55 protein-coding genes (2 of these 55 only partly in view) are annotated in these 57,671 nt (G+C 40.5%); 37 read left to right on the top strand and 18 right to left on the bottom strand.

Annotation, left to right across the window (positions count from 1 at the left end):
• From sctE to PSPO_RS18770, 25 genes are all read left to right on the top strand, one after another.
• On the top strand, positions 1-598 hold the end of the coding sequence (gene sctE / locus PSPO_RS18895) for a type III secretion system translocon subunit SseC family protein (RefSeq protein WP_010558972.1). 632 nt of this gene lie to the left of the window's left edge; the window shows 598 of its 1,230 coding nt (coding positions 633-1,230); the start codon falls outside the window, past its left edge; its stop codon occupies positions 596-598.
• A gap of 11 nt (positions 599-609) precedes the next feature.
• The gene (locus PSPO_RS18890) at positions 610-1,374 is read left to right on the top strand and encodes a hypothetical protein (RefSeq protein WP_010558973.1); all 765 of its coding nucleotides are present in this window, start codon (positions 610-612) and stop codon (positions 1,372-1,374) included.
• 96 nt (positions 1,375-1,470) lie between these two features.
• Positions 1,471-2,328, top strand: a complete 858-nt coding sequence (locus PSPO_RS18885) for a helix-turn-helix transcriptional regulator (protein ID WP_010558974.1) — start codon at positions 1,471-1,473, stop codon at positions 2,326-2,328.
• Between the two features lie 5 nt (positions 2,329-2,333).
• The gene (locus PSPO_RS18880) at positions 2,334-3,038 is read left to right on the top strand and encodes a hypothetical protein (protein ID WP_010558975.1); all 705 of its coding nucleotides are present in this window, start codon (positions 2,334-2,336) and stop codon (positions 3,036-3,038) included.
• The gene (locus PSPO_RS18875) at positions 3,016-3,501 is read left to right on the top strand and encodes a hypothetical protein (RefSeq protein WP_010558976.1); all 486 of its coding nucleotides are present in this window, start codon (positions 3,016-3,018) and stop codon (positions 3,499-3,501) included. Before PSPO_RS18880 ends, PSPO_RS18875 begins: the two co-directional genes overlap by 23 nt.
• A gap of 87 nt (positions 3,502-3,588) precedes the next feature.
• The gene (locus tag PSPO_RS18870; protein WP_010558977.1) at positions 3,589-5,022 is read left to right on the top strand and encodes a regulator of G-protein signaling domain-containing protein; all 1,434 of its coding nucleotides are present in this window, start codon (positions 3,589-3,591) and stop codon (positions 5,020-5,022) included.
• A 72-nt stretch (positions 5,023-5,094) separates the two neighbouring features.
• Complete coding sequence (locus tag PSPO_RS18865; protein WP_010558978.1) at positions 5,095-5,553, top strand: type III secretion system chaperone; 459 nt, start codon at positions 5,095-5,097, stop codon at positions 5,551-5,553.
• Positions 5,554-5,571: 18 nt separating this feature from the next.
• Positions 5,572-6,015 (top strand): type III secretion system chaperone, encoded by a 444-nt coding sequence (locus tag PSPO_RS18860; protein WP_010558979.1) that lies wholly within the window; start codon positions 5,572-5,574, stop codon positions 6,013-6,015.
• A gap of 27 nt (positions 6,016-6,042) precedes the next feature.
• Positions 6,043-6,765 carry a winged helix-turn-helix domain-containing protein gene (locus tag PSPO_RS18855; RefSeq protein WP_010558980.1) on the top strand — a complete coding sequence of 241 codons (723 nt, stop codon included), beginning with the start codon at positions 6,043-6,045 and terminating at the stop codon, positions 6,763-6,765.
• Between the two features lie 87 nt (positions 6,766-6,852).
• The gene (gene sctW, locus PSPO_RS18850; RefSeq protein WP_010558981.1) at positions 6,853-7,953 is read left to right on the top strand and encodes a type III secretion system gatekeeper subunit SctW; all 1,101 of its coding nucleotides are present in this window, start codon (positions 6,853-6,855) and stop codon (positions 7,951-7,953) included.
• Positions 7,950-8,324 (top strand): hypothetical protein, encoded by a 375-nt coding sequence (locus PSPO_RS18845; protein ID WP_010558982.1) that lies wholly within the window; start codon positions 7,950-7,952, stop codon positions 8,322-8,324. Before sctW ends, PSPO_RS18845 begins: the two co-directional genes overlap by 4 nt.
• Positions 8,324-8,704 carry a type III secretion apparatus assembly protein SctX gene (sctX, locus tag PSPO_RS18840; RefSeq protein WP_010558983.1) on the top strand — a complete coding sequence of 127 codons (381 nt, stop codon included), beginning with the start codon at positions 8,324-8,326 and terminating at the stop codon, positions 8,702-8,704. Before PSPO_RS18845 ends, sctX begins: the two co-directional genes overlap by 1 nt.
• Positions 8,704-9,108: a hypothetical protein gene (locus tag PSPO_RS18835; protein ID WP_010558984.1), complete on the top strand. Its 405-nt coding sequence runs from the start codon at positions 8,704-8,706 to the stop codon at positions 9,106-9,108. Before sctX ends, PSPO_RS18835 begins: the two co-directional genes overlap by 1 nt.
• The gene (gene sctV / locus PSPO_RS18830; RefSeq protein WP_010558985.1) at positions 9,089-11,203 is read left to right on the top strand and encodes a type III secretion system export apparatus subunit SctV; all 2,115 of its coding nucleotides are present in this window, start codon (positions 9,089-9,091) and stop codon (positions 11,201-11,203) included. The genes PSPO_RS18835 and sctV overlap by 20 nt, the downstream gene beginning before the upstream one ends.
• A gap of 137 nt (positions 11,204-11,340) precedes the next feature.
• Positions 11,341-12,711, top strand: coding sequence for a type III secretion system ATPase SctN (gene sctN, locus PSPO_RS18825; protein ID WP_010558986.1), 1,371 nt, complete (start codon positions 11,341-11,343; stop codon positions 12,709-12,711).
• Positions 12,708-13,187 carry a type III secretion system stalk subunit SctO gene (gene sctO, locus PSPO_RS18820; protein WP_010558987.1) on the top strand — a complete coding sequence of 160 codons (480 nt, stop codon included), beginning with the start codon at positions 12,708-12,710 and terminating at the stop codon, positions 13,185-13,187. The genes sctN and sctO overlap by 4 nt, the downstream gene beginning before the upstream one ends.
• Positions 13,184-14,701 carry a flagellar hook-length control protein FliK gene (locus PSPO_RS18815; RefSeq protein WP_010558988.1) on the top strand — a complete coding sequence of 506 codons (1,518 nt, stop codon included), beginning with the start codon at positions 13,184-13,186 and terminating at the stop codon, positions 14,699-14,701. The genes sctO and PSPO_RS18815 overlap by 4 nt, the downstream gene beginning before the upstream one ends.
• The gene (gene sctQ / locus PSPO_RS18810) at positions 14,698-15,681 is read left to right on the top strand and encodes a type III secretion system cytoplasmic ring protein SctQ (RefSeq protein WP_010558989.1); all 984 of its coding nucleotides are present in this window, start codon (positions 14,698-14,700) and stop codon (positions 15,679-15,681) included. The genes PSPO_RS18815 and sctQ overlap by 4 nt, the downstream gene beginning before the upstream one ends.
• A 1-nt stretch (position 15,682) precedes the next feature.
• Positions 15,683-16,333: a type III secretion system export apparatus subunit SctR gene (sctR, locus tag PSPO_RS18805; RefSeq protein WP_010558990.1), complete on the top strand. Its 651-nt coding sequence runs from the start codon at positions 15,683-15,685 to the stop codon at positions 16,331-16,333.
• A gap of 3 nt (positions 16,334-16,336) precedes the next feature.
• Positions 16,337-16,603: a type III secretion system export apparatus subunit SctS gene (gene sctS, locus PSPO_RS18800; RefSeq protein WP_010558991.1), complete on the top strand. Its 267-nt coding sequence runs from the start codon at positions 16,337-16,339 to the stop codon at positions 16,601-16,603.
• Positions 16,604-16,605: 2 nt separating this feature from the next.
• A complete protein-coding gene (gene sctT, locus PSPO_RS18795; RefSeq protein WP_010558992.1) occupies positions 16,606-17,391 on the top strand; it encodes a type III secretion system export apparatus subunit SctT in 786 nt (261 codons plus the stop codon).
• An 8-nt stretch (positions 17,392-17,399) separates the two neighbouring features.
• A complete protein-coding gene (sctU, locus tag PSPO_RS18790) occupies positions 17,400-18,488 on the top strand; it encodes a type III secretion system export apparatus subunit SctU (RefSeq protein WP_010558993.1) in 1,089 nt (362 codons plus the stop codon).
• Between the two features lie 170 nt (positions 18,489-18,658).
• Entirely contained in the window at positions 18,659-19,705 is a 1,047-nt protein-coding gene (locus tag PSPO_RS18785) for a hypothetical protein (protein ID WP_010558994.1), read from the top strand.
• Between the two features lie 520 nt (positions 19,706-20,225).
• Positions 20,226-22,307 carry a winged helix-turn-helix domain-containing protein gene (locus PSPO_RS18775; protein WP_010558996.1) on the top strand — a complete coding sequence of 694 codons (2,082 nt, stop codon included), beginning with the start codon at positions 20,226-20,228 and terminating at the stop codon, positions 22,305-22,307.
• Between the two features lie 411 nt (positions 22,308-22,718).
• Complete coding sequence (locus PSPO_RS18770; RefSeq protein WP_084616598.1) at positions 22,719-25,529, top strand: bifunctional aconitate hydratase 2/2-methylisocitrate dehydratase; 2,811 nt, start codon at positions 22,719-22,721, stop codon at positions 25,527-25,529.
• A 94-nt stretch (positions 25,530-25,623) separates the two neighbouring features.
• Here the strand turns inward: PSPO_RS18770 and PSPO_RS18765 are convergent, their stop codons facing one another.
• The 3 genes from PSPO_RS18765 to PSPO_RS18755 all read right to left on the bottom strand — a co-directional run bounded on the left by PSPO_RS18765 (position 25,624) and on the right by PSPO_RS18755 (position 27,110).
• Positions 25,624-26,091, bottom strand: coding sequence for a nuclear transport factor 2-like protein (locus tag PSPO_RS18765; protein ID WP_010558998.1), 468 nt, complete (start codon positions 26,089-26,091; stop codon positions 25,624-25,626).
• Between the two features lie 88 nt (positions 26,092-26,179).
• The gene (locus PSPO_RS18760; RefSeq protein ID WP_010558999.1) at positions 26,180-26,626 is read right to left on the bottom strand and encodes an acyltransferase; all 447 of its coding nucleotides are present in this window, start codon (positions 26,624-26,626) and stop codon (positions 26,180-26,182) included.
• Between the two features lie 10 nt (positions 26,627-26,636).
• Positions 26,637-27,110 (bottom strand): NYN domain-containing protein, encoded by a 474-nt coding sequence (locus PSPO_RS18755; protein WP_010559000.1) that lies wholly within the window; start codon positions 27,108-27,110, stop codon positions 26,637-26,639.
• Positions 27,111-27,211: 101 nt separating this feature from the next.
• Here PSPO_RS18755 and dbpA point away from each other — a divergent pair, with 101 nt between their 5' ends.
• Positions 27,212-28,612: an ATP-dependent RNA helicase DbpA gene (gene dbpA / locus PSPO_RS18750; protein ID WP_010559001.1), complete on the top strand. Its 1,401-nt coding sequence runs from the start codon at positions 27,212-27,214 to the stop codon at positions 28,610-28,612.
• A gap of 124 nt (positions 28,613-28,736) precedes the next feature.
• Here dbpA and PSPO_RS18745 read toward each other — a convergent pair whose 3' ends face one another.
• From PSPO_RS18745 to PSPO_RS18725, 6 genes are all read right to left on the bottom strand, one after another.
• The gene (locus PSPO_RS18745) at positions 28,737-29,663 is read right to left on the bottom strand and encodes a hypothetical protein (protein WP_010559002.1); all 927 of its coding nucleotides are present in this window, start codon (positions 29,661-29,663) and stop codon (positions 28,737-28,739) included.
• A gap of 19 nt (positions 29,664-29,682) precedes the next feature.
• Complete coding sequence (locus PSPO_RS18740; RefSeq protein WP_010559003.1) at positions 29,683-29,994, bottom strand: hypothetical protein; 312 nt, start codon at positions 29,992-29,994, stop codon at positions 29,683-29,685.
• 34 nt (positions 29,995-30,028) lie between these two features.
• Complete coding sequence (locus PSPO_RS21725; protein ID WP_021033080.1) at positions 30,029-30,202, bottom strand: hypothetical protein; 174 nt, start codon at positions 30,200-30,202, stop codon at positions 30,029-30,031.
• Positions 30,203-30,360: 158 nt separating this feature from the next.
• Entirely contained in the window at positions 30,361-31,092 is a 732-nt protein-coding gene (locus tag PSPO_RS18735; protein ID WP_010559004.1) for a substrate-binding periplasmic protein, read from the bottom strand.
• 302 nt (positions 31,093-31,394) lie between these two features.
• On the bottom strand, positions 31,395-31,550 hold the full coding sequence (locus tag PSPO_RS18730; protein ID WP_084616604.1) for a DUF2986 domain-containing protein: 156 nt from the start codon (positions 31,548-31,550) through the stop codon (positions 31,395-31,397).
• 62 nt (positions 31,551-31,612) lie between these two features.
• Positions 31,613-32,503, bottom strand: coding sequence for an endonuclease/exonuclease/phosphatase family protein (locus PSPO_RS18725; RefSeq protein ID WP_158523468.1), 891 nt, complete (start codon positions 32,501-32,503; stop codon positions 31,613-31,615).
• 334 nt (positions 32,504-32,837) lie between these two features.
• Between PSPO_RS18725 and yegD the strand changes: the two genes are divergently transcribed.
• Positions 32,838-34,202, top strand: a complete 1,365-nt coding sequence (yegD, locus tag PSPO_RS18720) for a molecular chaperone (protein WP_010559007.1) — start codon at positions 32,838-32,840, stop codon at positions 34,200-34,202.
• A 225-nt stretch (positions 34,203-34,427) separates the two neighbouring features.
• A complete protein-coding gene (locus PSPO_RS18715; RefSeq protein ID WP_010559008.1) occupies positions 34,428-34,763 on the top strand; it encodes a hypothetical protein in 336 nt (111 codons plus the stop codon).
• On the opposite strand, the gene PSPO_RS18710 is transcribed toward PSPO_RS18715, so the two are convergent.
• A complete protein-coding gene (locus PSPO_RS18710; RefSeq protein ID WP_010559009.1) occupies positions 34,764-35,453 on the bottom strand; it encodes a pirin family protein in 690 nt (229 codons plus the stop codon). It abuts the gene before it with no gap.
• A 113-nt stretch (positions 35,454-35,566) separates the two neighbouring features.
• Between PSPO_RS18710 and PSPO_RS18705 the strand changes: the two genes are divergently transcribed.
• Complete coding sequence (locus PSPO_RS18705) at positions 35,567-36,463, top strand: LysR family transcriptional regulator (protein WP_010559010.1); 897 nt, start codon at positions 35,567-35,569, stop codon at positions 36,461-36,463.
• Between the two features lie 35 nt (positions 36,464-36,498).
• Here the strand turns inward: PSPO_RS18705 and nhaD are convergent, their stop codons facing one another.
• The 5 genes from nhaD to PSPO_RS18680 form a co-directional block, all read right to left on the bottom strand.
• Positions 36,499-37,911 carry a sodium:proton antiporter NhaD gene (nhaD, locus tag PSPO_RS18700; RefSeq protein WP_040642663.1) on the bottom strand — a complete coding sequence of 471 codons (1,413 nt, stop codon included), beginning with the start codon at positions 37,909-37,911 and terminating at the stop codon, positions 36,499-36,501.
• Positions 37,912-38,280: 369 nt separating this feature from the next.
• Positions 38,281-40,377 (bottom strand): M13 family metallopeptidase, encoded by a 2,097-nt coding sequence (locus PSPO_RS18695; RefSeq protein WP_010559012.1) that lies wholly within the window; start codon positions 40,375-40,377, stop codon positions 38,281-38,283.
• A gap of 147 nt (positions 40,378-40,524) precedes the next feature.
• The gene (locus tag PSPO_RS18690; RefSeq protein WP_010559013.1) at positions 40,525-42,225 is read right to left on the bottom strand and encodes a sensor domain-containing diguanylate cyclase; all 1,701 of its coding nucleotides are present in this window, start codon (positions 42,223-42,225) and stop codon (positions 40,525-40,527) included.
• 69 nt (positions 42,226-42,294) lie between these two features.
• A complete protein-coding gene (locus PSPO_RS18685; protein WP_010559014.1) occupies positions 42,295-43,371 on the bottom strand; it encodes an MBL fold metallo-hydrolase in 1,077 nt (358 codons plus the stop codon).
• Between the two features lie 14 nt (positions 43,372-43,385).
• Positions 43,386-43,922 carry a hypothetical protein gene (locus PSPO_RS18680; RefSeq protein ID WP_010559015.1) on the bottom strand — a complete coding sequence of 179 codons (537 nt, stop codon included), beginning with the start codon at positions 43,920-43,922 and terminating at the stop codon, positions 43,386-43,388.
• Between the two features lie 202 nt (positions 43,923-44,124).
• Here PSPO_RS18680 and PSPO_RS18675 point away from each other — a divergent pair, with 202 nt between their 5' ends.
• Together PSPO_RS18675 and PSPO_RS18670 are read left to right on the top strand one after the other, a co-directional pair.
• Complete coding sequence (locus tag PSPO_RS18675) at positions 44,125-45,363, top strand: DEAD/DEAH box helicase (RefSeq protein ID WP_040642576.1); 1,239 nt, start codon at positions 44,125-44,127, stop codon at positions 45,361-45,363.
• 528 nt (positions 45,364-45,891) lie between these two features.
• Positions 45,892-49,248 carry a methyl-accepting chemotaxis protein gene (locus PSPO_RS18670; protein WP_010559017.1) on the top strand — a complete coding sequence of 1,119 codons (3,357 nt, stop codon included), beginning with the start codon at positions 45,892-45,894 and terminating at the stop codon, positions 49,246-49,248.
• Between the two features lie 67 nt (positions 49,249-49,315).
• Here PSPO_RS18670 and PSPO_RS18665 read toward each other — a convergent pair whose 3' ends face one another.
• Positions 49,316-49,708 carry a DUF4019 domain-containing protein gene (locus PSPO_RS18665; protein WP_010559018.1) on the bottom strand — a complete coding sequence of 131 codons (393 nt, stop codon included), beginning with the start codon at positions 49,706-49,708 and terminating at the stop codon, positions 49,316-49,318.
• Between the two features lie 497 nt (positions 49,709-50,205).
• On the opposite strand from PSPO_RS18665, the gene PSPO_RS18660 reads away from it, so the two are divergent.
• Positions 50,206-51,750 carry an HD domain-containing response regulator gene (locus PSPO_RS18660; protein ID WP_010559019.1) on the top strand — a complete coding sequence of 515 codons (1,545 nt, stop codon included), beginning with the start codon at positions 50,206-50,208 and terminating at the stop codon, positions 51,748-51,750.
• Here the strand turns inward: PSPO_RS18660 and PSPO_RS18655 are convergent.
• Positions 51,747-52,562, bottom strand: a complete 816-nt coding sequence (locus tag PSPO_RS18655) for an SDR family NAD(P)-dependent oxidoreductase (protein ID WP_040642660.1) — start codon at positions 52,560-52,562, stop codon at positions 51,747-51,749. The genes PSPO_RS18660 and PSPO_RS18655 overlap by 4 nt on opposite strands.
• A 57-nt stretch (positions 52,563-52,619) precedes the next feature.
• Here PSPO_RS18655 and PSPO_RS18650 point away from each other — a divergent pair, with 57 nt between their 5' ends.
• Together PSPO_RS18650 and PSPO_RS18645 are read left to right on the top strand one after the other, a co-directional pair.
• Complete coding sequence (locus tag PSPO_RS18650) at positions 52,620-55,313, top strand: DUF2339 domain-containing protein (RefSeq protein WP_010559021.1); 2,694 nt, start codon at positions 52,620-52,622, stop codon at positions 55,311-55,313.
• The gene (locus tag PSPO_RS18645) at positions 55,310-55,651 is read left to right on the top strand and encodes a hypothetical protein (protein WP_010559022.1); all 342 of its coding nucleotides are present in this window, start codon (positions 55,310-55,312) and stop codon (positions 55,649-55,651) included. The genes PSPO_RS18650 and PSPO_RS18645 overlap by 4 nt, the downstream gene beginning before the upstream one ends.
• A 102-nt stretch (positions 55,652-55,753) precedes the next feature.
• Here the strand turns inward: PSPO_RS18645 and PSPO_RS18640 are convergent, their stop codons facing one another.
• Entirely contained in the window at positions 55,754-56,029 is a 276-nt protein-coding gene (locus tag PSPO_RS18640; RefSeq protein WP_010559023.1) for an HU family DNA-binding protein, read from the bottom strand.
• Between the two features lie 163 nt (positions 56,030-56,192).
• Between PSPO_RS18640 and PSPO_RS21720 the strand changes: the two genes are divergently transcribed.
• The 3 genes from PSPO_RS21720 to PSPO_RS18625 form a co-directional block, all read left to right on the top strand.
• A complete protein-coding gene (locus tag PSPO_RS21720) occupies positions 56,193-56,366 on the top strand; it encodes a hypothetical protein (protein WP_158523467.1) in 174 nt (57 codons plus the stop codon).
• 191 nt (positions 56,367-56,557) lie between these two features.
• Positions 56,558-57,274, top strand: coding sequence for a YIP1 family protein (locus PSPO_RS18630; protein WP_010559024.1), 717 nt, complete (start codon positions 56,558-56,560; stop codon positions 57,272-57,274).
• A gap of 26 nt (positions 57,275-57,300) precedes the next feature.
• Positions 57,301-57,671, top strand: the 5' portion of a protein-coding gene (locus tag PSPO_RS18625; protein ID WP_010559025.1) for an efflux RND transporter periplasmic adaptor subunit. Its footprint extends 811 nt past the window's final position; 371 of the gene's 1,182 nt are visible here — the first part of the coding sequence; the start codon lies at positions 57,301-57,303; the stop codon falls past the right edge of the window.

Raw genomic sequence — 57,671 nt, 5'->3', positions numbered from 1 at the left:
CACCTATGGTGCTGCATCTGGCGCAGCAGCAGGTGCGGCAGCAGGTAAAGAAGTTGCAAAAGAAGCAACTGAAGTGGCAGTAAAAGAAGGGGTGAAAGCTGCAGCAAAAGAGGCTGCAAGTGAAGCTGCAGAAGAAGTTGTCGAACAAGCAGCTAAAGCTGTAGTGAAAGAAATTTCAAAAAATGTGTCTGAAGAAATCGCTGAAAATGCCATAGAACGTGCTGCAAAAAATCTTTGTGAAACCATGATTAGGAAACAAAGTGACGACATGATTAAAACTGCAATGGGGCGTACAACTTGGGCATCAAGTGCTGCATCTATGGGTGCGCAAACAGGCAGTGGCATTATTAGTGCAGAGCAAGCAGACATTCAAGAAGCGCTTAACAAGGTGAACTTACAAGTACAACTTTTAGAAAGTGAACTAGTTGAAAATGAGGCTTTGGTATCTAAGCTTGAATCGATTTTGCAGCGCTTTATCGCTTTTATTCAATCGCAGTCAGGTACGGTGGTAGACATTGCAAGTATTTTATCTGATGCAGCAAAAAATGAAATGCAAGCATCGCTTACAGTGCTAAACAACGCACGTGCACCAATTTAAGGAAAATTATCATGAATGGTTTAGTACTCGATGGTCCACGCATTAATACAATGCAACCACAAGTTGTTTCGGGCGAAAATAATGTGGATAAAGCGCAGCACAACTGTGGTGTGAATGCCAATGATGCGGCGCAATGTTATGAGCCTTTAAGTTTGGATAGCGACGTGGTTAAAAGTGCAGAAACGCTTGCATTTGATTTAACTGCGTCTGCAAACAGTGCAACAAAAATGGCTCAATTGTTTTTGCAATTAGTGCAATCTTTGCGTGAAGCCGCTGAAAATCGCGCGGAAGTGATTATTCAACAAATGGAAACACAAGTTGAAGTTAAACGCGACAACGCAGAGACCATTGCTTCAGAAGCGAAAGATGCAAAAGACAAAGGCGATGAAGCCGTTCACCAACAGCGTATTGCAGCAGCAATTAACATTGGTGGTGCTGTTTGTGGTGGTTTAGCTGGTGCCGGTGCAACAAAATTTGCTGGTGCTCAAGCAGGTGCAGCAGTGTCGTCACTGGTGACAACAGGCTCTGGTGGTAGTGCGGGTTTTGCTAGTGCTGAAGCGGCAAATCAGAACAATAAAGTTACTGAGATCCAAGAGAAATCAAAAGCAGAGCAAGCTGAGAATGATGCCACTGCACAAGAAGCGGCTGCGTTGCAACAACGTGCGCAAAACTGGGAAGGCACTTTGAATGATATTCAAGCTGCATTATTGAGCCTGGCAAAGGAGCTCTTTTCACAAGAGCCAAGCACAGCGCGCAATATGGGTAACAACATCTAACTTACAGGCAGGTTGATACCTGCCTAATTCCACGTTTTTTTAATAACGGTGTTTCGACATCGCGGGTTTTTTCGGCCTAAATTTGAGGGAAGCATTATGCAAACACAATTAGCTACGCTTGAAAATACGATTTTAGAACAAGCGTTTACGAATAATTTGGCGTTTGAATATGGGACTGCATTTCGATTAACTTTGCCAGCAGGTACAGAATATTCTGTCGCGTTTAAGGCCCCCTTGACACTGTTAATGGTGGTCACAGGTACGGCTGGTGTAAACAATTTAAGTGCTTATGCACCGAGCAGTTTATTGCTTGTAAAAGATGGCTTTTGTCACTTTGAAAACCTTAATAGTACCCGTGATACCGTTATTTTATGTTTGTCACTTGAACAAACATGGCTTGTAAATTTTAAACAACGCTATCAAGCGTTAGTAACTGGCGCAAAGTTAGGCAAGCGTCACGATAGTTCAGCACCGCTAGCATTCTGCGGCTGTGATTTAACGCGTATGGCGATGACTGGGCTAGATCAGCTTTTAAGTGATTCACAAGTCCCTAGCCTGACATCGCTTAAAGTCGAAGAATTGTTGCTACTGCAAATAAATAAGCCACAAGGTAGCTGTTTAGTCAATTTACTGGTGGAAAGTTGTGACCCTGCAACAGAACGCTTTAGAGAATTTGTTGAACAGCACTATTTAAAAGACTGGTCGTTAGAGCAGTTTGCTAAAGAAATTGGCATGTCGCTTACTGCATTTAAATCGGCATTTAACCAAATTTATCACACATCACCGCGTGCCTGGTTCAATGAACGCCGTCTTAAATATGCAGCACATTTATTGCACACCAGTCAGATGCGCGTAATTGATATTGCTATCGAAGCGGGTTTTTCAAGCCAGTCTTATTTTACCCAAGCATATAAATCGCGTTTTGGAATTACACCAAAGCAAGCGCGTAAGTAAATATAATGAAGAATTTTATTATTAGCTTAACAGTAATGTGCGGATTAAGCGCATGCAGTTTAACTAAAGAGCAAGTGCAACCATTGCTTAACACTGTAAACATTGGTGTGTTAGAGGATACACGCCTTGCGGATTGGCGTTTACTGAGTAAGTCGAACCAAACACTTGCCGGAAACGTCATCGAACTACCGTACGACGCGCTTCTAGATGAGATGCGTGTTGGCAATGTCGACCTTATCGTTGGCATTCCTGAAACAGATGATCTGAAAGTGATGATGCACAGTCGCAGCATTGTGTTAGAAGAACGCGTTTTCGATTATTTGGTTTACAAAGAGGATCAACGATTACTGAGTGAATATGTGTTCGAAAGTAGTTTTCTAAGGCAAGTTCAACGCGTGGGTTACGTTGCTAAAGGTGAATCTGGCGTGGTTAACGAACTGGTGATGCCAAAACCACTTAGGCACCAATCTTATATTCAATGCGACTCATTAGAGCAGTGTGTTCAATTACTTGTTAGTCAGGAGATTGATGCAATTTACAGTGATACAGCAGCACTTGACACGTTTAATAGTGATAACACGCTAGTAACAGTTGGGTTTGAAAAGTCCGTAGGTTTTACGCTTTTATTGAACGACAAAACACTTACACAAACAGAACGAAACGAACTAGGTAAACTCTTTTCAAATCATGATAAAGAACAGACATTTTAAACCGTGTGATGCGGCAATCGAGATAAAAGAATCACAGCGCCGGGCAGAAATTAACGTCATTTCGGGGTTTTCTAAAAAAGGGCTAATTGGGCAAAATCTGCGCGGTTTTGACATTGTTAAGTTTTATCAACGCCACCCAGAATTGTTACATGAATTTACTCGGACAGAAGCAGGGCTTGCCTACCGAGCACTGATTTTCGCGATTGTTGAAAGTGATGTAATAACGCTGGCAAAACAGCCAAATGATAATAGTGACGCACTAAGTGAGGTGTTTATTCAGCTCCACAAACAGTTAGCAAATGTGATTAACCACAGTACTTTTATTGGCTGTACACATTTGTTTGATGAATATACAAATTGCCTAACTGCGCTTTATGAAAATGCAGGTAATACGCTAATTAATAAGGCAATTCTTGATGTTTTGTCGTCCATACTGACAAAACTGTACGAAGCAAAAAAATAACCGTTCATTTTCGTGAACATACAACAATGTTATTGAGATGCTAAGGGGATTTCTCTGTGCATTCTCAGCCATAAAAAAGGAAATAACATGACTATAGGCAGTAATAATGTGGGTGATGTGAGTCAAACCACCACTCAGACGACCACAAATGTAGATAATACGCCTACTACAGTTAGTAATAATGCGACTAACAATCGTCAAGTGACTGATGTAACAAACCAATCCGAAACCCAGGCACAACAAGCAGCATCAAATGATAACCGCAATGCATTTCAAAAAATGGTTGATGGTTTTTGTGAAAAGTTTGGAGAATTTTGGAGCAAAGTGGAAAAACACGTTGAGAATTCACGTTTATTTCACGGGTTGCAGGGCGTGCGCGAGGCCGCAGTTACGACAAAAGAGATGACTCAAGAAGCGACTGCAAACGCGCTAGGTCATGATGAACAGGCAATTCAAGTGCGTGTTGATCGCGATATGCGACTCAACCGACCTGCAGATAAGTTAAGTGCAGAGACGAGCTATACAATATTGAATGCGTATCCAGGAACGAGTCATCACTTAAATGAAAGTTTTTTATTGAAAGAGCTTGATAATAAAACCCCATTAGCAAAAGTTTTGACTAAACAGATTGATAAGGAATTTGCGACGGAAAATCTAGAATTTCTGAAATCAATTCAGGAAAACTTTTTAATTGATGCAGATGCACCGCTTTCAAGGCAAAGCCAAAATTTAGATTTTACCTTGGGTGATACGCTAGAGGTTCACAGCAAATTCGTCAGAACAAATTCTGATTTACAAATAAATATCGCAGGTGTCGCCCGCAACGTATTCTCACAGGATATCCAAAATTATTTAGAAGCACTCAAAGATCTGGAATTAGCTACACGTGCACAAACTGAAGATAATCCAGCACGCATTGAAACAGCTCAAATACCAGCGGGTCAATTGAATAAAATGACTCCAGTTGTACAGCCCGAGCAACTCGCACAACTCGAAGCGGTGGACGTAAAACGCTCCGAAACTTTAGAGCAGAGCGACCCATTATTTGCGCAAAAGCAAGCAGTTCTTGATTGTAAAGAAAATCTTGATATTTCGTTTAGGGCGGCGGCAAAAGAGGCGACCTATTTACTCAATGCAGCGAATACCAGCATGGTTATTCAGCTGCAAAAAAACATTGAGGGCACGCGCTTTGATCCGCAAGCAAATGCAGCTCCGGCTCCAACTATCGCGCCAACTGTTGCTCCGACATTGGCGCCAGCAGGCGCACCAACTGCTGCAAATGATCAAATAACTCATTCAAGCACGTTTAGTCACAGTCATATGACATTAGCGCATATTTCAAAAGCCGCGGATGTGATAGAGCCAACCAATAGCTTGTCGGTAAATGATTTAAGTGTGCCACAAAATGACGATCAATTAGCTATTTCAGACGAGACTAATGGCAATGTGTCAAATAATCCGATTGGCAGAACACACACCTATGGCAATACCTTAACGGTACCAGGAATGGGCGAAAATTAGTCCGCTATAACAAACACGTTAACTGTATTAAACCAGTGGAGCAGTAAAGCTGCTTCACTAAGAGAGAATATCATGAGTAATAAATTCAAAGAATTAGTCACTGAATGTGCAAAGCTTATTGGCTTCGACAAACCTGATGTAAAAGAAGACTTTTATGCACTTTTGATTGATGGCATTCGGGTGTTAATAGAACCCGCTGATGAAACCGAGACGGAAAAAGAAAGTCTCTTTTTCTACGCTCAACTAGAAACACTGAATGATGATGAGGTTCCGCCAGTAAGCACATTTATTCTGCAAAAAAATGCAGAATTTAGCGCAACTGGTGGCACGTCGATTGGTGTTTTACCGAATGACAATATCGTGACAATTTATCAATTGTTACCAAGTGAGTTAGACCGTGCAGAATTGGTTATCGCAGAGTTAAATAAGTTTGTCGACATTGCTGAACAAGTGAAAAAAGACATCGCCGAAGTTAAATACTTACCGACATCAACAAACCAGCCATTAGATAACACACTGTTATCAGTTTAGCGCGAAGGAGTAATTAATATGAAACAATTCAAATTAATGGTTGAAGAAGCGTGCGCTTTATTAGAAGTCACACCACAGGCACTGACAGACGAAGATTATCAAGTAAATTTAGAGCAATTGGTGTTTCGCATCTCGTTTCATCCGAGTGACGGCACGTTTGGCTTAAAAGCAGCGTTAGCAAAACCGACAAGTGATTTACCTTCATCTGTGTATAACTTAATGCTAAATGCCAATGCAACGGGTGTTCAGTTACAAGGGTGTAAAGTGGGCATTGATGCTGCAAGCAATCAAATTGTGCTGGTAAAACTATTACCTTCGGTAATTGAAGAGGGTGAACAATTAGCACAAAAGATTTTATCTTTCACACAGGTAGCACTGTTTTGGCAAATGACCTTAACAACCGCGAAAGATGACATGCCCGATGAGGTTATGCCATTGCACTCGAGCTTGTTATCGGTTTAATAAGGTAAGTCTAAACGGGGGTATTCTATGGTGCATAATGTTGAAGCAATTCCGCAAACAATTTTAATTATTGGTACGGATCATCTCGCTGTAGAACGCCTCCAAACAGGCTTTGCAGAGGTTGGCTGGTTTGTTTTAATTGAACAAAACTGTCAACGTGCACTTAGCTTATTGGCCAATCTAACGGTCTCTACGGTTATCATCTTCGATGAAGACTCTGCTCTGACGAGTGATGTTGAATCTCTCAAAATTAAAACGCGAGGCATGTTATTTGTTTTGTCGGATATATTGACTGAGAATCAACGATTAGCATTTTATAACCTAGGCGTGAATCACGTGTTTTCTAAACAAGCACTTGCACTTGAAATTAGAACCGTGATTACCACCTTACAGCAACAACAATTGATGCAATCACTGCCAGCCACTGCGCCAGTAGTTGATGATAAAAAGTGGCATTTTTGTTCACAAAGCCGAGTGCTCAGTGTTGATGAAAAAGTTATCGGCTCACTGTCATACAGTGAAGCAAAAATATTAAAAATGCTGATTGATAATCACAACGAGACCTTATCAAGAGAGCGATTAATGATGGCTTTAGGGCGCTTTAGACCTAACCCTGAAGACCGCACGTTAGATAGGTTGATCTGTAATTTACGTAAAAAGTTTAAGAAAGTGTGTCCTAACACACAGTTTATCTTATCGCTTTATGGCCATGGCTATGTGTTTACATCAGCAAATACAACACAAACCTAATACTTGGGCCAAAACTTAATAAAAACTCGTCTTTTTTCACAAAAATCGCCTTATTAATTGATTTACTCTTACCCTAAGGAGTGAAATATGTCTATAAATGCAGCGCCGATAAACCCAAATCAGTTTAATGCAAAACTGGCGGGAGCAAATGTCGAAACGAAAACAACCAGCCAGTTTCAAAACACTTCTGTCGGAGTGATTGGAAACAGTGCACAAAACCATCTAAATGCACTAGAAGAGCTGACGAAAGCGTTGGGCGATAAAGCATCAGCTCAATTTACGCAAAGTAAAGCCAAAGACATGCGTCAGTCAAATGCTGACCGTGTTGAAAAAATTCAACAATTAATGGAAATGGCGTTTAAAGTTGAAAAACGCAATCAATTAGATGAGTTAGCGGCAGATTTACTATCAGGTGGCAAAACCGACCATCAAGCGCTTAGACAAAAATTACAAGAATTCAGCGATGATGTAACGGAGCAATACATTGGCTTATTAAGTGTGCGTGAGCAACTTAGTGCAGGCGAGGGCAATGAAGCCATTCTTCAACTGGTTAACCAACAGTTAGCTGAACTAGAGCGCAAATACGGTCAAACATTGACCTTAGGTGTTAACACCTTTATTCCAACTATTGAAGCTGCCAATGTCGGTTTAGATGAAGGTAGTCAGCTGCGCCAATTCTATGCTGATTCGGTAATGGATTACCAAGGCACTGCTGCTGCATTTTCGGATTTAATTGAAAAGTATGGTGAAAGTCGTTTTGAGACTGCCGTTGCCTTTATGTTGCAAGCGCTTGCAGCCGATTATGAAGCGCAAGGCAGCAGTATCGATAAGTCGCAACTTAGTGTAATTATGAAAGATATGAACCGTCTGAAAATGCTGGCGGCGATGTTTGATCAGTGTAACGAGGTTGCGCAAAAGCTCGACCAAGCACAAGTCACGCCACGCGGACTAATGCAAAGTGTCATTACCATAAATGATATGCCGTGGGCTGAACAAGCTGACGTGGAAAGAGCACTCAATGTAAGTGATTTACCGCTTGGTACACAAATAAATTTGCTTGCTGAGGTGCGTAATATTGTGAATAACATTCCTCACGATGCGTTTAAAGATCCAGAGCAGCACGGGCAATGTGTATTGGCATTAGAAGCGGCACGTCATGCGGTGATTGCAATCGAGGAAGCGCTATGACTGACTGGTTAGAGAGCAGCTTAAATGGTTTTTTAGCCAAGCTCGGTTTACCGATGCAGCCGTGGCAGAGTTCTCCTCATTTGTCTTTGCAATTCGATGGAGACATAACCTGTGAAATATCTGTTCTTGATTCGCAATTAATGGTGAGTTTTTTAACACCTATTGTGTTATCGAGTCAGACTCAGGTTCTCGCCTATTTAACCAAGATGAACCCGATACACTTTCAAAAAGGGCAGTTTTTCCGCTATCACTGGTATCAAAACCAAGCCATTGTGCAGCTAAATTTAGCTCACGAAGAGATTACCGAAATTGCGTTAGAGCAAGCCTTTACCGCCTTACTTAATGAAAGCCAAACGATTAAGGCATTGTAATGAGCACACCGATTGATTTAAAAGTGGGTTTAACCTCCATCAGTCATATACGACATGACGAAGTGCCCACCAAACTGCCTGAAAAGTCAGAATTGCCCCAGCTAGGAGAAGCGATTGACTCGCATTTTGATGCGCTTTTTCACGTTTACCAAGGCCAAACGTTAGTCGAAAATACCTGCCGGTTATCCGATGCAACATGTAAAGAAATTGCGCATCTCAATTTATTCAATATGCCTACCGATACTTTGCAATGGTTAGGCGAAATGAAAAAAAGTGGCGATGTAGACGCTAAGACAGAGCGAGAAGCCAGAGCGGTGTTAAATGAAATTGCAGAGTTGTCTTTAATCTTGAATATCAGTAGTAAATTGTTGGTGCAATGATGACCGAAACACCAGTTCAACACAATAAAATAGAGCGACCTCATCGTGAGTATCGTCAATGGCTATTGATGCAAGCGCAGCTGCAACAAGACTATGCCAGCAATGAAAAGGCGGTGTCGTTAATTAACTTGGTTGAGTCGGTTTATGGTGCCGATTTAGAAACAGGTCTGATGCTCTGTCGCGCCTGGGCAGATCTTGGCGAATTAACCTTATTAGAACAACGAGTAGAGCGATTGCTTGCGGATAACCAATTGAACTGTGAGCAGCGTGCAGCAATTTATTATTGTTTAAGCTTTTCACGATTCCAAGCGGACGATCTTATCGGTGCACGAAGAGCCCATCAGTTGTACCTTTCTTTAGCCTCAAATATAAATCAGGAAAGTGATGAAAAACCTTCTGCTTAAAATGAGTCAACGCAGTGACTTAGCACTTGCAGTGTTACTTGTCGCCATCATTTTTATGATGATTCTACCGCTACCAACAGGCTTAGTTGATGGCTTAATTGCAATGAATCTTTCAATTGCTGTGGTGCTACTGATGATGTCGGTATACATCAAATCACCGCTTGAGTTTACTGCATTTCCAGCCGTGTTGTTGATCACTACACTTTTTCGTTTGGCACTTTCCATTACCACTACCCGCCTTATCCTAATGGATGGTGATGCTGGTGATATTATTACCACCTTTGGTAACTTTGTTGTGGGTGGTAATTTAGTGGTCGGTGTGGTTATTTTCTTAATTATTACTATTGTCCAATTTATGGTTATCACCAAAGGGGCAGAGCGTGTCGCTGAGGTAAGTGCACGCTTTTCTCTTGATGCCATGCCGGGCAAACAAATGAGTATCGATGGTGATATGCGCGCAGGGGTATTAGACGTTGATGAAGCGCGAGTAAAGCGAAATGCCCTAAGCCGTGAGAGCCAGTTATTTGGCTCAATGGACGGTGCAATGAAGTTTGTGAAAGGCGACGCTGTCGCTGGTTTAATTATTATTTTCGTGAATATTTTAGGCGGTATTACCATTGGTATGAGTCAAGCCGCGATGTCGGCAGGCGAAGCCCTTGAGGTGTATTCAATTTTAACCATAGGTGATGGACTTATTTCGCAAATACCAGCACTGTTTATTTCAATTACTGCCGGTATTATCGTTACCCGTGTTTCAGCAGGTGATGAAGACGAAGAAGATCAACAAAACCTAGGTGGTGATATTGGCTCGCAGGTGACAGCTCAACCAAAAGCGCTGCTTATTGGCGCAGCACTATTAACTGGTTTTGCGCTCATCCCCGGTTTTCCCACATTTATCTTCTTAGGCTTTGCTGCTGTGATTGGTGCAGGTGGCGTCTATTTAATAAAGCGTAATCAAGAAGCGGTTCAAACCGTTGAGACCTTGCCAGAAGTATTGTCTAAAGGCAGTGGCGCAGCAGCGACAAGTTCCGCTGAAAGCAAAAAAGCAGCTGCTAAAAGTAAAGCGCAAGGAGATGACTTTTCGATTACTGTTCCGCTCTTGGTTGATGTATCCGCAAATTTAGAAACAGCACTTGATGCGACCAATTTAAATGCTGAGCTTGCAGAAGTCAGGCGAGCACTTTATTTAGACATGGGCGTACCGTTTCCCGGCGTGCATTTGCGTTTTAATGCAGCTATGCCAAAGGATGAATACGCGATTTTGATGCAAGAGCTGCCAGTGGCTCGTGGCAAGCTTGTACCCAATAAGATATTAGTTTCCGAGCCGGCGCAACAGTTAGATATGCTTGGTATTGCCTATCAGCAAGAGCAGGCTTTTTTGCCAAATATGCCGAGTTTATGGGTTGATAAAGAAGATCTTGAAGAAGTGATTGCAGGTTCATTATCGTATTTTTCAATCGATAAAGTGATGACTTTTCACTTAGCCCATGTGCTACGTAAATATGCAGAAGAGTTTATTGGTATTCAAGAAACCCGTTTTTTACTTGAAAAGCTCGAACCTCATTACGGCGAATTAGTAAAAGAAGCCCAGCGTGTGGTGCCTATTCATAAAATGAGTGAGGTGATGCAACGTTTAGTGTCAGAAGATATCTCGATTCGAAATTTGCGCGTTATCTTAGAATCTCTGGTTGAATGGGGTCAAAAAGAAAAAGACGTTGTGCAGCTCACCGAGTACATTCGTGCGAGTCAACGAAGATTTATTTGCTACAAGTACGCTGCTGGGCAAAATGTATTACCAGCATTTATGCTCGATCAGCAAATTGAGGAGCAAATCCGTGGAGCCATTAGACAAACCTCAACAGGCTGTTATTTAGTGCTTGACCCAAGTACCTCGCAAAAATTTATTGCGAATGCAGTAAGTACAGTGGGTGATTTAAAGAAATATCAACGTAAACCTGTGTTGCTGGTAGCGATGGATATTCGTCGCTATGTGCGCAAGTTACTTGAAAGTGAACTTTATGAGTTACCGGTCGTTTCTTTTCAAGAATTAACCAAAGAAATCAATGTGCAACCAGTTGGTAAAGTTGTCGTGTAATAGTTAGGCGTGGGCAATCGCCCACGCCTTCAATTTCTATTCTTGCCTAAACTATAAAAAAAGCCGCCCTTGGTTAAAATCGTTATCCCTTACGTTTTTACATAATAACGTTAAGCAAAACTAACTAACGATATTCCGTGTCAGAATTTAGTAATACCCTAACCGAGTTAATTAACGAGCAAAAAGATGCTAACGCAAAGCGTATGGCACAGATGAATGCGAATTTATCTGTTGCACGTCCATTGCGCGTGAGGGGATGGGTGTCTCAGGTTTCCGGAACCATTATTCGGGCTGTGGTGCCTGGGGTAAAAATTGGCGAATTATGTCGTTTAGTTGATCCTGAAAATAATAGCTTTGTCCTTGCAGAAGTGGTTGGCTTTGATGAACACCAAGCACTCTTGACCCCGATGGGTGACATGATGGGGATCTCAAACAGCACAGAGGTGATCCCAACAGGCAAACCTCACCAAATTAGGGTGGGTGAGCATCTACTCGGTGAAGTGGTTGACGGCCTTGGCCAACCAATGAATAAAGAGGAACACGCTGACTCTGAAAAAGGCACGTTAATCAGTGTGTATGCTGATGCGCCAAATGCAATGACGCGAAATACCATCGAAAAACCACTCTCTTTGGGTGTTAAAGCCATTGACGGTGTGCTGAGTTGTGGCGAGGGGCAACGTCTTGGGATTTTTGCGGCTGCTGGCGGTGGTAAAAGTACCTTACTTGCCATGCTTATTCGTAATGCCGATGTTGATATCACAGTACTTGCGCTTATTGGTGAACGTGGACGTGAAGTACGCGAGTTTATAGAGCGTGATTTAGGCGAAGCAGGCCGTAAAAAAGCAGTACTTGTTGTAGCTACCTCAGATAGACCCGCGATGGAACGGGCAAAAGCAGCCCTTGTCGCCACTTCTATAGCAGAGCATTTTCGTGATCAGGGTAAAAAAGTTCTGCTCTTAATGGATTCTGTAACGCGCTATGCACGGGCGCTTCGAGAAATTGGTCTCGCAGCAGGCGAGCCACCAACACGTCGTGGTTACCCGCCTTCAGTATTTGCAGCATTACCACAATTAATGGAGCGCGCAGGTCAGTCAAATACCAGTTCGATTACGGCTTTATACACGGTTTTGGTTGAAGGTGATGATATGACCGAGCCAGTTGCCGATGAAACGCGCTCAATATTAGATGGCCATATTGTATTGTCTCGAGAGCTTGCTGCTGCGGCACATTATCCGGCAATTGATGTATTACAAAGTGCAAGTCGTGTGATGAATCATTTTGTTAGTTCAGGCCATAAACAGGCGGCACTAAGTTTACGAAATGCGCTTGCTAAATACAAAGAAGTCGAACTGCTTATTCGAATTGGTGAATACCAAAAAGGACAAGACCAAGAAACGGATAAGGCTGTGGAGGTCATTGACCGGGTGAAAGCATTTTTACAACAAGGCACAGAAGAAAACATTCCGTTTGATAAGTCTGCCGAGATGTTACAGGCGTTATTTAAATGATGCTTGAACGCTTACAACAAATAAAACAACGCCAACGAGACAAATCAGAGCAAGCACTGTTGCAAGCTGGTGCAAGGTTGCGTGCGTTAGAAACGGAGCTTAAGGGGCACATTGAAACGTTAGAAGAGTATATCGTGTGGCGAAAAGAACAAGAAAAAGCCCTCTATCAGCAGGCACATGATGCGTTTTTAACACGTTCTGGCGTTGATAAGTTTCGCCTCAAAATTGCCAACCTTCGCAGCCATGATGCGACCTTGAAAAAAAATATCGCGACGTGTGAACAGCAGATTGAAGCGGCAAAAAACACCGTTCAGGTATGTCAGGCTGGGTTACAAACAGCGAATAAAGCGATGGAAAAGTTTGCTTCTTTAATTGCACTTGAAAACACAAAGCGTGCATTACTGGCCAATCGCAACGAAGAAAACCAACTCGATGAATTTGTGACATCGCGCTTTTCGGGAATGAAATCCATATGAAAATTACTAATGATACGATGCAAAATCGACCTTCTAATGGGGTTGATGTGCCTACAAATCACGGCGCTCAACTAACTGAGCAGGGCAGTCGCTTTAATCATTTAATGAATGATAAAAAACAGACTAAATACCATCAGATTAATGATGGTTTGGCGCTAACGCCGAATGAAAATAATCCTGAGAAAACGACAATAAAGCAAGAACAGCGTGTGATATCACACTCCCAACTGGATGAATTTCTGACGTCAGATTATGATTTTCCTAAAAAGCAGCAAAACCCGATAATTGCTACTAAAGGTGTTGATGATAATGTGAGTGCACAAATACGCGGTGCAAATAACGTTATTTCAACCTATCAAGCCTGTGAACTTTCTTTGTTATGCCATGAGCCGACAGTTGCTTGTTGTGACGGTTTTGAGCACTTGATTATTCCGCTGGAAGATAAAACAACTGCACACGTTAATAAAAAAATTGACGAGATTGCGCATTCAAATTGCACAGTGCAAGTGCAAGTGCAAGCTGAACCAATAGTTCAACCGTTAAACAAGAACCCACACAGCAACATTAAGCTGAGTGATACCGCGTTTACCCCAAAGCAAGTCAATGCTATCGAAACTATTGAAAAACGTCCAGTTTTTCCAAGTAAAGCGTTTGAACTTGCTCCCCATCCAGTTGTATTTGAATTAGCACCAGTCAAAGCAAATGACACTAAAAACATAAACCAATTTGATGCGATCACGCTTCCTTTACCAACATCATTAACTAAATCGCAGTATGATAATCCGAACGCTAGCTCAATCGACTTATTAACCAGTGCAAACATCAATACCGTTAGTTTGAATAAAGCGCCTGTGACAAACAATAATGTGGTTGCCAGTCAAATTTTCATGCCTGAGCCTTCGCATGGTTTTCATGGTAGTGTGTTGAACGATATTGCGTTTTCTAAAGACGTAAATGATTTATTACATAACAATCAGCTAAATATTACCTACAAAGGTGAACTACATACGACTATTCACTGGGCCCATGCTCCGCAAAAAGTAATGCCAAGCCTTGAAGCTGCATTAGAAAACTTGGGCGACTCAATAAATGAAGTGGCAAGCTCAGTGTCATTACAAAGTACACCGCACGCTTTGCCATCGGTTGAGCAAGTTTTTCGAGCCCAGTTAAAGTCTATTGACCAAATTCACATTGTAGAAAATTTTAAATCACACTTTGCCCAGATTGACGAAGCAATACTTAAGCAATCGCCGTCATTGTCCATCTCATTAGAAAGTCAATATTTACAAGGCGGTAAAGTACAAATTGACATTGAACAAGGGCGTTTAACAATTCATTTCGATGTTTCGTCATCACACGTTTTGGCGCAGCTTACGCAGTCTTTACCAGATTTAAAACTAGTACTGAATGAACGCTATCCGCAATTTAATACCCAATTCTCAATGAATGACTCTGATCAGCAAAGACAGCAACAAGAAGAGCGAGACGAGCAGACTGAGGGTGAGCAATCATGATGGTAGAAAAATTCGAATTAGCCGCGACAGCACCTGAACAGGTTAGGTTTGCTAATTTATTACTAAAACAACCGCTAAGACTCGTATCAGATCAGGTAACCTGTCATCAGTTGCGTCAAATCTCAAAGCCGCAGGGGGAGCTGGTTAAAATTGAGTGTGCAGTTGGGCAACAGTCATTTAGTCTATTCGCAACCCATGCTGCATTGCAGACATGGCTTGAAAGACAAGGGTATGCATTAAGTATTACCTCCTTACCTTCGGCTTTACTTGAAGCTTTGATTGAAAAACTGCTGTCACCACTTCAAGGCAGTTTTAAACAATTATTCGGTGAATTTGTAGCGATTTCATCGATCTCACTTTCTTCACCTTACAAAGCAGATGAAGAGTCTTTTTGCTGCGAATTTACACTAAGTACACCCGACGATTTAGCCTTAATTATCGCGTTAAAACAACACCAGCTAGCGCGCTTAATTTCACAAAACCCAACATCAGTAAGACAAGGTATTTCGGCAATCGACCTCAAGCTTAGTTTTAGCATGGGTAAAACAACTTTGCCTCAAACCGACTACTTAGCGCTTGCTTGCGGCGATGTTGTGTTTTTTGACCAATGTTATTTCGACAAAGAGCAGCGTGTTTGTCTTTTGATAGAAAACACACCTGCTTGGCAAGCAAAGCTTAATAACCACACCATCACAATTGAACATTCTTGGAGTAATACCATGAGCGAAGAGCAACTTGCACAACCTAATGCGGTATTTGATTTAAATACTGTTCAAGTTGAATTGGATTTTTCTTTACCATCAAAGACCTTGTCTTTACCGGATGTGCAGAACCTTCAACCAGGTTATGTGTTTGAAAGTGATTGCAAACCCGATTCCCCGATTTTGATAAAAGTGAATAATCAAGTGATTGCCAATGGCGAATTAGTCAAGGTAGGCGAAAAACTGGGTGTACGTATCTTGGATGTAGCTGGAAACTAATATGCTCGGCAATGATTTAGATTACGTCTCGTTAATTATTGCTTTAGGCGCATTAGCCCTTGTGCCCTTTTTAGCAGTGATGGCGACCTCATTTATAAAAATAGTGATTGTATTTTCACTATTAAGAAATGCGCTAGGTGTGCAGCAAACACCACCGAATATGGCGCTTTACGGTGTTGCAATGGTGTTAACCTTGTACGTGATGGCCCCTGTGGGTTTTGAAGTAAAAGAGTATATGGATAACAACCCTGAAGTAGTAGAATCGCCAGAACGTTTTGGTGAATTAATTGATAATGGGCTTAAGCCGTACTTACAATTTCTTCATAAAAATACCACCGAAACAGAACGTGATTTTTTTATTAATAAAGCACACGAGCTATGGCCTGAAAAACATGCTAAAACATTGAATGAAAACAGCCTATTAGTACTGATGCCAGCGTTTACAGTCACACAAATCACAGAAGCATTTAAAATAGGTTTTTTAATCTACTTACCGTTTCTTGTAATCGATTTGATAGTGTCAAACATCTTATTGGCAATGGGTATGATGATGGTGTCGCCGATGACAATTTCATTGCCATTTAAATTATTAGTATTTGTGTTGCTTGATGGTTGGACACGTCTTACGCATGGTTTAATCGCGGGGTATTAGCCAGTGAATTTGTCGACAGCGGAACTTATCCAACTAGCGAATGAAGCACTTTATTTAACCTTGATTTTATCATTGCCGACCATAGTTGCCGCATCATTAGTAGGTACCCTAACAAGTTTGGTGCAAGCATTAACGCAAATTCAAGAGCAAACCCTATCGTTTGTGCTAAAGCTTATTGCTGTAGTTGTCACTTTGATGATTACAGGCAATTGGATGGGACAAGAGATTAGTACTTTGACCGACAATATCTTTAAAGCGATTGGTGGTTAACCATGTTAGATGCGGCAGGGCTTGAACAAATTATTAAAACCTATCTGCTCGGTGTACCGCGTTTAACGGTAGCGTTTATGATACTACCGGTATTAAGTAAGTCTGTGCTGGGTGGCAGCATGGTACGAAATGGCGCCATGTTGTCGTTTGCGCTTTTTATCTACCCAATGACCGCAGACTCATTGCCACCCGATTTATCGTTGGCGGACTACTTTACGATATTAATCAAAGAAATGACGTTAGGGCTGGTGATTGGATATATGGCGGCTGTGCCATTTTGGATTGCCGAAGGCGTTGGCTTTTTTATTGATAACCAACGCGGCGCGGCGATGGCGAGCTCGGTCAATCCGATTATGGGCGAGCAGACTTCACCGCTAGGTATTTTTATGACACAAATAATGGTCACTATTTTTGTTATTAGTGGCGCGTTTTTATCGCTTATCCTTGTTATGGTGCAAAGTTACGCTGTGTGGCCTGTTGGTGTGCTGTTGCCACAGTTTATGACAGGGTTGGACACGTTTATTTTGAGCCAATTAGATTTAGTGATGGAATTGGTTGTTGTGTTGTCTGCACCAGTAATTCTAGCCATGTTTTTATCTGAATTTTCGCTGGCTTTAATTAGCCGATTTGCACCTCAGCTGAATGTATTTTTTCTTGCCATGCCAGTGAAAAGTGCGATTGCGCTCTTTGTATTAATTTTATATCTAAAATACTTAGTAGAGCACTTATACGATTTAATCGAAAAAACACCCAGTCAAATCATCGAATTTATGATTAGCTCGTTTTAGGTATCTTTGTGTCTGAAAAAACCGAACAACCCACCCCGAAAAAGCTCAAAGATGCTAAAAAAGATGGCCAAGTTGCGAAAAGCAAAGAAATAGTGTCACTTGCTATGTTGCTAGCTGTAATGGGCTATTTCTATATTTTTGGCACAGTGTTACTCGAACAGATTATGACATTGTTTAGTTTACCAACGCATTTCTATGATCGCGTTGAGAATCACACATTTAATAAAACCATTGGCCAAATTTTATTATTGTTTTTGTTGCAGACGATGAAAATGCTTGCGCCATTACTTTCAATCGTTTTTCTAACTGGCATCATAAGTAATTTAGTACAAAGTGGCTGGATTATGAGCGCCAAACCAATCAAACCTGAGCTTAAAAAAATAAGCCCGAAAGAAGGCGCAAAAAAAATATTTAGCTTTAAGAACTTAATGGAGTTCATTAAGTCGCTGATTAAAATTATTGTGCTGAGCTACACTGCCTATTTTATTCTCACCAATGAAATGAAAACGCTGATGGCAATACCTCACTGTGGCGCAGCGTGTGCCTTTACGTTATCAGGCAGCTTAGTATTTAAATTAATTTTGTACTGTTTAGGTGTGTTTATCTTTTTGGCCGCAGCTGACTATTTGCTCGAAATGAAACAGCATAAAAAACAGCTGATGATGAGTCATGATGAAGTTAAACGTGAATATAAAGAGATGGAAGGCAGCCCAGAAATTAAAGGTCGCCGCAAACAATTGCATCAAGAGTTAATGGAAGAGCAAGTCGAAGCGAGAGTTAAATCTTCCGATGTGATTGTGACTAACCCAACGCGAATAGCTGTAGGCTTAAAATATGATGCAACCGCAGCGCCATTGCCCTATGTCACGATTAAAGGTGAACTACTCTCGGCAAAGAAAATTAGAACCATTGCTGAAAAACATGGTGTGCCAGTTATCCGCCAAAAATATTTAGCGCGAGGTTTGTTTGCAAAGGTTGAAATGGATAACTTTATTACAGAGGAATACATTGAAGCAGTTGCAGATATTATCCGTTTTGTGCGCAGTTTAGATAATAATCATTCTGAAGAAATTGAACCTGATGACATTTATTATTAATAGCTTAATGGAATAGCGTTTAAAATCAAGTGGTTACTTGTGTTTTAAGCTGGGTGTCCAAATAAAATTAATTGCACACATTTCTGCATAATTCACCGTATTTTACCCATCATAATAAGTCTTAATTTAGGAAAACAACATTAAGTTAGTTACTTATTAGGAACGAATATATGCCAATACCTGATTTAGGCGGTACACAATCCGCTTCACAAACAAATGTGATTAACCCATCACAAGTTAATAGTAATAATGACGCTAATTCTCAGATTAACAGTGCTGAATTAGGTCACCGTGATGTGCAACAAGTGTCAAATGACCCTGTATCTGTGAACTGGCAAGATAAGTTTAGTAATGCCTGCACTTCAATTAAAGACTCGATTGTTACGACGCTAAGTAATGTGAAAGACGATGTAGCCGAGTGGTGCGATAAAGCCTCTGAAAAATTAGCGGATATTGGCGAAGCAATTAGTGACAAAGCAAATTCAATTTTTAATAGTATTAAAAACATGATTTCAAGTAACAATAATGGTCTTTCCATTGATAGCCATGCCAATCTTGAGGCGGGAGTGTCTATTGTTGTTGATCAGAATGACCAACCGGGTGCAGGTATGGGACCAGGAGCCCCTGTTAATAATATGATGGCAATGGATGATGTGCCAAATCAAATTCAGGCAAATATACAAGCCATGATGAACCAAGGCAGTGAAGATGCGGATGTTAATATTGTGGTAAATGCACCGCAACTTAGCCGAGAAGGCAGTAGCGAAGGCATACCCGATAACATTAATTTAGGCGCTACAGCTGGCTATATTGATGATGTTGTGAATCAAAGTGACTCACCTGTTAACAGACAAATGGCTGTTGACCAAAATATTGCCGAGCAGGCACAAGCTGCTTACGATTTTGAAGGGATGATGAACACTGGCTTTGAACAACAGGCTGCTGCAATGGCTGAAGATCAAAATATTGCTGCTAAAGATACTAATTTCGAAGATGTGTTTGGCGAAGCGGGTGAGGGTAAAAGCATTGATGTCGATGCATTAAGACAAGAGGCAATTGCACAGCAAAGTAAAGCGAATGAATCAAAATTTGCTGATAATCTTAAAGCTGATTTGGATGCAATGAATGCAGCATTAGATGATATTGTTGAGGATATGGAAGAAGCAAGTTCGCAACCAAAGGAAACGATAGGAAACGACCAGTATGGTGAACAGTAATTAGTTATACAGGCGGTTAATTTTGACCGCCTTTATGTTTCTTGAAATGGTTAAATATACTCAAGCGAAGTTCAACGTGAAAAGCGGTATTTACCTGGTTAAATAACCAATCAAAAACTAAAGGCTAAAACCTAATCTTAAAAGACACTGAAAAAAGGCTACCAGTGTCTTTTTTCTTTTCCACTTGCTTCTTTTTTACTTGTTGCGTATTCGTCTGCTTTGTGTGTGAGTACTGGTTTGTATCTGAAGCTTGTAACACTTCATTCTGATTAAGCTCAGGTATTGCTAATTGTGCTGAAAAAATAAGTGCAATAAGTGACATCGGTTATTTCCGCTTTACATAAATTACGTTTGTGGGGCCATGATGCCGATTAAATTAATCTTTGTCTCTTATCAAACTATTATATCGTGAAATATAAGGTTTATTTTAAAATTATATCTAAATTTCAATATGTTAAATGAAACCTTATCTGATTATTTTTTAAATAAATAATATTACTTGTAGAAAACAAAACGAGTTATGCTAATATCGCGTTTATTTTTGTTAACTGCGACCAACGTGATTTATCAGTTAGGACCTTGGCTTTTTGATAGCGATTTATGTTTGCTATCGAACGGTGATATTAAAACGGAATTAGACCCACTTCTTGTTAAGTTATTGCGGTATTTTATTGCACATCCAAAGCAAATTATTTCTCGCCAAATGTTGGTTGATAATGTTTGGCAGCAATCATTTGTTGACGACAATGCGATAAATCGCGCAATGTCTGAATTGAGGAAACAACTCCAGCATTCTGAGCTTGAAGCGCCGCTAATCAAAACCCATTATCGTAAAGGCTATAGCTTACAACTACAGCCAAAAATAATTGAAACCCAAAGCACTGAAGTTAACGAAAAAGAGAAATCAACGCGAACGAATGTACGTCCAAATACTTTGCTTGTTATTGGTGTATTGCTGTTGGTTGTTGGGCAACTTTGTTGGTATTTTTGGCCAAAACAAGACAGCGATTATGTGGCGACGGCAGATTTTAAAACCGAACTTGTAACTAACGATAGCGGGGCTGAAATGCTTCCGTTATTTAGTTTTGATAAAGCCTTTATGGCTTACACTCGCTCTTATCCAGAAACCAAAGAGAGAAAAGTCCATATTAGACGGATCGCGGATAAGCAAGAAATTACGTTGGTTCACCCAACAATGATGATTTCCGCATTGGCGTGGCAAAATCAGCAGCACAGTTTAATTGTGCAAGCGGTAGACTTGAGTTTGGGTAAATGCGAAATTCTGTTGGCAAATATATCGGGTTTTACAGCAAGTTCGGATTTTACTCATCTATCAGATTGTAATTACCAAACAGATGGCTACGCAGCGCTCGATAAACAAGGGCGATATTTGTATTACACATCGAGCAATAACGAACTAAAAACAAAAGCCTTGTTAAAGTACGATACAGAAACAAAGACATCACATGCATTGGTTCCGGCGCGTCCTGATTTGTTTGGCCCAGCGATGCCAAAGCTGTCAAAAGACGGAAAGTGGTTGGCTTATTTAATTTTTGAGAAAAATAAGCGTGTGCAAGTGTTTTTACATTCATTCGAAACGCTAGAGTCAAAAAGGCTATATCAAAATAAGTCAGCAACGTATTCATTTGCATTAGATTGGGTAGACACGAAAACGTTGCGATTTATCGATTATGACCAAATCGTAACAATCGACATTAACTCATCAAGTGTCATTGAACGCCTATCACTACCTGATTTTGTGTTTCCTTATTATATAAGTCACAGAAGCAAAACAGATCTTTATTACACAACAAGTAACACCCAACACTACGGTTTTAAACAAGTTGATGACTTTGGCCGTGGGCATGATGCGTATAGTATTTATGAATCAAAACACAACTCATATTTTATTCAGTACGATAATGAGCGCCAGCAATCCTATTTTATTTCTAAACGAAGTGGCATACCGCAGGTATGGCATGGCAACAAATTAGGCGTTAAGCAATTAACCCATTTTGAAGATAAAGCAACTGTATTATCAAAGTTAAAATTAAGCCCAAACAGCAACCATTTGTTGTTTGAACGAAATAACCGCATTGAAATTTTAAATGTAGAGTCGGGTAAATTACGCAGCGTTGATTTTTTAGCGAAAAAAGAACTATTGTCGATCATATGGGGCGAAAACAGTAATACTTTGTTGTATGTAGAAAAAGGTGATGATGCGCGGGTTAAGCGTTATGATTTTATAACAGAGGAACAGCAAACCATATTATCAGTCAACTCATTGTCACTATTTAACAGTAATAACGGTGTGCCTTATGCCGCAACTGATAAAGGCTTAGTTAATCTAGATACTAAAGAATTAGTTACACTGCCTGACAATGTTATTGTCGATTTAAATATGCGATTTAACTCTGTAGATGATTACTTTTACGCAACTGACCGAATTAAAACGGTTTATCGTTTTAAAGCTGGTGATAAAGAAGCTGATGTGAGTAAACTCAATTTTAATATCCACAGTATGGACATAACAAATAAGCACCAAATATTACTTGGGAGCAGAATTATGAAAGATATAGATATCGAACGGATCTGGTGGTAAAACACTATTTAACACTCTGTTGCGTTCAAATATTAACCTAAATTATATTTTTTCTTCCTACTATAATTTTCATTTATAATGGGTATTATTTGGCTAAATCCTGCTTGTGATATCCTCGTGTTACAATGCCAGAAAATGAATATCTAAAGTGAAGTCGACATATAAAACAGACTATTGCGTAATCCCATTAACGTGCTTTAATTGGTTGCAAAGTGGTTAGGTTTTTGTTTGGTAATAATAACTATTATCAATGAGTTATTGACGACTTCACGATTATGACCAGTAAGGTTATCAATTAGTATTAATTTACTGAGTTTTTCATGTTTTTTAGACTCGACAGTTTAGTGAGTGAGTAAAAATCATGTAAAATACTTAGTTCATATCTTTTCAAAAACACGTCGAGAGTTTTTTATGAGTTTGTACACAGAATACATGGAAGAAATTGAGGTTCGTAAAAAAGACCTTGGTTTGAGCCCAAAGCCAATTGATAGTGCAGAGCTACTATCTGAAATCATCGCTCAAATTAAAGATACAACAAATGAGCACCGTGAAGATTCATTAAAATTCTTCATCTACAACACGCTTCCTGGTACTACACCAGCGGCAGGCGTTAAAGCGCAATTCTTAAAAGAAATCATTCTTGGTGAAGAAAGTGTTGCTGAAATTTCAGCTGACTTTGCGTTTGAACTACTTTCACACATGAAAGGTGGTCCATCAATCGCAGTATTACTTGATCTTGCACTAGGTAATGATGAAGCAGTTGCAAAACAAGCTGCTGACGTACTTAAAACACAAGTATTCTTATACGATGCTGATACAACGCGTTTACAAGATGCGTTCAAAGCAGGCAACGCAGTTGCTAAAGAAATTTTAGAAAGCTACGCAAATGCTGAGTTCTTCACAAAACTTCCTAACATTCCTGAGAAGATTGAAGTTGTAACTTACATTGCAGGTGAAGGTGATATCTCTACCGATTTACTTTCTCCAGGTAACCAAGCGCACTCACGTGCTGACCGTGAATTACACGGCCAATGTATGATTACACCAGAAGCACAACAAGAAATCGTTGCACTTAAAGAAAAGCACCCTAACGCGAAAGTAATGCTTATCGCAGAGAAAGGTACTATGGGTGTAGGTTCTTCACGTATGTCTGGTGTGAATAACGTTGCACTTTGGGCAGGTGAGCAAGCGAGCCCATATGTTCCATTTATTAACATCGCACCGGTTGTTGCTGGTACAAACGGTATTGCGCCTATCTTCCTTACAACGGTTGACGTAACCGGTGGTATCGGTCTTGACCTTAAAAACTGGGTTAAGAAAGTTGACGCTGACGGTAAAACAGTTACAGACGCAAATGGCGACCCAGTACTAGAAGAAGCTTACTCAGTAGCAACGGGTACGGTATTAACAATTGATACCCAAGCGAAGAAACTATACAACGGTGACAAAGAGCTTGTAGATGTGTCATCTGCATTCACGCCACAGAAAGTTGAATTCATGCGCGCGGGCGGCTCTTACGCGGTTGTATTCGGTAAGAAACTTCAAACGCTAGCAGCAGAAACGCTAGGCGTTGATGCACCAGCAGTTTACGCACCGTCAAAAGAAATCTCACACGAAGGCCAAGGCCTTACTGCGGTTGAGAAAATCTTTAACCGTAATGCGGTAGGTGTGCAATCTGAAACGCCACTACACGCTGGTTCAAACGTACGTGTTAAAGTTAACATCGTAGGTTCGCAAGATACAACGGGCCCTATGACATGTCAGGAACTTGAAGCGATGGCTGCTTCAACGATTTCACCACTTGTAGATGGTGCTTATCAGTCTGGTTGTCACACAGCATCAGTTTGGGATGCAAAAGCGCAAGCAAACATTCCTAAATTAATGGCGTTCATGAACAAGTTTGGCCTTATCACTGCACGTGATCCTAAAGGCATTTACCACTCAATGACTGACGTAATCCACAAAGTATTAAACGATATTACTGTGGACGACCGTGCAATCATCATCGGTGGTGACTCACACACGCGTATGTCTAAAGGTGTAGCATTCGGTGCCGACTCAGGTACTGTAGCACTTGCTTTAGCAACAGGTGAATCGGCAATGCCAATTCCTGATTCAGTTAAAGTAACGTTTAAAGGCAAAATGGCTAAGCACATGGACTTCCGTGACGTGGTACACGCAACGCAAGCACAAATGCTTAAGCAATTTGGCGGTGAGAACGTGTTCCAAGGTCGTATTATCGAAGTTCACATTGGTACACTAATGGCTGACCAAGCGTTCACGTTTACTGACTGGACTGCAGAAATGAAAGCGAAAGCGTCAATCTGTATTTCAAACGACGAAACACTTATCAAGTCAATTGAACTTGCTAAGAGCCGTATCCAGATCATGATCAACAAGGGTATGGAAAACGAAGCGAAAACGCTTCAAGGTCTTATCGACTTGGCTGACGAGCGTATCGCAGGTATTAAGTCTGGTGAGCAACCAGCACTTGCACCAGATGACAACGCTAAGTACTACGCAGAAGTTGTGGTTAACCTTGACGAAATCGTTGAGCCAATGATCGCTGACCCAGACGTAAACAACGATGACGTGTCTAAGCGTTACACGCACGATGTTATTCGTCCAGTTTCTTTCTACGATGGCAAACCAGTTGACCTTGGTTTCGTTGGTTCGTGTATGGTTCACAAAGGTGACATGCAGATCATCGCGCAAATGCTACGTAACCTAGAAAAGCAAAACGGTTCAATCGAATTTAAAGCGCCACTGGTTGTTGCGCCACCAACATACAACATTGTTGATGAGCTTAAAGCTGAAGGTGATTGGGAAGTACTTGCTAAGTACGCAGGTTTTGAGTTTGACGATGCAAATCCGAAAACGGCTGCACGTACTAAGTACGAAAACATCCTATACCTAGAACGCCCAGGCTGTAACCTATGTATGGGTAACCAAGAAAAAGCAGAACCAGGTGATACAGTTATCGCAACATCAACACGTCTTTTCCAAGGCCGTGTTGTAGCTGATACTTCAGAGAAGAAAGGTGAGTCACTACTTGGTTCAACACCATTAGTAGTACTTTCAACTATTCTTGGTCGTTTCCCAACTATGGCTGAATACTCAGCAGCAGTTGAAGGCATTGACCTAACAGCGTTTACACCGCTTGAAGAAGAGCTAACGACTAAGTTCGGTTCTGAGCAAGCAGTACCAGTTAAAATGGTTTAATAAACTGATTTAACGAAAAGCGCGGTAAGTTCTGCTTACCGCGCTTTTTTATTGTCTAACGAATCATTTAAATATTCTTATCACATGCGAACCGTTATTCATGATATTTACGAATAACCGCAACTTTACCATCTTCAATTTCGAGTACTTCCATCATCACATTTGAATACGCAAGTGGCTGCTTATTTTGCGGATGAATGCCTTTGGCATTTGATGTGTAACGAATCGCAACAGCTGAGTTATTAAAAGCAAATACATTGAGTAACTTTGAGTTGTATTCTGTGTGTGCACCTAAATAAAACGTCATGCCTTTACGCATCGCTTCTTTGCCATCGGGTCTTCTCGCATCATCAGTCACATAAGGTAAATGCGTGTGACCTATATCATCGGTTAAAAATGCTAAGTAATTTTCTAACTCTTTTGATGTTGCGTTTGGTGCTTGAGTTGCAACCATTGCATTGTAGTAGTCTGTGGCGAATACTTTTAGGTCAATTTGCGTTGTTTTTGCAAGCACCGTAGGTATTGTTAAAAATGATAATAAGCAAATAATAATTAAGCGCATTTTAGTTCCTGTTGATTTTATAAACATAAACTAATCTAGCGACTAACTATTTTATTGCCAAGAAAAATAAAGGCTTAGAATTATTTTGTTACATTAATCGCAAAATGAAATCACTTAGCCAGTAGCAAATAACTATGGTCGATAAATGTATAAATGCTCGGATAACGAAAGTAAACTTGCTCACATTAATGTTCAATTTAGTCGATGCTATAACGGCTAAACTCATTACAAAAAACCACGGTGTACAAACAAAAAATACTTCTTGTTTGATTACGCTTACCGCTAAATCGTGAACTAGTCCACTGATACTAAATGTTAAAATTAGCGCGAGAGTGTGTGGCAAAAAGAGCGTTAGTGGTTTTTGAATTTTCGTCGCTAAGTAATAGCCCCAAATCGGGTTCCAATAAAGCCAAAACTGCGAAAAGTTATTAGCACCAAGGGCATTTTTAAGCATGTTTGTAAGCGAGCCTGATGCACCGAGCGGTACACCATTACGGCGTTTTACATATTGTATCAGGGATAATTTTCTCGCCATGACTAGTCATCTATAGTAACAATCCATTGGTAATAGGTTGAAAACGACTGGCACTGTAAATAAGTGACTGTGCGGTAAGTTTTTCAACGCCATATACCCAGGTTTCTATACCATGTTTAGCTGCAACTTTTTGCAGTAATAAATCAAAATCCCCATCGCCAGAGAGTAAACACACCACATCAACATTCGGCGCATGCTCTAAAACATCAATCGTAATACCCACATCCCAATCGCCTTTTGCTGAGCCGTCAGCGCGTTGGATAAAGGGTTTGAGTTTTACGTCAAAGCCAATGTGTTTAAGTGCTTTTTGAAATTTATGCTGTTGGTCGTCTTGGCGCGCGATTGCGTATGCATTGGCGAGTACAATTTCTCCTTGATTAGACATTTGTTGCCATAACTCACGGTAATTAAATTGGCGTTGATAGGCTTGGCGTGTGGTGTAGTAGATATTTTGAATATCTACAAAGAGCGCGATTTTTTTCAAAGTGATCAGTTCATTTAATTGTTTGTGACACTATAGCAAGCATAGTTTGAGACTAACAGTGATGACATGCTGTGATATACTTCTCTTTTTGCAATATTTGAGTGTTCGCTTTGTCTTCAACTTCTTGTTTTTCAACTACGGCGTTATCGCCCGCGCTTTTAGAAAACTTAACCAGTTTAGGTTATACCACAATGACCGATATTCAGGCGCAAACCTTGCCGCTTATTCTTGCGGGTAAAGATGTGATTGGGCAGGGCAAAACAGGTTCGGGTAAAACGGCTGCGTTTTCACTTGGCTTGTTACATAACTTAAATGTTAAACGTTTTCGCGTGCAAGCAGTGGTTGTGTGCCCGACACGTGAACTTGCCGACCAAGTAGCAGTAGAGATACGAAAGCTCGCACGTGCGATTCACAATATTAAAGTGCTTGCATTATGTGGTGGCGCACCGATGGGGCCACAAATAGGCTCGCTTGAACATGGCGCCCACATTGTGGTTGGTACGCCAGGGCGTATTGAAGAGCATTTACGAAAAGGGCGTTTAATTCTAGATGAAGTAAATACCTTTGTGCTTGATGAAGCCGATCGTATGCTAGAAATGGGGTTTGAAGAGTCACTTAATTGCATCATTGAGCACCTACCAACAGCAAGACAAAATTTATTATTTAGTGCCACTTACCCAACTAAAATCGAGCAGTTAGCACAGCATGTGATGGTTAATCCTGAAAAAATCGTGGTAGAAGCAACGCATGATCACAGCTCAATTAGCCAATATTTTTATGAAGTTGAAAATAATGATGCACGTTTAGATGCGGTTAATCGCCTATTACTTAAGTTTCAGCCAAAATCAGCGGTGGTGTTTTGTAATACCAAAAGTGAATGTCAAAATGTATGCGATGAATTAAGTCATTTTGGCTTTGATAGTGCTGCGCTGCATGGTGATTTAGAACAAAAAGATCGTGACCGTACTTTAGTGCGCTTTGCTAACAAGAGTTTAACTATTTTGGTTGCAACCGATGTTGCAGCGCGCGGCATTGATGTTGACCATGTTGATATGGTGGTGAATTATCACATAGCGCACGACCCTGAAGTGCATGTTCACCGCATTGGCCGTACCGGCCGCGTCGGCAATAAAGGTATTGCCTGTTCGCTTATGAGTTATAAAGAATCCCATAAAGTGAATGCGTTAGAAGACTATTTAAATATCGAAGCAACGCCCACTGATTTACCAGGCGATGAGGTATTTGCAAACGCGATTGAGCGCGCGCCAAATATTACGCTGCAAATTGATGGTGGTAAAAAAGCAAAACTTCGCCCGGGCGATATTCTGGGTGCGCTTACGTCAAATAGCACAATTACCGGTGAACACATTGGTAAAATCAAAGTAACGGCGATGACATCGTATGTCGCGGTAACGCGAAAAATTGCCAATGCGGCTGTAAAAACCATTAGCGAAGGCAAAATGAAAGGCCGTAACTTTAGGGTACGCAAAGTCACTAAGTAGTCGTACTCAATCTGTTATACGGGTGTGTGACAAAGTCACACACCTTTAAATAACGCGCGCATTTTAATAATGTTTTCACTAATCTTATATCTACTCGCTGAGCGTTATATTTTATAAAAATACGCTAATGATAGAGCGTACCGTTTTTATAAATATCCGTTGACCACTGCTCCAGCAGTTCACTCGCTTTATCATGCTCTTCAGCAGTGAGCCTATCGTACTGTCTATTAACGAACCTAGAGAAGCGATTATAAATTTTGTCATTGTTGGTAAATTGGGTGATCAATTGGTTTAGAGCAAATGACTTTACATGACCAAATTTCCCTGCGTTTTGTGAGTGATGCAGATTCGACAATTGAATTAATGCATCAATACTGCCTTTTTTACCCGCTTGCTCTAACAGCGCAAGTTTTTGTGTCGTAAATGCATTGCGCGTTGCAATATAATCATCGCGCGATAATGATGCATAGCCTTGTGATTGCATGTAAAACTCAGCAGTGACGTGCCCTAATGTTTCCTGCGCAGGCACAAATCCTTGAGTTGCTGCAGTTTCTAAGTAGGTGTAAAAGGCGTTTAAATTTTCTGATTCAAGCCCCTGGCAATAGGTATACTGTTCACGCACACGCTCAATTGCCACGGTGCTGTCTGTAAATTGGTAGGCTTGCTCAAGCTTGTCTTCAAACATTTGCTCATTTAACGGTGCGAATAAACAATAACGAAAATTACGGGCAAGAAGGTAACTCGCTTCAGCGTCTCCCGATTTTGCACGTAACTTTAATGCACTTAACTGGCTCTTTATGTCATCTTCAAAACGCCATTGTGGTTTGGTAATTTCAATTAAATGGCCTTGCTTGGTGTGCTTTGATTGTGTGGGTAACGCGTTAGTTATAGGCTGAGGTTTGGTGATTTTTTCATGTTCAAACTGTTCGATGTTCTGCTGCGTTTTAAGCGACGTATTTGTTATATCTTGCGTTGTGTTTTCGCCGTTTAAAATCAAAATAAGCGAAGTCACAACGCACAGAGAAATTGCGATATAAGTAAATGCTTTCATAGTCACCAATTAGGATGCGCTAAGATTTTTTGCATTTAATGGTTGTTGGCGCGACAGAACGACTGTTAATGTTATTTTGATGTGAGTCATATTTAGTCCAACCAAGTGGGCATTGTGTCGCATCAAGTTCAACAATCGTATTTTTTGGCAGCAAACTTGATTGTTTGCTCAATGTTTCAATCACTTTTTCTAATTTAACAATTTTTCGTTCTAAACAACGCGTTTGTTCTTTCGCGCTGAGTTTTACAGAGCATTCTTCTGCACTTGCGCTCATCGAGTATGTAACAAAAAACAGAAAGATTACGAATAGGGGAGCCAGTTTAAGTCTCATTTGAATGTCCTTTTAATGTGATACTGTTAATTTTTTAATTTCGCGCATCTGCAATGCCCTGCTCAAACCCGATTACAAATGGTTCGATAGCAAAACCAATTAACAAACATAATGAGGCAGTTAACATCATATTGCGGTTATTTTTTTTGTAACCAATGCTAAAGAGCACAGCAAACAGAACGAGCGTAAAAATTTCAACGTATTGCAAGGTCAAATCCTTTTGAAGTTAAAGTAATATGCTTTATAGACTTTCTATATGGTTGATATATTTACCAAATCTAATGTCACTTTACTATAAACTCATCACAATAAATGTTAACAAATGTGTATTGCCGGGAACGGGGTAGTTGTTGCGGTAAGTTGTGATTATAAGCCGTGTTTTTGATTATACGCTTTTAATGCGTTTCTTACTTTTTCTACTAATGCTTTATCTGTTTTGTTGCTGAACGCTAAGCAGCCTTCTTCGTCACTGGCCTTAGTTACCTCAATCAACTTTTCGATTTCAGACTCGGTATGATTGAAATGACGCAGATTTTCTGACATTTCCCACTCTGTTTGTAATACCAAGTCGACACGTCCTGCAAAAAACTTTCGTGCACCTGCGTAAGGGTCGCTCGTTACATCGAGGTTAACGCCATTTTTGAAGCCATTTGCCAACAAATATTCATGATCTGATTCGCCCTTTTCGATGGATGTAACATAGCGCTTAGCGTGCTCAAGCGTGGTTATATTTATCTCTTTGCGCTTCGCTAACTTGTACAAATTAACTTTAACTGGGCCAATAAGCGGACAAACCCATTGAAACAAGTTTTCGCGCTCTTTTGTTTTAAGAATGGTATAAATAAGGGTGTTTTCGTCGTTAGCGGTTAAAATCATAGAACGCGCCCACGGGTAAGACGTAATTTGGTACTCAATATTAATACTGTCTAGAATAGCTTTGACGCGCTCAGTCGCGCGACCAACAACTTCACCGTGCTCGTTTGTATAATTATATGGTCGCCACTCTTCGGTAACCACATTGAGCTTTGCGCTTGCCGCTACATACAGCGAAAACGTGCAAAGTATTAAACAAACATTAAAAATAGCTATTCGATACAAACTCGTACCCACTCCATGCGTTATGTGTTTAATAACGTACCTTTCAGTTAAAAACGCTTTTACATTCAATTATATAACAATTAATCGTTTTTAGTGTTCGGCATAATTTAACTATTATTCCCGTTATTAATATATAACGTAGTTAAATCTAAATAAACCGACAAAATTCTTATTTAATGTGTTACTTCTTTGTTTCTGTATTCGGTGCGTTTAACGCTTTGCTGCAAACGAGCGTTACTTTATTTTATTGCTGTTTAAAAAAGCCCAACATAAATAATGTAGAGCGTGTTTTACTTTACGCTCTAGTCTTCTGACTGATTGTTGTCAGGTGTCGTTTGTGCCAGTTTTTCACGCTCTGCTTTCGAGATGTATTTTGGCTTATTATTTTTATTCAGCTTTTCGTTTGCTTTCTTGTCTTTCTTTTTCAGCTTTTCATAAATTTTTTTGCGACGGTTCATAGAATTCTCACTTAATAAATCGCCGCGGAGTTTAGCATAGTCTGCCATATCTCAACGTATTTTTATTGCTTTGGTAATACAATGTTATATTTCAACATAGCATGGTCACTACCCGGGATATATTGGGTGGTTAATGTATCGAGTAATAGTGAGTCACTTAATAAGCAGTGGTCAATGGTAAGTCCAAAAATCGAATATAACGGCTGCGGTAATTTAACAGGTGACCAAGATGCATAATGGCCAGCTAATTGATAGCAAGTGTTGAAACGCTCAACACGGGTAAAGTGTTGTGACAAAGGTCCGGTATTAAAATCTCCTAATACTAATGTGTGTTTAATGTCATGGTGTTGGTTTAATAGGTTTGTTAAGTACAACAACATCATATTGCGTTTATGCCACAATTTTTGATTACGCGGCGAGGGTGGGTGCAAAGCAAATACACGTAATTTTTCATGTTCTACGGCTAAATGCAGTTCAACAATAACACCCCGTACGCTGTTTTCAAAAACTGAGTGAGTGATACGTTGCAAAATTGGGAATTTAGTAATGACACCGATACCATCTGGAAACCCTTCAATTTCGGCAGAGCCATAATCAAAGTAATCTCCACGCAGCGCGATAAAGCGTGCGCGATCAGTATCATTCACTTCAAATAGTGCTGTTATATCGCTACCTTCGTTGCCAAGTATGTTGTAAACGCTTTCAATGTCAGCATTGTAATAATTAAGGTTAAGTTGGCTAACCGTAATGCTGGGGTCGCTGTAGTAATTAAATGAAAGATTTATAGGTAGATTAATTAACAATGTGGTGAATGTAATTACAGCGATGTTAGATGCTAATTTTGGCTTTATAAAAATGAGTATCAACGATAAGCCAAGGCTCAGCATCAATAGGTGTGGAATAAAACTTGTCACTAAATCAAGCCAATAATAAGTGGCTGAAAGCGATGACATTGCAACGAGCGCCAACGTGAAGGCAACGCTGATAATTATAAGCAGTAAATATTTAACCATGATTGCCTAAGAACGAGTAGCTTATCTCTTTCGGTAATTTAACTAATAGTATAGTAAGCATTTTCAACTTGTTATTTACCGTATAATCGAGTTTTAAGTGATACGTTCACTATTAAAATGTATTAAAAAATAAGCACGTGTTAAAAACTAATGCCTTATTTTACCGCTTTAGAGCGGGTTGTATTGGATGATACACAATCAATTTTAAAAACCATGGTACTTGCTAACGCTCTGTGCTACTCTGCGCGACCTTTTTTTTGCTTAGGAGTATGCGATGATTGTTGGTTTTGATTATGGTAGTTCAAATTGCGCTATGGGTGTTTTAGAGCAAGGTGTTCCTAAGCTTGTACCGCTAGAGAATGGCAAACCGTATTTACCATCTACTTTATATGCTCAGCACAACAGTTTAATTGTTGACTATGTTGCTAAAAACTTAGCTAAGGGCGACCTGGCTGACACGTACGTTAGTCAACGAAAAGGACTGTTGGCCGGTATTCCTGCTATTCGCAGCGATCTTGATTTAGCAAATAATGAAAGCGGAATTTACATTGGCCGAGAAGCCATCGATGAGTATATAGAATTCCCCGAAGAAGGCTTTTACGTTAAATCTCCTAAATCATTTTTCGGTGCAACCGGGTTAAAACCAGAGCAAATTGCATTTTTTGAAGACATTGCTACAGCCATGATTATGGCAATCAAAACCCGCGCCGAAAACCATTTAAAACATAGTTTATCGCATACGGTAATTGGTCGCCCAGTTAACTTTCAAGCCGTTGGCGGAGAAGAAAGCAATCAACAAGCGATTAGTATATTAACCAAAGCAGCTCAGCGAGCAGGGTTTAAACACGTAGAATTCTTGTATGAGCCACTGGCTGCTGGTATCGACTTTGAAACCTCCCTCACTGAAAATACTAAAGTGCTGGTGGTTGATATTGGCGGTGGTACGTCGGATTGCTCATTCGTGCAAATGGGTCCATCGTTTCGCGAAAACCATGATCGCAGCAACGACTTTCTTTCGCATACAGGTAAACGTATTGGCGGAAACGATTTAGACATCGCTCTAAGTTTTCATAAATTGATGCCGCAATTTGGTTTAGGAACACAAATGAAATCGGGTTTACCTATGCCACATCCACTTTATTGGCAAGCGTGTAAAATCAACGATATTCATTTGCAAAGTGAGTTTTACAGCGATACAAATCATCGCGAATTAACGCGTTTATTACGTGATGTAGAGCAGCCAAATTTACTTTCGCGTTTAATTAAAGTGCTTGAAAATAAACAATCTCATCAAGTCGTTAGGCAAGGGGAGTTGGCGAAAATTGGTTTATCGGAACAGAGCACGCATTATGCAGATCTTTCGTTTGTTGAATCTGATCTTATGCAGTTAATTGAACATCATGATTTGAGCGATGCGATTAATGACAGTTTAAAGCAAATGGTGAATCTTGCGAACGACGCAATTTGTGCAGCCGGTACCCGCCCAGATGTGATTTACCTAACTGGCGGTAGTGCACAATCGCCATTACTCAAAAAGGCATTACAACAGGCTTTGGGTGATATCCCAATGTTAAATGGTGACAACTTTGGTAGTGTAACTGCTGGTTTAACGAAGTGGGCGAATAAAATCTTTAAATAACCCGGTTTTAAAAAGGTTAATCAGCTTAAAATTAGCGTTGCATAAGGATTTGTTACGCTAATGCAAAAGCGACACAACACGGCGTACTTATAAACACAATCACGCATTATGTTTTAAGTGACGTATTTCCTTGAAATTAGGTACACCCTTTGCTTATATTAAATTATTGCAAATGGAGTCGCGCAATATTAAGCCAGTCGCTACCTAACTTATCAAGGATGACTTATGAATACGTCAGCACAAACCAATACTTCACACTCGTTGGTTAACCCCACCTTTCAACGTAAGCTCGATTGGGTAATGGTGTTGTTATTAACCGTGTTAATTATCTCAAATGCGTATCTTGCTCATTACGCCACAATAAACCATGGTGCATTTGATGTTCCCAGCAAGCAAATTGCGTTTATTCTTGGTACCACATTTGGTTTACCGTTTGTGGCAGTAGCAGCGACCTTGCTTTTTCCTTCAATGAGAATGCTTTCAACGCAAATTAAAGTGTTAACACTTACATCGGCAATTGTGTTTGTGTCAAATGTGCCGCTACTGGCATTGGCGTTTTAACTATTCTACGTGATTTATTACTACGAACTCGCTCGGTGTTAGTGCGCTAAAGGTCGCGTGTTTAGTACGTACAAGTGTGCCATCAGTTGCCACTATTTGTCGCTCCGTGGTTTCAACATTAAGGTTACCCTTGTAGACATATGCTAATGTTTCTGTGTCAGCACGGTAGCTTTCGCCAGCGGCGAGTTTAACGATGTAAATATGGGTTTTACTATCAAACGTAGCGTTTTGAGTTTTATCACCGCCATAGATATGTGTAATGCCTCGTTTGTCTGTTTTATAGTATTTATACGCTGCGGGTTCGCCGAATGTTTCTGGCAACGCCCATAATTGTAATAAACGATTAGTTGACGAATTTGGGTTTATTTCATTGTGTGAAAAGCCTTCACCACCAGCGCGCTGTACTTGCGCATCACCCGCTTGCAAACTTTTACCGTGCTCTAATGAACCTTCGTGGGTGACTTGTCCATCTAGCATAATAGTGATGACGTCTATCTCTTTATGGGGGTGCATTGTGGTTTCACCAAATGGGTTAAATTTGGCATCAGCCAGATAAACAAATTGACCCAATCCTTCGAATGTTAACGGTGATTTACGTGAACCGAATAATCGACTATCCGTGACAAAACGATGCTCAACTAAACCAGCAAACCCACCAAGTGGTAATTCATTACGTGTTAATACTTGCATGGTATTTCCTATTTATTTTCTGCTTCGATAGATACATAGTAGAATGAAATTATTGTTTTAAAAACACCAATTTGTGATTAAAATAAATTCATTTGTAACAACAATAAAAATCAATGCATAACTTAAATGACATGATGGTGTTTCTTGCTGTGGTAGAAAGTGGTAGCTTTACCGCTGCAGCACAAAGGTTAGCAATGCCAAAAGCTAACGTCAGTCGAAAAATAGCAAAACTAGAGTCAACCTTAGGTATTACCTTACTTGAAAGAACCACGCGTTCGCAAAAATTAACAGAAGCGGGCAAGCACTACATAGCGCACTGCAAACGTATTTATGAAGAAGCAGCACTAGCCAATGCGGTGATTGATAAGGCACGAAATACAGTTTCGGGTGAAATAAAAATCGGTGCATCTGTGTCGATTGGTCAAGAGATTTTAAAGCCCAAGATCACTGAGTTTTTATCTCAATATCCCGAGCTTTCATTGCAACTTAATTTAACTAATCAACGTGTCGACTTAGTTGAAGGTGGATTTGATATGTTAGTGCGCATTGGCAAGCTTGAGGATTCGAACTTAATAGCTAAAAAGTTAGGCTGCGCGACCCGAGGGTTGTACGCAAGTCCAAAATACTTAAACGCGTTAGCAACTAAACCCGAGATTAAATCTCTAGACACATTAAATTGGCTCGTGATGAGCAGCAGTATTAGCGTGTCAGGCATTACGCTATTAAATAAACGTCAGACACAGGAAGTTAGCTTTTCGCCCAAACTGGTTGTTGATGACTTTAGTGTGATTAAGCAAGCGTGTATTGACGGGCTAGGTATAACCGCCTTACCCAATTATATGTGTCAAGATGATGTAAACTCTGGGCGTTTGGTTAAGGTATTACCAAATTGGCAATTGACGCCGTCAGATATGTACGCGATTTATCCTAGAAACCGTATAAACTTACCAAAAATAAAAATATTACTGCAGTTTTTAGAAAGTGTATTTACTGAAAAATTAGCGTGCTAGTAAAAAAGGGAAGCATATGCTTCCCTTAATGTGTGTTAGGTATAAATGGTAAATAACTCAGAGTTAACCCATAAATGCACCAAAATACTTGCGGCATAACCAAGCGCAATCACCGGTGCCCATTTTAAATGACCAAAGAAGGTATAGTAACCACGCGCCTGACCCATTAATGCCACACCCGCCGCAGAACCAATTGATAACAAGCTACCGCCCACGCCTGCTGTAAGCGTAATTAATAACCACTGACCGTGTGATAATTCAGGCGACATGGCAAGTACTGCAAACATGACTGGAATGTTATCGATAACCGCAGAAATCATCCCCAGTAATACGTTTGCCGTCGTTGCTGACATACCGCCGTATAGCGCTTCAGACATTAATGTTAAATAGCCCAAGAAACCAAGACCGCCAACACACACCACGATGCCGTAGAAGAATAATAAGGTGTCCCACTCTGCGCGTGATACTTTAGCAAATACATCAAACGGTACTACGCTACCCAATGATTTTAAGCGTCTTTCATCGCCTTTACTTTCAGCAAGCGCTTTTTTACGTGCAAGAGAGCCTGGTAATGTCATACGCAGGAAATAACCAAAGAATTGTAAATAACCTAGACCCATCATCATGCCAAGTACTGGTGGTAAGTGAAGTAGGCTATGACACAATACAGCTGTGGTTACGGTAAGTAAAAATAGGCATAAGATGCGGATGGCGCCGCGCTTTAGTTCAACATCTACTTGCGCTGCAGCTGGCTGTTTACGCTCAACAAAGAAGCTCATAATCGCAGCTGGTACAAGGTAATTAACTACTGACGGTAAGAATAACGCAAAGAATTCAAGGAATTCGACTTTGCCTGCTTGCCACACCATAAGTGTTGTAATATCGCCAAATGGACTAAATGCGCCACCCGCATTAGCTGCAATAACAATGTTAATACAGCACAAATTAATAAACTTCTTGTCGCCTTCAGCCACTTTCATTACCACAGCACACATGAGTAGTGCGGTGGTTAAGTTGTCTGCAATTGGCGAGATAAAGAATGATAACCAACCAGTTAACCAAAAAAGCACAGGATAACTAAAGCCTTTACGGATCATCCACGCGCGCAATGCATCAAATACTCTACGCTCTTCAAGTGCATTAATGTAGGTCATGGCAACTAATAGGAACAACATCAACTCGGCAAATTCTAGCAAGTTGTGTCTAAACGCAGCTTCTGTGATCCCTGGCAAGTCATTATTTACGTAATAACTACCAATTAAAATCCAAATCAAACCTGCGGCAACCAGTACTGGCTTGGACTTACGCATATGTAATTTTTCTTCAAGCATCACAAATGCGTATGCTAAAACGAAAATTGCGATACAGATGTAGCCCAGCGTGCTCGCAGTTAAATCAAGAGGAGAGCCGACCGTGGAGGCGGCCATTGAAGTCGGAGTAAACAGCATAAAGCTGAATAACAGTAGACACAAAAACAGCTTGTTATTCATGAGTGAAGCCTTGTATTAAAATTGCAGCGTTTGTTAAAAAGCGCGCGAACATTAACACAAATATTTAACAAGTTGCATAGTACAGAGGTCTAAGTGGCTAAAATATTGACAAATAGCGGAAATAGATCAAAAGAATGTGTGATTTATGAGTGCCACGCTAAGTTGACGAACGCTTAATGCTAAGTGATTGCGTCATATACAAAAATAAAGGTGATAAAGGCGGTTTAGAATAAAGTAAAATGAAAGTATCCAGCCATTTGTTAAATTAACATGTGGTGTTAACAAAAAAGCCCAGCTTAAGCCGGGCTTTTAAACGTACTATTTTGATTACCAGATGCGAACACGCTCTTCTGGTTTAAGGTAAAGTGCATCACCTTCTTTTACATCAAACGCTTTGTACCAAGCATCATGGTTACGTGGCGCAAGTGCACGGAAACGACCTGGTGCGTGAGTACCCGCGCGCAATTGGTTTAGCATGCTTTGCTCAGTGCGTTTTTCTTTCCACACTTGTGCCCACGCTAAGAAGAAACGCTGATCGCCTGTTAAGCCATCAATCACTTCGGCTTCTTTACCGTTAAGGCTTAATTTATACGCGTGATAAGCCATTGCAAGGCCGCCCACATCACCGATGTTTTCACCTAAGCTGTTACGACCGTTTACAAAGTTATCAGGAATTGGTTCGTACTTGCTGTATTGTTCAGCTAATTTGTCTGCTTTTGCTTCAAAAGCAGCACGGTCTGAATCAGTCCACCAGTTACGTTGAATACCGTTAGCGTCAGATTTCGAACCCTGATCATCAAAACCGTGACCCATTTCGTGACCAATTACCGCACCAATCGCACCATAGTTAACGGCCGCGTCAGCGTTTGGATCAAAGAATGGCGGCTGTAAGATAGCAGCTGGGAATACAATCTCATTAAACGAGCTGTTGTAGTATGCATTTACGCGCTGTGGTGTCATGCCCCAACGATTACGATCTGTTTTTTCTAGCTCTTTTGCTGCACTTTCTGCACGGAAGAATTGACGCGTGTTACGCACATTACCCATTAAATCATCTTTTGCGATTTTCAGGCCGTCGAACTCTTGCCATACATCTGGGTAACCAATTTTAGGGTTAAATGCTGCAAGTTTCGCTTTTGCGTTTACCTTAGTTTCGGCGCCCATCCAGTCTAAACCATCGATACGCTCACCAAGTGCAGTGCGAAGGTTTTCTACAAGCTCAGCCATTTGTGCTTTTGATGACTCAGGGAAGTAACGCTTTACGTATACTTTACCAATTGCAAAGCCCATTGATTCAGTGCCTGACATTGCACCAATTGCACGCTTCCAGCGTGGACGCGGCTCTTGTTGACCACTTAATTCTTTACCGAAGAATTCGAAATTATTTGCATAGATTTCTTCAGAAAGTAGGCTTGCATTACCACGGATCGCATGAAACGTTAGGTAATCTTTCCAAACGTTAATGTCTTCACCGTTAATCAGTGAAATCATGGCTTTGATTGGTTCTGGCTGAGCCATATTTAGCTGCGGTACTTTATAACCTGTTTGTTCAAAATACAGATCCCAGTTAAAACCAGGGTATTCTTTTGCAAGGTCGGTACGCTTAATTTGGTTTAATGTTAAATCGCGATTACGACGCTTTTCACGTGGCCAATGGCCTTCGGCAATTTTAGTTTCAAGCGCTAAAATTGCTTTTGCGCGCTCTTCTGTGTTGTCAACGCCAGCAAACTTAAGTGCACTTGCAATGTGCGCAACGTATGCGTCACGTGTCTTAGCAAAACGCTCACTGTCTTCAAGGTAATATGAACGATCTGGTAAACCTAAACCGCCAGCGCCCATCGACATTTCATATTGATTCGGGTCTAAACGGTTAAACCACATGCCACCGCCAATCGGTGATGACACACTTGTTAGCCACGCATTACCAAAGATACGCGTTAAGTCATCCGTGTTTTTAACTGAACCAATTTCATCAAGTAAACCTTGGATTGGCGTAATGCCTTTTTTGTTGATTGTTTCAACATCCATATACGCATTGTAGAAATCAGCAATCATTTGCTCTTCTGCATTTAGGTCTTTACGGCTTGTGATATCGTCGATGATTTCTTTAACTTGTTTTTCACTGCGTTCAGCTAGCGCAGTAAACGCACCAAAGCGCGTTTTATCCGCTGGCATTACATAGTTGTCGTACCATGTGCCACTTGCGTACATAAAGAAGTCGTCACCTGGTTTCACATCTAAATTACGAGCAGTCAGATCAACCCCAAAGCTGCCAAGTTCAGCTTTAGTTTGTGTTGCTGTTTTTGAGGCTACAGGTGCTTTCGCTTGTTGTTCTTTTTCTACTTTAGCGGTATCAGCTTGTTGGTCACCACAACCACCAAGAAACGCAGTTGCAAGTGCAACTGCAAGAATTGATTTTTTCATTAAGATTTCCCTTAGCGTTAAATATTTCTATTTTGCGTTAAAAACTGCAAAACTTAGCTTGTTTTTAACGAAAATACGTCAAGATAGCAAATAGAACACGTTTAACAACGCGCTGTTTTGTAAATAAATATGTTTTTATTGCTTAAGTTATTGTGTTTGTAACGATAATCTAGGTTCGCTCAGCGTACTAAAAGGCATTACCTGATTTCGCCCATTTTCTTTTGCACGGTAAAGTGCTTTGTCAGCATTAATAATGGCTGGTTTCAGTAATGACTCAATTTCACACACACCAAAGCTTGCCGTTATTGATAAGGCATCATGTGTATGCGAGCTAATGATGGTGCTTTCGATTTGCTTGCGTACTTTATCAATTAAGGCAAATGCTTGGCTTTCGCTGTGATTAGGCAGGGCAATGATAAATTCTTCACCGCCAAGTCGCGCGACGATGGCATTATCTGGCGTGAATTTTTGCAATATATCGGCAAAAACCACAAGTACTTCATCACCTACTTGGTGTCCGTATTTGTCGTTAAACTTCTTAAAAAAATCAATATCAGCAATGGCAATACAAACAGGACGGGTTCGCGTATCATCAGTTAATACCGCTTCGGTAGCTTGGTCAAAGTAACGTCGATTATAAAGTTGCGTTAGCGGGTCGGTATTTGCTTGCACTTGCAGCGCTGCCTGTTGCTTTTCTATGCGCTCTAACACACGAATACGGTACGAAATAATAAACGCTAACATAAATGATTCGAGCATAATGCCAATGCCGACACCGTGACTTGTCACATAAGTATTTGGTAATAGGCCTTTATAATAGCCGATGGCTAATAGGTTAAAAGTGAAAAACAAACCGTGACCAAATAAGAAGTATTTTGCCAACGGATTCCCTTTTTTTAAAATAGAGAGACTGACACTTAACGTCACCACAATCATTATTGCGGCTAATGTGCTTGCTGGTTTTAACGCTGCAATAATATCAAATACGCCAAACACTAAATCAGATACCAGTAACAGTAAAACAAACATAAGTGCTTTGTGCTCAGTCGGGTATAGGCGTTTGGTTTCAAAAATACTGATCATAAATAGGATCAGAAAGCTTGGCATGGTAAGTAGCGAAAGGTGTAGATGCATCATGGATTTGCCGTAAATGCCAAATAAGGTTGCTAAAAAACCATAGGAAAGGGCAATCCACGTTGTACCCGAGACTAAATACAGCGCATAGAAAATATTTTCTTTTTTACGTGATGATAAAAACAATATGACGTTGTAAAACATCAGCGCCAACAGCATGCCGACCATGATGGCAATATCATAATTTTCGCTTACAAGGGCATGTTTAGATTGTGTTTCATCGTATATGGCAAGCGTAAACCATTGGTGTGAAAATACATCACTTTTTAAGTAAACCTGATACCGTTCGTTAGGCGAAAGTATTAAAGGAAACACTGCGGTTCCACCATATAACATTTCATGAGCTTGATTGTTTTCTAGGTCAATCGAATGGCGTATTTGTGTGTTGCTGTCACTAATTAGATAAAGGGTTAACTGCTCGGTGTGGTAAGCCTCTGGCACATGCAAAAACAGTTGTTTTTTTACAGCCGAGGAGTTGTGCAAAGCAAATCGAACCCAAGTTGTTTTTGCATTTGTACCTAGGGTAAGTCGGTTGGTTGCACTGGAAAACGGCGCATTTTGAATATCAGCGATACTATGTGTACGAGATTCATCAATATAATAATGCGTATCAAATTGCGTTAATGCAATTGGATCTTGGTTTACTGTAATTTGGGCATTTGCTGAAAAACTAAAAAATAATAGTAAAAATACCAACATGGCAGCTAAAGGCATCTTCTTTTTTTGGTATTTATAGCCTTAAATAAACCGAAAAACTAACACACTTTATTACAGCAGTTCGTGTTACAAGGACAGCCTTTCGCCTTCGTTCATAATATAAAACTGACTGTCTGATTCAATGATTTTCAAGTTGTGTAACAGCCTAAAAAGTGCGGAGTGAGAACTGTGATCGCCCATTTGCCAACTAGCATTGCCATAACCCCAAGGAATGGTTACTTTGCAGTTAAGATCGTTTGCCGCCACAATAGCGTCTTCTGGTCGTGTGTGTACATAGCGATACCAAGTTTCGTGCTCTTGGTGAAAGTAAGATGCGATTGGTAGTAAGCACACGTCGATATCTCCATATTGACGTTGAATATCTTTAAAATGATCTGAATAACCTGTGTCGCCGGCAAAAAATAAAGTTTTGCCGTTTTCTTCTAATACCCAACCGCCCCACAGTGCCTGATTATCGTCATTGTATAAAAAGGGCACCCAAATTCGACTATTAAAATGATGAGCAGGCACAAAGTGGACTTTGGTTTGTGCAACGAGATGCGTTGTAAACCAATCCATTTCGTGAATGGTGTAGTGGTTGCGGTCAAAGTGCTTGGCAAAATTTAGCGGCACCAAATATTTTGGTTTGTTGCCAATTAACGCAATATCGTGCTTATTAAAATGATCATAATGTAAGTGGGAATATAACACTGCGTCGACATCGCTTAGGTTTTGCACTTTGCTTTTGGGTGATTGACGCTCAAAGCCATTCGCCATCTGAAACGCCCAATTTACAGGCCAATCAAATTCATCAAATACCGGATCAAATAAAAATCGCTTGCCGGATGGCGTTTTAATTTCAAAGCTTGCATGACCAAGCCAGTGAATTTGATAGCCTGAGTGTGTTGTTAGTTTTGGGTTTTTACCTCTGTATTGGCAGTGCTCCATATCACTTTCGCAGTGAATATCGTCAGTAGGAGGGTAGCAATTTTCATCACAGCTATAGGGGTATGTTTTATTACCGGGGTAGCGATTGATATAGCGCCCTTGCTTTAGGCTTGCTCCGTCTGCGTTAAGGTTATTTATTGTTGTGATCTTGTTTGATGCACAACCTGCGAGCAGCGAAATCAGAGCGCAGATCGTTAATTTATACCTAGAACTCATTAATATTTTTATGATTATGTAAATGAATTATCTCGGGCGAAGTGTAATGGCAGTTTGCGGCATTTGTAAAGCAGCCAGCACACTGTGGCAGTCACTAATGCTAATACCAAGGCTTGAACTGCGCCAATTACAAAACTAAGGCTCAAGGCAAAACCAAAAACACATTCCGCACGATATGATTTTACGATACACGCAATCACAGCGATGCCAATAATTAACATTACAGTGTATAACTCCATTGCCCAATAGTAACTGCCCGCAAGGGTTGCACCATAGTTAAATGAAAATACAAATCCGATTAGTGCGTAGGTGGTTGCTTTACCACGATTCACAGTCGTACTTTGAAGGCGTTTTCGCATTAAAAGCAAACAGCACAATGAAAAAATAGGCATGATAATCAGTGAAAACCAAGATGGCACATCAAGTAGGTAAGGCGCATCCAATACACCAATAAATACAATCTTAGGATTAAAGTAATGCCAGCACAAAACAGCAGCTTGTAACAATGCTACTAACACAGTAACGCACCATAGAAATTTATTTTTTATCATAGGAATTCTCGTTTGGTGTTTTTATTAACTATGGCAACAATTAAGCCAAAACGAAAGTTATTGAAAATCAGTGGCTTAAATTTCAGGTGATATGTGTATGTTAGTTTTTTTGTTAGATTTTAGGCAAATAGGCCAGTGAGTTAGCTTTTTTCACAACGATTAATGGTATAATTTTTCGCATGTGCTTTTCACTTGTAACCTCATGTCATTTTCAGCATTTAACCTAAATTCTCACTTGTCCGAGACCTTAACGCGATTGGATTACCATACGGCCACGCCTATTCAATCATTGGCTATTCCAGAGATTATGGCCGGCCACGATATCATTGCGCACGCGCAAACAGGAACCGGTAAAACGGCAGCGTTTATGTTACCCATTATCGATAAGCTGTTATCACGTCAGCCGATATCGAATACGGTAAGTGCCTTAATCTTAGTGCCAACACGAGAGCTTGCGCAACAAGTTGCAAAGGCGAGTACTCAGTACAGTGAAAACTGCGGATTGAACGTTGCGTGTTTGTACGGTGGCGCAAATATTGGACCACAAGAAAAACAACTTAAACAAGGCGCGCAAATTGTTGTAGCAACGCCCGGCCGTTTACTCGATCATTTGATTAAAGGCACACTTTCGTTGTCAGATTTAGCGTATTTAGTGTTCGATGAAGCAGATCGTATGCTGGATATGGGGTTTATGGGTGAAATTAAGCGCATAATGCGTCATGTGCCACTAACACGACAAACCTTGCTATTCTCGGCAACGGTTGATGAGCAAGTACTCAATAATGTATCGCAATGGCTAAATGAGCCAAAACGTGTAGGGGTAGATGCTCCTAACACCGCAGCGACCAAAGTTGAGCAATTATTTTATGCGGTAGACGAAGAACGAAAGCGCGAGTTAATCGCTTACACCATAGGAAAAAACAACTGGCATCAAGTGTTGGTGTTTACGCGTACCAAAAATTATGCCGATGAACTTGCGAAAGAACTCAATAAAGACGGTTTACCAACCACGGCTATTCATGGCGACAAATCTCAAGGCGCACGAAATAAAGCGCTAGAGCAGTTTCGAGCCGGCGAGTTACGTGTTTTAGTGGCAACCGACGTTGCGGCGCGTGGCATCGATATTCCGAGTTTGGATTATGTGATTAATGCTGAGTTGCCGTATATCGCTGAGGATTACGTACACCGCATTGGGAGAACTGGGCGTGCAGGTAAAGCAGGAACTGCAATTTCACTGGTGAGCCTAGACGAAAATTGGTTGTTGGAAGAAATTGAAGTATTACTGGATGAACGTTTAACCCCACAATGGTTAACGGGATTTGAGCCGGATTTAACCCGAGAGCCAAAAGACGATAGAAAAAACACAACAAAATCTCGCAAACAGCGAGATAAAAAGCGTATTTTAGGTCAACGCAGTAATCGTCGCCGTAAAAAAAATTAACGGTGCACATGGTTGTTTCTAAATTTAATGGTCGTTAATTACGACAGTAATTTATCTAAAAGCGCGTTTTACGCGCTTTTTTGTTTGCCTTGGTAATCCGTTACGAGTAGATAATTAGGGTCTGTTGAACTTTGCTGTCCTATTTTTGTTCTTTTAGAGCGTGCTTTTATCGCGGCGCTAGATGTGTGGCTCAGTAATCTAAGTGAATACCGAGCAAACCTTCCGCGTCGTGCCTTCGCCCCTTACCTAAATCCATTTAAGTAAAAATGAGAAATGTAGGTTCAATAGAACCCTTAGGCAGCGCTTGATTGGCTTTTCTACTGTGTTATCGGCTAACTCACATAGAATAACTATGCCACGCAGCCTCTGCCTTGTATAAAAGCCAATCAAACAGCTGCAAAAACGAACTTGAAAGGTCAACAGACCCTAATTTGTATAAATAAATATTGTTTTGCTGAAATTAAACTATTGTGAAAGAGGAGTCGTATCATTTAACTGCTTTGCTTGCCAAACTTAGGGATGCACACAATGCTAAAAAACCTACCGATTGTTCTTAAGCTCCTTCTTATTTTGCTTATTCCCAGTGTGCTTAGTGGATTTTTAATTTACCAATTAAATAAAAACAGCGAAGTACAAGTGACAGCTCAAACTCATATAAACGAGGTTATTGAGTTAACACAATTACTTAATAATTTAGCACATAACTTTGCGGTAGAGCGCGGGTTGAGTGCCGGGTACTTAGGTTCTGGTGGCACTCAAGGTAAACAAGCATTGCAATTGCAACGTAAAAATGCCGATAGCGCAGCTGACGCACTCTTATTGAAAATCGATAAGATACAGTCACTTTCACTGAACAAACATTCACTCGACGTTATACAGCAATTACAAAAGACGCTTTCTGAACGCATGAACATAAGAGAAAAAGTGGATGCACTAGTACCTGACTCTGGCTTTTTTCACTTTTATTCTGCAATTAACGCAGATGCCATTACCTTGACTGAAAAGCTATCGGTTTATATTACTGAGCCAGAGTTGTCAGCTAAATTTAAATCGTCAATTCAGTTAATTTGGTTAAAAGAGCATTTGGGTCAAGTGCGCGGCGCCTTAAACGGGGTATTTGCAAAAGGTGATTACACGCCACAGCGTGCAGAAGCCGTAAATCGCTTTTTAGCCGAAATACGAAAGCGTGAAAAGCAGTTTACCCATTATGCCAATAACGATTATTTGAAGCGTTTTGAGGCGCTAAAAACTGACCCACAAGTGGTAAACGTAAAGGCAATGACCGCTACATTTACTAATAACGTTGAACTTAGGAACGATAAAAAATCATTACTGCTGTTACTCAGTCAAGACGCTTTGAGTACGCAGTCAATTGATGAGGTGAGTGCGATTGTATTGAATATGAAGCCGTATTTACCCGCGCATGTATTTTCGGCGCTTCTAAATGATGTGAGCCGATTAAGCGCTGATCGAGACATTACAGGTAATCAAAAAAGCGCCATTAGTAAGCGACTCGCTACCGCCGTTATCTTGCCACATGTTGATGCAAAAACCTGGTTTGCCAGTGCAACGGACGAAATAAAATTGGTTAATGGGCTTATTAAGGCCTTGGCAACTGAAATAACTAATACTGCAAAACAAAATTTAAATAGCACAGAGCAGGCATTACAAAATGCGTTATATACAGCGCTTGCATTTTTACTGGTCAGTTTAATTATTGGTTTTGTAATTGCGCATTCATTTAAAAAGGCGTTGAACATCATTCAACTAACGATTCAGCAAATACAACGAGACAACGATTACAGTTTACGAATTGCAGTTAATCAACACGATGAAATAGGTCAAACCGCTAAAAGTATCAACGCATTACTTGAAAACTTAGGCAATGCGTTTAGTGAAATAGGCAATATGAGTAATGCGTTAGCGAATGGCCAATACAACCAAATTAACTACAGCGGAAAGTACAATGGTGACTTGGCAAAGGTAGTATCGCAAATTGAAACAGCAGGCAATCAGGTAGGCATAGGCGTTGGGGAAATACGAAAGGTGATGTCGGCGGTAAAAAAGGGTGACTTTTCAAATACCATTAGTAGGAATTTACAAGGACAGCTTGGGCAACTAAAAGATGATGTAAACAGCACGGTTCAAACCTGTAATCGCTCATTTAGTGCAATATCAACCGTTGTTAATGATTTAGCGTGTGGCAATTTAAGCAATCAGTATACTAACCAACTACAAGGGGAATTTGCGGTTTTACTGGATTCGGCTATCGATTGTCGCGATACGTTACAGCAAATTATTGAAAAAGATATTCAACAGCTGGTGGATTGTGCGACGTCAGGCGAGTTAGATGTATCTATTAATGAGAAAAATAAACAAGGCGGCTTTTTAACCCTTACGCAAAGCATTAACAAATTACAACAGATTAACCGCAATGTGATAGATGAAGTCGACAAAGTTTTTGACAATTTAGCACAAGGTTACTTGGCAGTAACAATAGACGGGGAATATGAAGGTGCGTACGCACGCTTACAACTTAACGCTAATAAAACCATTTCTACGCTTAATCACATCATCGAGAATGAAATTACAGAAATAGTGCAAAGTTGTTTATCGGGCGAATTGACGAAACGTATAAATACTGAAGACAAATCAGGTTTTTTCTTGTCGCTAAGTAATTCGTTAAATAACTTAGTAGCGCTTAATCAAAATGTTATCAGTGAGCTCAACTCGGTTGCTAATGCGCTGGCGAACGGCAATCTAAGCATACATGTAAATGGCAACTATAGCGGTGAATTCAACACCCTAAAAATGAATATAAATAAATCACTTGAACAGCTAAGCCAAGTTATAGAGGTCGAAGTTCAAGATGTTATCAGCGCGTTACAGTTAGGCAACTTAGATAAACGCATTGATAGCGCCAATAAACAAGGTTGCTTTTTACAACTAAGTGATGGTGTAAATGAGATTATTGTTGTTGTTAGCCGAGTACTCAACGATTTAGACCACCTATTTGAAAGCTTGGTTGCGGGAGATCTAAGAGCCAGTGTTACGACTCACTATGATGGTCAATTTAAACGTTTGAAAGATAACGCAAACACCTCAGTTGGTAAGTTGAACTCGCTGTTATCAAATTTACTAAACCTAGCGCAGTCTGTGTCGAATAGTGTGCATGAAATTGCGCATGCAAATGAAGATTTGAGACGCCGAACTGAATCCCAGGCAAGCGCGGTAGAACAAACGAGTGTGAGCGTGCAGCGAGTGCATGAATCAGCAAAAGTCGCGCAATCTAACTTACTGGATACCGAGCAACTAATGCTAACGATGCAAACTAGTGCGCAAAACGGGCAGGTTATTGCGCTTGAGGCAAAAGAAACGATGCAACAAGTGAGTGCGTCGAGCGACCGTATTAAAAATATTATTGGAGTTATCGATGAAATTGCGTTCCAAACTAATTTGCTTGCACTGAACGCGGCGGTAGAAGCTGCACGAGCGGGGGAGCACGGTCGCGGTTTTAGTGTGGTGGCAAGCGAAGTAAGAAGCCTTGCACAACGTAGCGCACAATCCGCGAACGAAATAAAATCGTTGATTACATCGAGTGTTGAGCAGGTATCACATGGTAACTTGCATGTTGATCAATCAAGTGAAGCACTTGTCGGTATCGCACACTCGATTACTAATGCTAACGAGAAAATGGAAGAAATTGCCGAAGCAAATAAACGACAAACAGCAAGCTTTAATGAAATAAAATTTGCTGTTACAAATATTGAAGAAAGTACGCAACAAAATGCCGCAATGGTAGAACAGATTGCCAGCTCTGCAGCCGCGCTAAATGAAGAAACCAAGCGCATGGTGGATGAAGTGAACTTTTTTAAAGTTGGATAGCAACATAGTTTGCTATCCATTGAATGTGTTAGCTAAGAGTGACGAGGAAATGCAGTCTGTTAGTGACTTATTTAATAAAATAACCGATTGCTTGCCATTTTCCATCAATCAATGTCATAGACAAGGTTTCGATACTTTCGCGCTTATTTTCATACTGTGTGCTAAATTGCATTACTTGGTATGTGCCATCTGGCATACCTGGCAGGCTAGTGTGACGAGTACTATCAAGCGGGCTTCGCTTTACGACTTTACCTAATGGGGTGCGTACTTGCTCTAGGGCAAGTTGCCACTGTGCTTCACTGACTTGATTTTTAAAGCGATCACTGGTGTCTTGCCACGAAGCCTGATAATCGCCACTATCAATCAGTTCAAGCCAGTTATTTGCACTTTGTTCATAGGCTTTGTCGTTAGCTACGGCACTGAATGCGATAAAACAAATAAGGATCAATAATTGTTTCATTGTGAAATACCTTTTTCTTAAAACTGTCATCACGTTAGCAAAATGTTGAAATAATAAATAGTATTAAAACAGTGCGTTAATAATTTGATGTGCATGTTTTAACGCTTTTCCAAATTCTTACAAACGTAACGTGTCGCCCTAAAATGAATACGCTTTTAATCGAACTTATTTAAGCGTTATTTCAATAATGAGGGTTTTAGTATGGATTTGGTGTTTTATAAAAATTATTTATTATCAATTGCTTAGATAAAGTTCATGCGTAATGCCGTATGTCACTTATTGTCTCTGTAATTTCACTTTATAACGGTGTAGGCAAATATGAATCATTCATATGTGATTAAATGTGAATAACCTTTTTTAAAGTGTGGGATTAGATTAAAATTACACTTTCACCTTAACGTTTTAACGTTGTCGTACTGCGTATTTATCGGGCTGGTTCAACTTAAATAATCAGCGGTAGTCATGCAACAGTTTAGTCAAATAAATTACATTACCTTATGGATAATTACCTGTTTAGTCAGGGCGAGCAGCCAGAGAAAACACAAAAGTCTAAAACACTTAAATGGCATATTTTGATCGTGGATGATGATAAAAATATTCATGATGTAACCAAATTAGTGCTTGAAGGCAAAGAAATATTGGGGCGTACAATTAGTTGCACAAGTGCGTTTTCATCTGAGCAAGCTAAAACACTATTGATGTCCGATACTAATTGGGCATGTGTATTTATTGATGTCGTGATGGAGTCTACCCATGCAGGATTGGAGCTGGTTAACTGGATCAGAAATACACTTAACAATCACTTAGTAAGGTTATTAATTCGTACAGGGCAAGCGGGTTATGCACCCGAGCAAGAAGTGATTGAAAAGTACGATATAAATGATTATCGAACAAAAACCGAGTTAACAGCGACTAAGTTGGTAAGCTGCACGTATGGGGCGCTACGCGGATTTCGCGACTTAAACACAGTTGAAAAATCCCTGAAGTCATTTCGCAATTTAATAGAAGTGTCTGGTGACTTACTTAAAATTCAGAATATAAACGATTTTGCATGTGCGGCCCTTGATAACTTTCTATCGTTAATGGAAGTGGAAAGTTCGGCAATTTACATAATGCGCCATGAAAATGATATCTTTAATCAATCTCATAAAATACTGCTCGCAAGTTCTGGTCGCTTTAACGAACTTAAAAAAGCTAATCAACCATTCCCTAAAAACGTTAATGCTATTGTGGAAGAAGCGCTGAGCAGTAGCCACAGTCACTTTTCAGACGACTATTATGTGGCATGTATCAGCACATCTAGCGATTCGAAAGCAGTGCTGTATATTGAATTTGATCATCAACCCAGTGACTTTAAAGCCAGCATCGCGGAACTATTTATAAATAATATTGCGTTGATGCTTGAAAGTTTAGTACGCCAACATCAAACACAAACTACACAAAAAGAGTTACTTTATATTGTGGGTGATGCAATAGAAGCACGTAGCAAAGAAACAGGCAGTCATGTTAAGCGCGTTGCCGCAATGGCTGAGTTTATTGCGATAAAAGCGGGGTTACCAGATTCGCTATGTGATGCAATACGCATTGCTGCGCCGTTACACGATATTGGAAAAACGACCATTCCTGATGCCATTTTGCATAAGCAAGGTGAGCTTACGCAAGATGAGTTTGAGTTAATTAAAACGCATGCTGAAAAGGGCGGCCAACTGCTCGATAAATCAAGTATGCCAATTGCAAAACTAGGCGCAACGATGGCGCGTTTTCATCATGAAAATTATGACGGTAGTGGTTATCCGCAGGGGCTTAAAGGTGACGATATTCCACTTGAAGCACGTATTGTCGCAATTGCGGATGTAATTGATGCTCTGGGCAGTGTACGAAGTTATAAAGCGCCGTGGAGCGATGATCAAATTCGTCAGTATGTTGAGCAAAATGCGGGTATTAAGTTTGACCCGCAGTTCGCAAAAATCGCAACAGATCACTTTTGTGAGTTAGTAGCGATAAAACACCAAATCAGCGACGATCCACCTTTTGATAGTTAGCGTCGGTTTTTATATTTTAACTTCGCTTTTGCGCCCTTTTTATAAAGATAGGGGCGCAGGGCACGTCGCAATTTTGGAAATAGATAGGCGAGGGTGGTTAGCTTGCCGCTAAACCATGGCATAGCGCTTTCTTCACTGTCGTTTATCGACAATGCGATAATCTCATTTGCAACCTCTAATGCGCTGCTCATTGGCTGCGAATATACAATGTCTTCAACGTGATCAATCTCATCCATTATAAAACCAGTATCAATTGGACCCGGTGACACTACCGCCACTTTAACCTGGTGAGGCTTAAGTTCATCGTGTAGCGCATAACTAAATGCCCTTAGTGCAGCTTTTGTTGCTGAATAAACCGCGGCACCTTGCAATGGCGCGCGTCCCGCTAACGACCCTATCATAATTACCGCGCCATTATTTGATTGTTTGAGCTGTTCTAAACATAGGTGAGTGAGTGTTAGCGGCGCATTTAAGTTCACATTCACCATATTTGAAACCTGAACTGGCGTTAGTTTTTCAAAATCGCCGCGATGGTGTAGCCCTGCATTATTCACGAGCACATCGATTGCACCAAAGGTGTCGACCACTTGCGTTACTAGGGTTTCAAGGCTTGATATCTCGCCAATATCACAGGGAAATACCGCAGCATGACCATATTGATTAATTTCAGTTGCCAGTGCTTCAAGGGGGGCTTTGTTTCTAGCAACCAATGCAACGTTAGCCCCAAGTTTGGCAAATTGCTTTGCAGTTTCAGCGCCTACACCTTTCGAAGCACCTGTTATTAAAACGGTTTTATTTTTATAGTTATTCATTTCGTCAGCCATTCAAGGTACATTAGTGCAAGATTGTTTTAATTTATCGTAAAAAGTATGGAAACTCTATTAGGACTTTTTGCGCTGGTGTTTGCTGTGTTTATGTTGGGCGGGTTAATCGTTGCCTGGTACAGCTTTGTTAAATTACGCAGCGCCGACGCAAAAATAAAGGAATTAACGCTCGCGGTATTACATTTAAAATCGCTCGTTAAAAAGTTAAGCGAAACGAATACACTACGCGTAACATCTGAAGAGTCAGCGCAAGAATCTGTTGTCGAACAAAGCGCAGAAAACGACACGCACGCTGCCTATGATTCACAACCGCAAACACCACAGGTGGATAGCACAGGTAATGTGAGCGTAGCGCTGGCAACTCACCAACAGCAGGTAAAAACCTCGTCAAACGAAAAACCAAGACCTAAGCCCAAGCCTTTAGAGACTGTAAGCTTAGCGCAGCGATTGGAGCAATTTTTAGCAAACAACGGTTTGCTCTGGATTGGTGCTGGTATTTTAGCGCTCGGTGGTATTTTCCTCGCCAAGTACTCAATAGAATCAGGACTTATTTCAATTACGTTACGCCTAATTTTGGGTGGTGTGTTTGCTTTGGCATTAGTGATATTGGCGGAATATTTGTATCGCAAACACGGTGCCAGCAATCATGTTACGAACACCAGTGCTGCACTTGCCAGCGGGGGCATTATTACTGGGTTTGCATTGGTACTTGCTACCTTTAGTTATTATCATTTTATCTCGCCTGTTGTTGCCTTTGCTGCACTTGCAGCAATTTCTTTAATCGCTACTGCGCTTGCATTACGGTTTGGTCCACTGCTTGCGGTGATAGGTATTATTGGCGCATATACGGTGCCAGCTTTGGTTAATACTGGCAGCAACAATGTGTTTGCCTTACTAATGTACGTTAACTTTGTATCAATTGCGGCGATTTGGGTTGCCAATAAAGTCAAACGAGAGTGGCTGTGGTGGCAAAGTTTTGTCGGACATTTTGTATGGCTTACGATTAGTGTTGCGATTGCAGATAAAAGCGATATTTGGATAATTGTAGCGACCATGGCAATTGCATTTTACCTGTATGTATTATCCAGTGTGCTAGGTTGGCGCTTAACTAATAAAAACGTAACGCCACTAGCAATAAAAGTACTATTAATGCCACGCAAAGAGCAATTAGCCTTAGTGCTTAACATACTACTGCTAGTACTGTTTTATAGTTTGCACGGCTTTAGTAGCAGTTTGTTGATTGTAAGTGTGTTATTAAGTGCACTTTGCATGTATTTGCCACTAAGGCACAGTGCATTTGATTCTTGGCCGTTTGTATCGTTAATCTTCAGTTGTTTTGCGATAGTAAGCTATCCTATCGCGCATCAGCTCGATGACCCTATGCTAGTTTTTAGTAGTGTATTTTTATATGCGCAATTAGTGGGTGTAGCGTATTTTGTGTATAGCGTGGTAATGCAAAAACTATTTATAAAGCGTGCCAGTTTTAGTTTGTTGTTAGGCGTTGCGCCGCTGTTGGTGTTTGCCGTGTCGTACATAGTAACGCCGCAAACAGTTGAAACAACCTTATACCCACTTTGGACGGTATACCTAATGGTGATGGCAGGCTATGCGCTATGGCAAATAACTAAAGCGCATCATGCGCTAGCAACGATCACGTTTTGGCTTACTGCGAACAGTTTTTTAGCGTTAGTATTTACCATGTGGTTGAATGCTAGTACGTTATCGTTGGCTATTTGTGCACAACTAGTGTTAATTGCTTATGGGCAACAGCGTTTTAAAGTCGAGTTGCCGTTGTGGCTGAGTAAAATAGCTCTGTCACTAGTGCTTATGCGTATCACGCTCGCTCCTTGGACTCAGCAGTACAGTAATGAGCTCGTATTTGGTGTGCACTGGAGTTTAGTGGTACTGCCCATGATGTTTGCCATGGTGTTTTATGCTTATCGGTTACATTCCAATTCTGAACTTAAAAAGTGGTATGAAGGCGCATTACTGCATTTAATCGCGTTATTTGTAACGACCGAAACCAGTTATTTCTTAGTTGGTCATTACCCTGATTTTAGTAACTTAAACTTCGCAGAACTTTGCGTGTTATCAATGAACTGGTTGATACTAGCCGTGGTTTATTGGTGGCGATTCAAAATCAGTTCGCGCTCTTTATATTTGTACGCTGGCTGTGCGCTGGCTGCGGCAAGTGGTTTGTGTCATTTAGCTTTGAATACGCAGTATAATCCGTTCTTAGAAGCTATTTTGATTGGTGATATCTTCTTGTTTAATTGGTTAATGGTGATGTGGGCTGTGCCTGCGGTGATAATTGGTCTTGTGTATTACTTTGATATTGTGCCAAAGCAGTTAAAACTTAATAAAAACAAAGTGTTGTTGCCAATAGCTTCAGGATTTAGCTTTTTATTTATAAACGGTGTTGTGCGCAGCTATTTTCAAACCGATCACATACATCTTTCGTTACCAACGAGTCAAGCTGAGATTTACAGTTATTCGGTTGTGTGGTTAATTATCGCGGCAGGATTTATTTTGTTCGGGCAGCGTATTGCTAGGTCTGTGGTTTACCAAGCGGGGTTTGCAATTTTACTTGTGGTTATTTTAAAAGCCTTCCTATTTGATATGGCCCACTTAGACGGGTTGTATCGTGCGATTTCGTTTATTGGTTTAGGTTTGTCGTTAGTTGCGTTAGGCTGGCTATTTACGCGATTTAAATTAGTGTCTGAAGAGGCGCCTCAATGATTGTATTGATCATAATTTGCTTTTTTATGTGGCTTTTTATGCTTTGGCTTACGTATTCAAAACGACTAAATAGCGTTGAGCATTTAATTGAGCATCAAGATAGCAAGCTGATTGTACGCGATACGCCGATTGCACGTTTGATTAAAGGCCTTGCTGTCACAGTGTCGGTTGATGAAATTCGTGCAATTGAAGCTACCAATACGCATGTGTTTTTGCGCACAGCAAAAAGTTCGGTCGATATTTTTATCAATCACCGTTTTATAAATCAAGTGCTTGATCATTTAGGCAACGAGCTGAGCGAAATAGAAATAAAAGACCGTCGTCCGATTGGCAAGTGATATTTTGTTAGTATGTTGATTGTTAAGTAAACTGGCGGCGCTTAAAGTGCTACCAGTTTACGATTCACTTCGGGATTAGGTGTTCTGCCTAATTATTAAAGGCTATTCGTTAATCGCGCTTTTTAGTTTCGAGCCTGCTTTAAACGCTACTTTATTTTGTCCGGCTATGGTGATCTCTTCTCCAGTTTGTGGGTTACGCCCTTGCTTTTCTGGATGATAACTCAATGAAAAACTGCCAAACCCTGGTAATTGTACTAAGTCACCTTCTGATAATGATTGAGTGATTGTCGCAACTAAACTCTCCACAACACGTTTAGCGGTCGTTTTTGGCATGTCGTTGTTTTTTGCGATGAGTTCAATAAGTTGGGATTTATTCATAATAGCGCCCTTAAAAAGCGGCAAAGGCTAACTATGTCTTATGCTCGAGTCAAGTATTTAGCGCCTTTTACGCTGTATTTGAAAAATTAACGGTTAATGATCCAATTTATTATTTAAAGCGTAATTAGTACTAAATTCCTATTTTTTGATGTCTGAGGTGTTTATGGAGCTATTAGTTTCGGTTTTGGCATATCAAAAAGCACGTGATGAAGGACGAAAAGATCCTGCAATACAGGATTATGAATGGGCTGAGGAAAACCTAAGTTACTTTGAAAGCCACAAATGTGAACTTGGATTTTGCGATTCAAATGAGCCAAGACACTCACATTTCGATTAGAGGGCATGTTACGCTCCAGTGAATTTGTCGCTTTTTCAAGCAATAATTGTTTTCAAGGCGTGACATCGTTTACGTTGCCAGGCATATTTTACCGCTTAAAATCGTATTTTACCGTTTATCACTTTTAGTTTTTCAAAGTGTTTCAGGTTGTTATGGTTTGTATATCAAAACAACTAAAAACGAGTAAAACTATGAAATCAGAAAATGCAATTAGCGCGATTGGCGATACATTTTTAGCCCCTACCAAGGCGTTTAACGGCCTAAAAGATGCAAAAGGCTGGTCATGGCTTGCGATGGTATTATTATTTGTGTTTGGTATCTCGGCACAAGTTATTTACTTTAACTCTGTTGACCAAGCATATTTTGTTGAACAACAAATTGCTACGATGGAACAAAGTGGCGATTACAATCCTGCGGAACTTGAACAAGCTGAAGCGATGACCGCACAGCAATTTCCAATGATGTGGATTTTCTCTGCAGTCGGTGTGTTAATTGGCATTCCAACTATCTTCTGTATTTTTGCTTTGTACTACTATTTAATTGGGAAGCAAGACCCAGAGTGCCATATGACATTTGGTGATTGGTTTGGTTTTACCGCTTTTACGAGCTTGCCAACAATTTTTGCAGCAATTGGTACCATGGCATTGGTGTTAACTGCCTCAAGCGGTGAAATTCCTGCAACAGTACTTACATTCTCTTCACTAAACCAACTTATTTTTGGCTTTGACGCTAACCACGCATTTGCGGGTTTACTTGAGAGTATCAATATTTTCTCAATTTGGTCTCTTGCGCTGACGTATATTGGATTAAAGTCATGGACTAACTTTAACAACAACAAAGCAATGCTATTTGCATTACTACCAAGCATTTTAATTTATGGTATTTGGGCAATTATTGCAGCACTTTAAGGTGCTGCTTTGCTTTGGGGTTGAATATGAAAAAAATTATTATCGTAGTAGTCGCGGTGGCAGCATTTGTCGCCATGATTGTAAGCCAACAAATCAAGGGCGATGGTAAATTACCAGAGATAAAAACCACGCTAACTGAAAAAGGAAAAATAAAAGATTCTATTTTAGCGTCGGGTACCTTGGTTTTTAACACCCAAGTGCAATTGCGCTCAGAAGTAACCGGCCGTGTTGAAAAAGTATTTGTAGAAGAAGGGCAGCGTGTTGAGAAAGGCGACATGTTAATGCAGCTTGATACCGAAGCCTTTGAAGCCGAAGTGGACCGTTATCAAGCCTTAGTAAGACAAAGCGAAATTGATATTGAGCGTGCGCAAACAAGTCTGAAGAATTTAATCTCTCA

It is taken from the genome of Pseudoalteromonas spongiae UST010723-006 (assembly GCF_000238255.3).
Classification (GTDB): Bacteria; Pseudomonadota; Gammaproteobacteria; order Enterobacterales; family Alteromonadaceae; genus Pseudoalteromonas; species Pseudoalteromonas spongiae.
The sequence above is the reverse complement of the archived record's forward strand: the minus strand, read 5'-3'. Positions and strand labels throughout refer to the sequence as shown.

Excerpts from the sequence above, each read along its gene's own strand:
- PSPO_RS18890 (WP_010558973.1), top strand. The coding sequence starts at position 610 with ATGAATGGTTTAGTACTCGATGGTCCACGCATTAATACAATGCAACCA.
- PSPO_RS18885 (WP_010558974.1), top strand. The coding sequence starts at position 1,471 with ATGCAAACACAATTAGCTACGCTTGAAAATACGATTTTAGAACAAGCG.
- PSPO_RS18880 (WP_010558975.1), top strand. The coding sequence starts at position 2,334 with ATGAAGAATTTTATTATTAGCTTAACAGTAATGTGCGGATTAAGCGCA.
- PSPO_RS18875 (WP_010558976.1), top strand. The coding sequence starts at position 3,016 with ATGATAAAGAACAGACATTTTAAACCGTGTGATGCGGCAATCGAGATA.
- PSPO_RS18870 (WP_010558977.1), top strand. The coding sequence starts at position 3,589 with ATGACTATAGGCAGTAATAATGTGGGTGATGTGAGTCAAACCACCACT.
- PSPO_RS18865 (WP_010558978.1), top strand. The coding sequence starts at position 5,095 with ATGAGTAATAAATTCAAAGAATTAGTCACTGAATGTGCAAAGCTTATT.
- PSPO_RS18860 (WP_010558979.1), top strand. The coding sequence starts at position 5,572 with ATGAAACAATTCAAATTAATGGTTGAAGAAGCGTGCGCTTTATTAGAA.
- PSPO_RS18855 (WP_010558980.1), top strand. The coding sequence starts at position 6,043 with ATGGTGCATAATGTTGAAGCAATTCCGCAAACAATTTTAATTATTGGT.
- sctW (WP_010558981.1), top strand. The coding sequence starts at position 6,853 with ATGTCTATAAATGCAGCGCCGATAAACCCAAATCAGTTTAATGCAAAA.
- PSPO_RS18845 (WP_010558982.1), top strand. The coding sequence starts at position 7,950 with ATGACTGACTGGTTAGAGAGCAGCTTAAATGGTTTTTTAGCCAAGCTC.
- sctX (WP_010558983.1), top strand. The coding sequence starts at position 8,324 with ATGAGCACACCGATTGATTTAAAAGTGGGTTTAACCTCCATCAGTCAT.
- PSPO_RS18835 (WP_010558984.1), top strand. The coding sequence starts at position 8,704 with ATGACCGAAACACCAGTTCAACACAATAAAATAGAGCGACCTCATCGT.
- sctV (WP_010558985.1), top strand. The coding sequence starts at position 9,089 with ATGAAAAACCTTCTGCTTAAAATGAGTCAACGCAGTGACTTAGCACTT.
- sctO (WP_010558987.1), top strand. The coding sequence starts at position 12,708 with ATGATGCTTGAACGCTTACAACAAATAAAACAACGCCAACGAGACAAA.
- PSPO_RS18815 (WP_010558988.1), top strand. The coding sequence starts at position 13,184 with ATGAAAATTACTAATGATACGATGCAAAATCGACCTTCTAATGGGGTT.
- sctQ (WP_010558989.1), top strand. The coding sequence starts at position 14,698 with ATGATGGTAGAAAAATTCGAATTAGCCGCGACAGCACCTGAACAGGTT.
- sctR (WP_010558990.1), top strand. The coding sequence starts at position 15,683 with ATGCTCGGCAATGATTTAGATTACGTCTCGTTAATTATTGCTTTAGGC.
- sctT (WP_010558992.1), top strand. The coding sequence starts at position 16,606 with ATGTTAGATGCGGCAGGGCTTGAACAAATTATTAAAACCTATCTGCTC.
- PSPO_RS18785 (WP_010558994.1), top strand. The coding sequence starts at position 18,659 with ATGCCAATACCTGATTTAGGCGGTACACAATCCGCTTCACAAACAAAT.
- PSPO_RS18775 (WP_010558996.1), top strand. The coding sequence starts at position 20,226 with ATGCTAATATCGCGTTTATTTTTGTTAACTGCGACCAACGTGATTTAT.
- PSPO_RS18770 (WP_084616598.1), top strand. The coding sequence starts at position 22,719 with ATGAGTTTGTACACAGAATACATGGAAGAAATTGAGGTTCGTAAAAAA.
- PSPO_RS18765 (WP_010558998.1), bottom strand. The coding sequence starts at position 26,091 with ATGCGCTTAATTATTATTTGCTTATTATCATTTTTAACAATACCTACG.
- PSPO_RS18760 (WP_010558999.1), bottom strand. The coding sequence starts at position 26,626 with ATGGCGAGAAAATTATCCCTGATACAATATGTAAAACGCCGTAATGGT.
- PSPO_RS18745 (WP_010559002.1), bottom strand. The coding sequence starts at position 29,663 with ATGAAAGCATTTACTTATATCGCAATTTCTCTGTGCGTTGTGACTTCG.
- PSPO_RS18740 (WP_010559003.1), bottom strand. The coding sequence starts at position 29,994 with ATGAGACTTAAACTGGCTCCCCTATTCGTAATCTTTCTGTTTTTTGTT.
- PSPO_RS18730 (WP_084616604.1), bottom strand. The coding sequence starts at position 31,550 with ATGAACCGTCGCAAAAAAATTTATGAAAAGCTGAAAAAGAAAGACAAG.
- PSPO_RS18725 (WP_158523468.1), bottom strand. The coding sequence starts at position 32,503 with ATGTCATCGCTTTCAGCCACTTATTATTGGCTTGATTTAGTGACAAGT.
- yegD (WP_010559007.1), top strand. The coding sequence starts at position 32,838 with ATGATTGTTGGTTTTGATTATGGTAGTTCAAATTGCGCTATGGGTGTT.
- PSPO_RS18715 (WP_010559008.1), top strand. The coding sequence starts at position 34,428 with ATGAATACGTCAGCACAAACCAATACTTCACACTCGTTGGTTAACCCC.
- PSPO_RS18710 (WP_010559009.1), bottom strand. The coding sequence starts at position 35,453 with ATGCAAGTATTAACACGTAATGAATTACCACTTGGTGGGTTTGCTGGT.
- PSPO_RS18705 (WP_010559010.1), top strand. The coding sequence starts at position 35,567 with ATGCATAACTTAAATGACATGATGGTGTTTCTTGCTGTGGTAGAAAGT.
- nhaD (WP_040642663.1), bottom strand. The coding sequence starts at position 37,911 with ATGCTGTTTACTCCGACTTCAATGGCCGCCTCCACGGTCGGCTCTCCT.
- PSPO_RS18695 (WP_010559012.1), bottom strand. The coding sequence starts at position 40,377 with ATGAAAAAATCAATTCTTGCAGTTGCACTTGCAACTGCGTTTCTTGGT.
- PSPO_RS18690 (WP_010559013.1), bottom strand. The coding sequence starts at position 42,225 with ATGCCTTTAGCTGCCATGTTGGTATTTTTACTATTATTTTTTAGTTTT.
- PSPO_RS18685 (WP_010559014.1), bottom strand. The coding sequence starts at position 43,371 with ATGAGTTCTAGGTATAAATTAACGATCTGCGCTCTGATTTCGCTGCTC.
- PSPO_RS18680 (WP_010559015.1), bottom strand. The coding sequence starts at position 43,922 with ATGATAAAAAATAAATTTCTATGGTGCGTTACTGTGTTAGTAGCATTG.
- PSPO_RS18675 (WP_040642576.1), top strand. The coding sequence starts at position 44,125 with ATGTCATTTTCAGCATTTAACCTAAATTCTCACTTGTCCGAGACCTTA.
- PSPO_RS18670 (WP_010559017.1), top strand. The coding sequence starts at position 45,892 with ATGCTAAAAAACCTACCGATTGTTCTTAAGCTCCTTCTTATTTTGCTT.
- PSPO_RS18665 (WP_010559018.1), bottom strand. The coding sequence starts at position 49,708 with ATGAAACAATTATTGATCCTTATTTGTTTTATCGCATTCAGTGCCGTA.
- PSPO_RS18660 (WP_010559019.1), top strand. The coding sequence starts at position 50,206 with ATGGATAATTACCTGTTTAGTCAGGGCGAGCAGCCAGAGAAAACACAA.
- PSPO_RS18655 (WP_040642660.1), bottom strand. The coding sequence starts at position 52,562 with ATGAATAACTATAAAAATAAAACCGTTTTAATAACAGGTGCTTCGAAA.
- PSPO_RS18650 (WP_010559021.1), top strand. The coding sequence starts at position 52,620 with ATGGAAACTCTATTAGGACTTTTTGCGCTGGTGTTTGCTGTGTTTATG.
- PSPO_RS18645 (WP_010559022.1), top strand. The coding sequence starts at position 55,310 with ATGATTGTATTGATCATAATTTGCTTTTTTATGTGGCTTTTTATGCTT.
- PSPO_RS18640 (WP_010559023.1), bottom strand. The coding sequence starts at position 56,029 with ATGAATAAATCCCAACTTATTGAACTCATCGCAAAAAACAACGACATG.
- PSPO_RS21720 (WP_158523467.1), top strand. The coding sequence starts at position 56,193 with ATGGAGCTATTAGTTTCGGTTTTGGCATATCAAAAAGCACGTGATGAA.
- PSPO_RS18630 (WP_010559024.1), top strand. The coding sequence starts at position 56,558 with ATGAAATCAGAAAATGCAATTAGCGCGATTGGCGATACATTTTTAGCC.